This window comes from Streptomyces sp. NPDC057445, from assembly GCF_042802855.1.
Classification (GTDB): domain Bacteria; phylum Actinomycetota; class Actinomycetes; order Streptomycetales; family Streptomycetaceae; genus Streptomyces.
This window is the reverse complement of the sequence record NZ_JBHVDH010000001.1, coordinates 963,625-1,018,440: the sequence shown is the minus strand read 5'-3', so window position 1 is coordinate 1,018,440 and position 54,816 is coordinate 963,625. Positions and strand designations below refer to the sequence as shown.

55 protein-coding genes, 1 tRNA gene and 1 riboswitch (1 of these 57 only partly in view) are annotated in these 54,816 nt (G+C 68.7%); of the genes, 37 read left to right on the top strand and 19 right to left on the bottom strand.

What is annotated here, in order from left to right; genetic code table 11:
• Positions 1-105 precede the first annotated feature (105 nt).
• From ACFU5O_RS04510 to ACFU5O_RS04490, 5 genes are all read left to right on the top strand, one after another.
• Positions 106-654 (top strand): TetR/AcrR family transcriptional regulator, encoded by a 549-nt coding sequence (locus ACFU5O_RS04510; protein WP_384236165.1) that lies wholly within the window; start codon positions 106-108, stop codon positions 652-654.
• Positions 655-762: 108 nt separating this feature from the next.
• Positions 763-1,185 carry a Mov34/MPN/PAD-1 family protein gene (locus ACFU5O_RS04505; protein ID WP_384236163.1) on the top strand — a complete coding sequence of 141 codons (423 nt, stop codon included), beginning with the start codon at positions 763-765 and terminating at the stop codon, positions 1,183-1,185.
• A gap of 168 nt (positions 1,186-1,353) precedes the next feature.
• Positions 1,354-1,476, top strand: coding sequence for a putative leader peptide (locus ACFU5O_RS04500; protein ID WP_384236161.1), 123 nt, complete (start codon positions 1,354-1,356; stop codon positions 1,474-1,476).
• A gap of 104 nt (positions 1,477-1,580) precedes the next feature.
• Entirely contained in the window at positions 1,581-1,859 is a 279-nt protein-coding gene (locus ACFU5O_RS04495) for a MoaD/ThiS family protein (protein ID WP_384236160.1), read from the top strand.
• A gap of 6 nt (positions 1,860-1,865) precedes the next feature.
• Positions 1,866-2,816 (top strand): PLP-dependent cysteine synthase family protein, encoded by a 951-nt coding sequence (locus ACFU5O_RS04490; protein WP_384236158.1) that lies wholly within the window; start codon positions 1,866-1,868, stop codon positions 2,814-2,816.
• Positions 2,817-2,921: 105 nt separating this feature from the next.
• On the opposite strand, the gene ACFU5O_RS04485 is transcribed toward ACFU5O_RS04490, so the two are convergent.
• Positions 2,922-3,377 carry a type II toxin-antitoxin system PemK/MazF family toxin gene (locus ACFU5O_RS04485; protein WP_384236155.1) on the bottom strand — a complete coding sequence of 152 codons (456 nt, stop codon included), beginning with the start codon at positions 3,375-3,377 and terminating at the stop codon, positions 2,922-2,924.
• Positions 3,378-3,608: 231 nt separating this feature from the next.
• Here ACFU5O_RS04485 and ACFU5O_RS04480 point away from each other — a divergent pair, with 231 nt between their 5' ends.
• From ACFU5O_RS04480 to ACFU5O_RS04470, 3 genes are all read left to right on the top strand, one after another.
• A complete protein-coding gene (locus ACFU5O_RS04480) occupies positions 3,609-4,361 on the top strand; it encodes an MBL fold metallo-hydrolase (RefSeq protein ID WP_384236153.1) in 753 nt (250 codons plus the stop codon).
• Positions 4,362-5,246: 885 nt separating this feature from the next.
• Positions 5,247-6,815, top strand: a complete 1,569-nt coding sequence (locus ACFU5O_RS04475) for an APC family permease (protein ID WP_384236152.1) — start codon at positions 5,247-5,249, stop codon at positions 6,813-6,815.
• A gap of 1 nt (position 6,816) precedes the next feature.
• A complete protein-coding gene (locus ACFU5O_RS04470) occupies positions 6,817-7,245 on the top strand; it encodes a universal stress protein (RefSeq protein ID WP_384236151.1) in 429 nt (142 codons plus the stop codon).
• An 86-nt stretch (positions 7,246-7,331) separates the two neighbouring features.
• On the opposite strand, the gene ACFU5O_RS04465 is transcribed toward ACFU5O_RS04470, so the two are convergent.
• On the bottom strand, positions 7,332-8,600 hold the full coding sequence (locus ACFU5O_RS04465) for a PTS transporter subunit EIIC (RefSeq protein WP_384236148.1): 1,269 nt from the start codon (positions 8,598-8,600) through the stop codon (positions 7,332-7,334).
• 298 nt (positions 8,601-8,898) lie between these two features.
• Positions 8,899-10,164, bottom strand: a complete 1,266-nt coding sequence (locus ACFU5O_RS04460; protein ID WP_384236146.1) for a PTS transporter subunit EIIC — start codon at positions 10,162-10,164, stop codon at positions 8,899-8,901.
• Between the two features lie 238 nt (positions 10,165-10,402).
• Here ACFU5O_RS04460 and ACFU5O_RS04455 point away from each other — a divergent pair, with 238 nt between their 5' ends.
• The 4 genes from ACFU5O_RS04455 (at position 10,403) to rdgB (ending at position 12,554) form a co-directional block, all read left to right on the top strand.
• The gene (locus ACFU5O_RS04455; protein ID WP_384236143.1) at positions 10,403-10,636 is read left to right on the top strand and encodes a glucose PTS transporter subunit EIIB; all 234 of its coding nucleotides are present in this window, start codon (positions 10,403-10,405) and stop codon (positions 10,634-10,636) included.
• Positions 10,637-10,714: 78 nt separating this feature from the next.
• Positions 10,715-11,452: a ribonuclease PH gene (gene rph, locus ACFU5O_RS04450; protein WP_384236142.1), complete on the top strand. Its 738-nt coding sequence runs from the start codon at positions 10,715-10,717 to the stop codon at positions 11,450-11,452.
• Between the two features lie 96 nt (positions 11,453-11,548).
• Positions 11,549-11,923, top strand: a complete 375-nt coding sequence (locus tag ACFU5O_RS04445; RefSeq protein ID WP_384236141.1) for a hypothetical protein — start codon at positions 11,549-11,551, stop codon at positions 11,921-11,923.
• 28 nt (positions 11,924-11,951) lie between these two features.
• Positions 11,952-12,554: an RdgB/HAM1 family non-canonical purine NTP pyrophosphatase gene (rdgB, locus tag ACFU5O_RS04440; RefSeq protein ID WP_384236139.1), complete on the top strand. Its 603-nt coding sequence runs from the start codon at positions 11,952-11,954 to the stop codon at positions 12,552-12,554.
• 56 nt (positions 12,555-12,610) lie between these two features.
• Here rdgB and ACFU5O_RS04435 read toward each other — a convergent pair.
• The 3 genes from ACFU5O_RS04435 to bcp form a co-directional block, all read right to left on the bottom strand.
• Positions 12,611-12,686, bottom strand: a tRNA-Leu gene (locus ACFU5O_RS04435).
• A gap of 16 nt (positions 12,687-12,702) precedes the next feature.
• On the bottom strand, positions 12,703-13,389 hold the full coding sequence (locus ACFU5O_RS04430) for an HNH endonuclease (protein WP_384236136.1): 687 nt from the start codon (positions 13,387-13,389) through the stop codon (positions 12,703-12,705).
• 126 nt (positions 13,390-13,515) lie between these two features.
• Positions 13,516-13,983 carry a thioredoxin-dependent thiol peroxidase gene (bcp, locus tag ACFU5O_RS04425; protein ID WP_384236134.1) on the bottom strand — a complete coding sequence of 156 codons (468 nt, stop codon included), beginning with the start codon at positions 13,981-13,983 and terminating at the stop codon, positions 13,516-13,518.
• A gap of 153 nt (positions 13,984-14,136) precedes the next feature.
• Between bcp and ACFU5O_RS04420 the strand changes: the two genes are divergently transcribed.
• The 3 genes from ACFU5O_RS04420 (at position 14,137) to ACFU5O_RS04410 (ending at position 15,420) form a co-directional block, all read left to right on the top strand.
• Entirely contained in the window at positions 14,137-14,466 is a 330-nt protein-coding gene (locus tag ACFU5O_RS04420; RefSeq protein WP_384236131.1) for a DUF3618 domain-containing protein, read from the top strand.
• A gap of 55 nt (positions 14,467-14,521) precedes the next feature.
• Positions 14,522-14,860 carry a GroES family chaperonin gene (locus ACFU5O_RS04415; protein WP_384236129.1) on the top strand — a complete coding sequence of 113 codons (339 nt, stop codon included), beginning with the start codon at positions 14,522-14,524 and terminating at the stop codon, positions 14,858-14,860.
• Positions 14,861-14,990: 130 nt separating this feature from the next.
• Positions 14,991-15,061: riboswitch (guanidine-III (ykkC-III) riboswitch) on the top strand.
• A gap of 38 nt (positions 15,062-15,099) precedes the next feature.
• A complete protein-coding gene (locus tag ACFU5O_RS04410; RefSeq protein WP_384236126.1) occupies positions 15,100-15,420 on the top strand; it encodes a DMT family transporter in 321 nt (106 codons plus the stop codon).
• 44 nt (positions 15,421-15,464) lie between these two features.
• On the opposite strand, the gene ACFU5O_RS04405 is transcribed toward ACFU5O_RS04410, so the two are convergent.
• On the bottom strand, positions 15,465-17,990 hold the full coding sequence (locus ACFU5O_RS04405; protein WP_384236125.1) for a transglycosylase domain-containing protein: 2,526 nt from the start codon (positions 17,988-17,990) through the stop codon (positions 15,465-15,467).
• A 380-nt stretch (positions 17,991-18,370) separates the two neighbouring features.
• Here ACFU5O_RS04405 and ACFU5O_RS04400 point away from each other — a divergent pair, with 380 nt between their 5' ends.
• The 5 genes from ACFU5O_RS04400 to ACFU5O_RS04380 all read left to right on the top strand — a co-directional run bounded on the left by ACFU5O_RS04400 (position 18,371) and on the right by ACFU5O_RS04380 (position 23,582).
• Positions 18,371-19,174, top strand: coding sequence for an ABC transporter permease (locus tag ACFU5O_RS04400; RefSeq protein ID WP_384236438.1), 804 nt, complete (start codon positions 18,371-18,373; stop codon positions 19,172-19,174).
• Entirely contained in the window at positions 19,167-19,991 is an 825-nt protein-coding gene (locus tag ACFU5O_RS04395) for an ABC transporter permease (protein WP_384236122.1), read from the top strand. The genes ACFU5O_RS04400 and ACFU5O_RS04395 overlap by 8 nt, the downstream gene beginning before the upstream one ends.
• 15 nt (positions 19,992-20,006) lie before the next feature.
• Positions 20,007-20,978 (top strand): ATP-binding cassette domain-containing protein, encoded by a 972-nt coding sequence (locus tag ACFU5O_RS04390; RefSeq protein ID WP_384236436.1) that lies wholly within the window; start codon positions 20,007-20,009, stop codon positions 20,976-20,978.
• 211 nt (positions 20,979-21,189) lie between these two features.
• Entirely contained in the window at positions 21,190-21,885 is a 696-nt protein-coding gene (locus ACFU5O_RS04385) for a DUF1707 domain-containing protein (protein WP_384236120.1), read from the top strand.
• A gap of 221 nt (positions 21,886-22,106) precedes the next feature.
• The gene (locus ACFU5O_RS04380) at positions 22,107-23,582 is read left to right on the top strand and encodes a DUF445 domain-containing protein (protein WP_384236118.1); all 1,476 of its coding nucleotides are present in this window, start codon (positions 22,107-22,109) and stop codon (positions 23,580-23,582) included.
• Between the two features lie 368 nt (positions 23,583-23,950).
• Here the strand turns inward: ACFU5O_RS04380 and ACFU5O_RS04375 are convergent, their stop codons facing one another.
• Positions 23,951-24,253, bottom strand: a complete 303-nt coding sequence (locus ACFU5O_RS04375; protein WP_384236116.1) for a hypothetical protein — start codon at positions 24,251-24,253, stop codon at positions 23,951-23,953.
• 235 nt (positions 24,254-24,488) lie between these two features.
• The gene (locus ACFU5O_RS04370) at positions 24,489-25,346 is read right to left on the bottom strand and encodes a CHRD domain-containing protein (protein ID WP_384236113.1); all 858 of its coding nucleotides are present in this window, start codon (positions 25,344-25,346) and stop codon (positions 24,489-24,491) included.
• A 322-nt stretch (positions 25,347-25,668) separates the two neighbouring features.
• Between ACFU5O_RS04370 and ACFU5O_RS04365 the strand changes: the two genes are divergently transcribed.
• The 3 genes from ACFU5O_RS04365 to ACFU5O_RS04355 all read left to right on the top strand — a co-directional run bounded on the left by ACFU5O_RS04365 (position 25,669) and on the right by ACFU5O_RS04355 (position 27,205).
• Entirely contained in the window at positions 25,669-26,175 is a 507-nt protein-coding gene (locus ACFU5O_RS04365) for a hypothetical protein (protein WP_384236110.1), read from the top strand.
• A gap of 264 nt (positions 26,176-26,439) precedes the next feature.
• Positions 26,440-26,883, top strand: coding sequence for an SRPBCC family protein (locus ACFU5O_RS04360; protein WP_384236108.1), 444 nt, complete (start codon positions 26,440-26,442; stop codon positions 26,881-26,883).
• Positions 26,884-26,941: 58 nt separating this feature from the next.
• Entirely contained in the window at positions 26,942-27,205 is a 264-nt protein-coding gene (locus tag ACFU5O_RS04355) for a DUF1876 domain-containing protein (RefSeq protein WP_384236106.1), read from the top strand.
• Positions 27,206-27,320: 115 nt separating this feature from the next.
• Here the strand turns inward: ACFU5O_RS04355 and ACFU5O_RS04350 are convergent, their stop codons facing one another.
• Together ACFU5O_RS04350 and ACFU5O_RS04345 are read right to left on the bottom strand one after the other, a co-directional pair.
• Positions 27,321-27,608 (bottom strand): acylphosphatase, encoded by a 288-nt coding sequence (locus tag ACFU5O_RS04350; RefSeq protein WP_384236103.1) that lies wholly within the window; start codon positions 27,606-27,608, stop codon positions 27,321-27,323.
• 168 nt (positions 27,609-27,776) lie between these two features.
• A complete protein-coding gene (locus ACFU5O_RS04345) occupies positions 27,777-28,220 on the bottom strand; it encodes a hypothetical protein (RefSeq protein WP_384236102.1) in 444 nt (147 codons plus the stop codon).
• Between the two features lie 375 nt (positions 28,221-28,595).
• Here ACFU5O_RS04345 and ACFU5O_RS04340 point away from each other — a divergent pair, with 375 nt between their 5' ends.
• The gene (locus tag ACFU5O_RS04340) at positions 28,596-29,597 is read left to right on the top strand and encodes a CorA family divalent cation transporter (protein WP_384236100.1); all 1,002 of its coding nucleotides are present in this window, start codon (positions 28,596-28,598) and stop codon (positions 29,595-29,597) included.
• 12 nt (positions 29,598-29,609) lie between these two features.
• Here the strand turns inward: ACFU5O_RS04340 and ACFU5O_RS04335 are convergent, their stop codons facing one another.
• Positions 29,610-29,819, bottom strand: a complete 210-nt coding sequence (locus tag ACFU5O_RS04335) for a DUF397 domain-containing protein (protein ID WP_384236097.1) — start codon at positions 29,817-29,819, stop codon at positions 29,610-29,612.
• Positions 29,816-30,664 (bottom strand): helix-turn-helix domain-containing protein, encoded by an 849-nt coding sequence (locus ACFU5O_RS04330; protein ID WP_384236095.1) that lies wholly within the window; start codon positions 30,662-30,664, stop codon positions 29,816-29,818. Before ACFU5O_RS04330 ends, ACFU5O_RS04335 begins: the two co-directional genes overlap by 4 nt.
• A gap of 196 nt (positions 30,665-30,860) precedes the next feature.
• Here ACFU5O_RS04330 and ACFU5O_RS04325 point away from each other — a divergent pair, with 196 nt between their 5' ends.
• The 8 genes from ACFU5O_RS04325 to ACFU5O_RS04290 all read left to right on the top strand — a co-directional run bounded on the left by ACFU5O_RS04325 (position 30,861) and on the right by ACFU5O_RS04290 (position 42,265).
• Positions 30,861-31,547 carry an ATP-binding protein gene (locus ACFU5O_RS04325; protein WP_384236093.1) on the top strand — a complete coding sequence of 229 codons (687 nt, stop codon included), beginning with the start codon at positions 30,861-30,863 and terminating at the stop codon, positions 31,545-31,547.
• 415 nt (positions 31,548-31,962) lie between these two features.
• Positions 31,963-32,355: a very short patch repair endonuclease gene (locus ACFU5O_RS04320; RefSeq protein ID WP_384236433.1), complete on the top strand. Its 393-nt coding sequence runs from the start codon at positions 31,963-31,965 to the stop codon at positions 32,353-32,355.
• A gap of 236 nt (positions 32,356-32,591) precedes the next feature.
• Complete coding sequence (locus ACFU5O_RS04315; RefSeq protein ID WP_384236090.1) at positions 32,592-35,144, top strand: Z1 domain-containing protein; 2,553 nt, start codon at positions 32,592-32,594, stop codon at positions 35,142-35,144.
• Positions 35,141-36,166, top strand: a complete 1,026-nt coding sequence (locus ACFU5O_RS04310) for a PD-(D/E)XK motif protein (RefSeq protein ID WP_384236088.1) — start codon at positions 35,141-35,143, stop codon at positions 36,164-36,166. Before ACFU5O_RS04315 ends, ACFU5O_RS04310 begins: the two co-directional genes overlap by 4 nt.
• The gene (locus tag ACFU5O_RS04305) at positions 36,163-38,166 is read left to right on the top strand and encodes a hypothetical protein (RefSeq protein ID WP_384236086.1); all 2,004 of its coding nucleotides are present in this window, start codon (positions 36,163-36,165) and stop codon (positions 38,164-38,166) included. The genes ACFU5O_RS04310 and ACFU5O_RS04305 overlap by 4 nt, the downstream gene beginning before the upstream one ends.
• A 65-nt stretch (positions 38,167-38,231) precedes the next feature.
• Entirely contained in the window at positions 38,232-39,059 is an 828-nt protein-coding gene (locus ACFU5O_RS04300; protein ID WP_384236083.1) for a hypothetical protein, read from the top strand.
• Positions 39,056-40,903 carry a DUF6339 family protein gene (locus tag ACFU5O_RS04295; protein WP_384236081.1) on the top strand — a complete coding sequence of 616 codons (1,848 nt, stop codon included), beginning with the start codon at positions 39,056-39,058 and terminating at the stop codon, positions 40,901-40,903. The genes ACFU5O_RS04300 and ACFU5O_RS04295 overlap by 4 nt, the downstream gene beginning before the upstream one ends.
• 9 nt (positions 40,904-40,912) lie before the next feature.
• Positions 40,913-42,265 carry a DNA cytosine methyltransferase gene (locus tag ACFU5O_RS04290; protein WP_384236079.1) on the top strand — a complete coding sequence of 451 codons (1,353 nt, stop codon included), beginning with the start codon at positions 40,913-40,915 and terminating at the stop codon, positions 42,263-42,265.
• 237 nt (positions 42,266-42,502) lie between these two features.
• Here the strand turns inward: ACFU5O_RS04290 and ACFU5O_RS04285 are convergent, their stop codons facing one another.
• From ACFU5O_RS04285 to ACFU5O_RS04275, 3 genes are all read right to left on the bottom strand, one after another.
• The gene (locus tag ACFU5O_RS04285; protein ID WP_384236076.1) at positions 42,503-45,454 is read right to left on the bottom strand and encodes a Z1 domain-containing protein; all 2,952 of its coding nucleotides are present in this window, start codon (positions 45,452-45,454) and stop codon (positions 42,503-42,505) included.
• 31 nt (positions 45,455-45,485) lie between these two features.
• Positions 45,486-47,027 (bottom strand): ATP-binding protein, encoded by a 1,542-nt coding sequence (locus ACFU5O_RS04280; RefSeq protein WP_384236074.1) that lies wholly within the window; start codon positions 47,025-47,027, stop codon positions 45,486-45,488.
• Between the two features lie 182 nt (positions 47,028-47,209).
• The gene (locus tag ACFU5O_RS04275; protein ID WP_384236072.1) at positions 47,210-48,214 is read right to left on the bottom strand and encodes an SEC-C domain-containing protein; all 1,005 of its coding nucleotides are present in this window, start codon (positions 48,212-48,214) and stop codon (positions 47,210-47,212) included.
• Between the two features lie 128 nt (positions 48,215-48,342).
• On the opposite strand from ACFU5O_RS04275, the gene ACFU5O_RS04270 reads away from it, so the two are divergent.
• Positions 48,343-49,143 carry a class E sortase gene (locus ACFU5O_RS04270; RefSeq protein ID WP_384236069.1) on the top strand — a complete coding sequence of 267 codons (801 nt, stop codon included), beginning with the start codon at positions 48,343-48,345 and terminating at the stop codon, positions 49,141-49,143.
• Here ACFU5O_RS04270 and ACFU5O_RS04265 read toward each other — a convergent pair.
• Positions 49,140-50,534 carry an MFS transporter gene (locus tag ACFU5O_RS04265; protein WP_384236067.1) on the bottom strand — a complete coding sequence of 465 codons (1,395 nt, stop codon included), beginning with the start codon at positions 50,532-50,534 and terminating at the stop codon, positions 49,140-49,142. The genes ACFU5O_RS04270 and ACFU5O_RS04265 overlap by 4 nt on opposite strands.
• A gap of 177 nt (positions 50,535-50,711) precedes the next feature.
• On the opposite strand from ACFU5O_RS04265, the gene ACFU5O_RS04260 reads away from it, so the two are divergent.
• The 4 genes from ACFU5O_RS04260 (at position 50,712) to ACFU5O_RS04245 (ending at position 53,525) form a co-directional block, all read left to right on the top strand.
• Positions 50,712-51,260 carry a winged helix-turn-helix transcriptional regulator gene (locus ACFU5O_RS04260; protein ID WP_384236066.1) on the top strand — a complete coding sequence of 183 codons (549 nt, stop codon included), beginning with the start codon at positions 50,712-50,714 and terminating at the stop codon, positions 51,258-51,260.
• Between the two features lie 107 nt (positions 51,261-51,367).
• Positions 51,368-51,679: a DUF6412 domain-containing protein gene (locus tag ACFU5O_RS04255; RefSeq protein WP_384236064.1), complete on the top strand. Its 312-nt coding sequence runs from the start codon at positions 51,368-51,370 to the stop codon at positions 51,677-51,679.
• A gap of 122 nt (positions 51,680-51,801) precedes the next feature.
• Positions 51,802-52,548 carry a YidC/Oxa1 family membrane protein insertase gene (locus ACFU5O_RS04250; RefSeq protein WP_384236062.1) on the top strand — a complete coding sequence of 249 codons (747 nt, stop codon included), beginning with the start codon at positions 51,802-51,804 and terminating at the stop codon, positions 52,546-52,548.
• A gap of 116 nt (positions 52,549-52,664) precedes the next feature.
• The gene (locus tag ACFU5O_RS04245) at positions 52,665-53,525 is read left to right on the top strand and encodes a fumarylacetoacetate hydrolase family protein (protein WP_384236059.1); all 861 of its coding nucleotides are present in this window, start codon (positions 52,665-52,667) and stop codon (positions 53,523-53,525) included.
• A gap of 69 nt (positions 53,526-53,594) precedes the next feature.
• Here ACFU5O_RS04245 and ACFU5O_RS04240 read toward each other — a convergent pair whose 3' ends face one another.
• Complete coding sequence (locus tag ACFU5O_RS04240; RefSeq protein ID WP_384236057.1) at positions 53,595-54,068, bottom strand: heme-degrading domain-containing protein; 474 nt, start codon at positions 54,066-54,068, stop codon at positions 53,595-53,597.
• Positions 54,065-54,816, bottom strand: the 3' portion of a protein-coding gene (locus ACFU5O_RS04235) for a Gfo/Idh/MocA family oxidoreductase (protein ID WP_384236055.1). It continues 337 nt past the right edge of the window; only the last 752 of its 1,089 coding nucleotides appear in the window; the start codon falls outside the window, past its right edge; the stop codon is at positions 54,065-54,067. The genes ACFU5O_RS04240 and ACFU5O_RS04235 overlap by 4 nt, the downstream gene beginning before the upstream one ends.

Below are 54,816 nucleotides of genomic sequence, written 5' to 3'. Positions count from 1 at the left end.
GGCGGTGCCGGTGAACGCGCCGTTGCGCGCGAGGGGGCGAGAGCCGGCGCCCCGGACGGTCGCACCGAGCGCGGGCGGCAGACCCGCGAGAAGATCGCCGACGCGATGCTCTCCCTGCTCGACGAGGGGCACACGCAGTTCCCGGCGGACCGTGTGGCCGAGCGCGCCGGGGTGTCCCGGCGTCTGGTGTTCCACCACTTCGCCGACATGGCCCAGCTCGCGGACACCGCCATCGCCCGCCGCCTGGACCGGCTGGCCGCGCAGATCAAGCCGTTGCCGACCCAGGGGCCGCGCGAGGAGAGAGTGGCGGCGCTCGTCGAACAGCGCGCACGCATCCTGGAGTGGATCACCCCGGCGCGGCTGACGATGATGCGCATGGAGCAGCTCTCCGAGCGCGTCGAGGAGGCCACCCGGCAGGTGATGGACTTCGCCCGCAGACGACTGACCGAGGTCTTCGCCGCGGAGTTCGACGCCCTGCCGGAGGAGCACAGGGCGGATCTCCTCAACGGGCTTGACGCGGTGACCTCGTGGGGCGCCTGGTACCACTGGCGCAGCGGCGGTCTGGACCCGGAGGTCGCCCGTCGTGCGATGGAGACCACGGTGCAGGCGCTGCTCGCCACGACGGACCGGCCGGCGCCCCCGCCTCTTCCCTGAGTGATCTCACGCTCTCACTCGAGGGTCCCCCTCGGGTTCCCCCCGGACCATCTCACTCAATGGTCCCCGGATCTCAGATCGAGGGGGCCTCCGCCTATTCTCGTCACCATGCTGACCATCACCCAGGCCCTGTACGACCAGATCGTCGCGCACGCCCGCGCGGACCACCCCGACGAGGCCTGCGGCGTGGTCGCGGGACCGGTCGGGGAGGGCAGGCCCGAGCGCTTCATCCCGATGCTCAACGCCGCGCGCTCGCCCACGTTCTACGAGTTCGACTCGGCGGATCTGCTCAAGCTGTACCGCGAGATGGACGACCGCGACGAGGAGCCGGTGATCATCTACCACTCCCACACGGCGACCGAGGCGTACCCGTCCCGTACCGACATCTCGTACGCCAACGAGCCCGGCGCGCACTACGTCCTGGTGTCGACCGCGGACACGGACGAAGCCGGCCCCTTCCAGTTCCGTTCGTTCCGGATCGTGGACGGCGAGGTCACCGAGGAGGACGTCGAGGTCGTCCAGGCGTACTGACGGCCGCCGCCCGAGGTCACGCACCCCTCCGGCCGCCGCGGCCCTTTCGCCGCCCGCCTCCCCGCCGTACGGGCCGCATCCCCCCATCCGTCCGCCTGGCGAACGGATGGCGTCCGCGATACGAGATCACATGCCGGAGGCCGCACCGGGAATCGTTACGATGACCGCATGGTTCCGAACGACGTGAGCGAGAAGACGCCGGGCACGCTGCTCGTGGCGCGGCTGCACGTCGACCTGTGCCGCCTCGCCAGCGCCATCTGTACGCGCTGCGCGGACCGCCGTCCGGCCTGAGCCGCGGCCCCAGCGCACGCACCCCTGCACCGAGCCCCGCGCGGGGGCCGATCCGCGCGTCCCGTACGCAACGCCCTACGCCCCTCCCGACAGGAGCCCACGACATGGCCATCGAGGTCCGCATCCCGACCATCCTCCGCACCTACACCGACGGCGCCAAGGCCGTCGAGGGCAACGGGGCCACCCTCGCCGAGCTGTTCGCCGACCTCGAGACCCGGCACACCGGAATCCAGGCCAGGATCGTGGACGGGGACCAGCTGCGCCGCTTCGTGAACGTCTACCTGAACGACGAGGACGTCCGCTTCCTGGACGGCATCTCCACCAAGCTGGCCGACGGCGACAGCGTCACGATCCTGCCGGCCGTGGCCGGCGGCATGGTCTGATCCCGGATGCGCTACGACTCCCCGCTCGCCGCGGTCGGCAACACACCGCTGGTCCGCCTGCCCCGGCTGTCCCCGTCGGACGACGTCCGCATCTGGGCCAAGCTGGAGGACCGCAACCCGACCGGATCGATCAAGGACCGTCCCGCGCTCCACATGATCGAGCAGGCGGAGAAGGACGGCCGGCTTACGCCCGGCTGCACGATCCTGGAGCCGACCAGCGGCAACACCGGGATCTCGCTCGCGATGGCGGCCAAGCTCAAGGGCTACCGCATCGTCTGCGTCATGCCGGAGAACACGAGCGAGGAGCGCCGCCAGCTCCTCGCCATGTGGGGGGCCGAGATCATCCCCAGCCCCGCCGCGGGCGGCTCCAACACGGCGGTCCGCCTCGCGAAGGAGCTCGCCGGGCAGAACCCGTCCTGGGTGATGCTCTACCAGTACGGCAACCCGGACAACGCGGGCGCGCACTATGCCACCACCGGTCCCGAGATCCTCGCCGACCTCCCGTCCGTCACCCACTTCGTGGCGGGCCTCGGCACCACCGGCACGCTCATGGGTGTCGGCCGCTACCTGCGCGAGCACAAGCCCGACATCAAGATCGTCGCCGCCGAGCCGCGCTACGACGACCTCGTCTACGGCCTGCGCAACCTCGACGAGGGCTTCGTACCCGAGCTGTACGACGCCTCGGTCCTCACCACCCGCTTCTCCGTCGGCTCGGCCGACGCGGTCACCCGCACCCGTGAGCTCCTCCAGCAGGAGGGCATCTTCGCGGGTGTCTCCACCGGCGCGGCGCTCCACGCGGCGATCGGCGTCGGCAGGAAGGCCCTCACGGCGGGGGAGTCCGCGGACATCGTCTTCGTCGTCGCCGACGGCGGCTGGAAGTATCTCTCGACCGGCGTCTACACGGCCCCGACGACGGAGGCCGCGATCGAGGCGCTGCAGGGCCAGCTCTGGGCGTGACGCTGCCATGAGTACCGCGGTCCGGGGCCTGGGGGTTCACCCCGGGTGCCGGACCGGGGGTCGGCAGCCGTGCCCCCGTGCCGAAACGCCGTTGCCGTCGCGTCGTCAGGGAGCCAGGTGTCGCACCTGGTCCCACAGGAGCGGGTCGACCGTGCCGACGCGGCGGCGGAAGTCGCGGACCCGCACCTTCCGCAGCTCGTCCGTCTCCAGGAAGCTGGCACGGCCCTGGGCGTCCCCCACCGTCCCCGGCGGCAGCGGGATCACTCCGGGGCGGGCGTCGCGGTACTTGCTCGTGATCTTGGCGACGTGCGCCGCGCCGCCATGGACCTGCAGCACCAGACACGGCCGGTCCTTGGAGCCGGGGCCGTCCTCGTACGGGACGTCGGCCCACCAGATCTCGCCCGGCCGGGGACCCCGCCCGGACTTCGACGGGGCACGGGCAGGGCGTTCGGCCCGCCTGCCGGGCGGCCGGGTCCGCCCCCCGGGCCGCACCCGCGACACCGAGGCCACCAGCGCGATCACCACCACCGCGCCGAGCGCGAGCCACCATGACGTGTCCATACCCGAGACGGTACCGGCGCGTAGGGCGACCCGCCCGCCCCACGTGCACGCCCCGCGCACCTCGTCCTATCCGGTGACAGGGCAGGTGAGTTCCCCCACAACGGGTAACCGCGAAGGAGCGGGCAGGCCTTTCGCGCCTTACGCTCGACAAACCGCACGACCTCCCCGCGCGCCCTTCAGCGTTCCCCGTTCTCCCGTCCACGGACGACCGTCCACGGAGGTTCAAGCTCCATGAAGCTCACCGTCGTCGGCTGCTCGGGGTCGTTCCCGTCCGCGGAATCGGCCTGCTCGAGCTACCTCGTAGAGGCCGACGGCTTCCGGCTGCTCCTCGACATGGGCAACGGCGCCCTCGGCGAGCTGCAGCGCCACATCGGTCTCTACGACCTCGACGCCATCTTCCTCAGTCATCTGCACGCGGACCACTGCATCGACATGTGCGGGTACTTCGTCGCTCGCTACTACCGCTACGACGGCGGTCGCTGCGACGCCATCCCGGTGTACGCGCCGGAGGGTGCGGAGCAGCGGCTCACCACCGCCTATGCGGACACCCCCTCGGACAAGTCCATGGGCGAGGTCTTCGACTTCCACGACCTCAAGCCGGGCGCGTTCGAGATCGGCCCCTTCTCGGTCCGCACCGAGAAGGTCGCGCACCCCGTCGAGACCTTCGGCATCCGCCTCGAGCACAACGGCAGGTCGCTCACCTACTCCGGCGACACGGGCCTCTGCGACGTTCTCGTCGACCTTGCCGAGGGCACCGACCTCTTCCTCTGCGAAGCGGCGTTCACCCACGGCAAGGAGGACATCCCGGACCTCCACCTCAACGGCCGCGAGGCCGGCGCCCACGCCGCCCGCGCCGGTGTGCGCAAGCTGGTACTGACACACATCCCGCCCTGGACGGACGCCGAGCAGAACCTGGCGGACGCGCGCGCGGTGTACGACGGCCCGGCCGAACTGGCGGTCCCGGGCGCGGTTTACGAGATTTAGGCCAATACATCCAGGGCCTCTCTTTCGGTCTTGCCGGGCTCGTGTGCCCTGGCGCCGCACCTCGCTGCGTTGCGGTCGGCGCCCCCGTCCCCCGGCTACCGCTGGGAGGTGCCCCCACCGCGTGGGCTCCTTCCTCCGCCTTGCGAGGCACACCGCCGGACCCCGCTCACCGGTCCGGCCTGACCCGAACGACAGACCCTAGGGGCAGGGCCGCGGAGGGGTATGCCCCGAGGTTTCCGCGGTCCGGGCGTGCCGGGTGGGACTGCCAGGTCCCGGGGAGGAACGGTCCCGGCCGTTGACGATGGTCTCCGCCGCCCGGCCCGAGAGGCCGCCCGAGGTTCCGGTCGTCCCGGGTGCCCGCGCCCTCGCGTTCCGTGCGGTCTGTCGCATATCCGCTGCCCGGGAGACGGGTGCGGCCCCGCAGGGAGGCCGGCCTGCGCCTCCACGGCGTGGCCGGAAGGCGGTGCTGCGCTCGCCCGGGCGATCCGGTGCGGTTGCCTCGTGTCCGCCGCCCGGGAGCGGGGCGGACGATCGGCGTCTCGTGGCGTGCCCCAGGAGGCGGTCCCGGACCCCAGTTCTCCCGGGGTGGCCGTATCCGACGCCAGGGAGCGGACGATGCCCGCGCGCAGACGGGCCCGAGGGGCCGGACGCTCACCTCCGGGGTTCCGGGGTTCCGGGGTTCCGGGGGTACGGCCCCGGCCAAGCCCCCGGGTGGGCGCACCTTGGGGCCGCGGCGCAGAAGGCGCATCGCACGCATCAGCACCCGGCAGACGCGCGCCGCGGCACCTCCGCCCGGCGTCCGACGGGCGCTCGTCCGCGGGCCGTCGATCGATTGCCCCGATAAAGTCTTACAAAACCGGCATATCGCTCGACCTGTGAGGAAACGTGGCCGATGACGTCGCGGACACCCGCCCGCCACCACCCAGCTCGCACAGCGTGGACGCGCCGGGGGAACTGAAGCACAACGCGATCGGCTTCCTCGATGCGCTCGTCATCGGCATCAACGCCACATCGCCCGCGTACTCGCTGGCCGCCGTCATCGGCGCCGTCGTGGCGATCGTCGGCATCTACGCCCCGGGGGTGGTGCTGGCGTCGTTCGTGCCGATGCTGCTGATCGCCTCGGCCTTCTACTACCTCAACCACGTCGACCAGGACTGCGGCACGACATTCTCGTGGGTCACCCGGGCCATGGGCCCCTGGGCGGGCTGGTTCGGCGGCTGGGCCATCATGATGACCGGCGTCCTGGTGGTCGGATCGCTGGCCGACGTCGCCGTCGGCTTCGGACTGCTCACCCTCGGCCTCGACAGCTGGGCCGCCAACGACCTCATCCGCCAACTGCTCACCGTGCTGGTCATCCTCGTCATGACGGCCATCTGCGTCATCGGAACCGAGGCCTCGGCCCATGTGCAGAACGTCCTCATCCTCGCGCAGATCGCCTCCCTGCTCGCCTTCGCCGTCGTGGCTGTCTACCGCGTCTACACCGGTACGAGCCCCGTCGGGTCCGTCGAGCCCGGCGTCGAGTGGCTGAACCCCTTCGGGGCCGGCGGCGCCGCGCTGAGCGCAGGCCTGCTGCTGGGCGTGTTCATGTACTGGGGCTGGGAGTCGGCCGTCAACCTCACCGAAGAAGTCAAGGATTCCGCCAGTGCCCCGGGGCGGGCGGGGATCTGGTCGACGATCATCCTGCTCGTGACATACCTGTCGGTCACCATCGCGGTCGTGGCCTTCGCCGGGCCGGCGTACCTGGCGGAGAACGCGTCCGAGGAGGAGTTCATCTTCGCCCTGCTCGCCCGTCAGGTCATGGGCGGCTGGGACTGGCTCGTGCTGGTCGCGGTCTGCACCTCCGCATTGGCCTCGACGCAGACGACGATCATCCCGGCGTCGCGCACGGGACTGTCGATGGCCCGACGCGGAGCGCTGCCGTCCATGTTCGCGCGCATCCACCCCCGCTTCCGCACGCCCGACGTGAGCACCTGGGCCGTCGCCCTGGTCGCCATCGCCTGGTACCTCGTCGTCAGCCGGATCAGCGAGAACGCCCTCTTCGACTCCCTCACGGCGCTGTCGCTGCTCATCGCGTTCTACTACGCGCTCACGGGCGTCGCCTGCGCCGTCTACTACCGGCGCCATCTCACCGACAGTGCCCGCAACTTCCTCCTCATCGGTGTCGGCCCGCTGATCGGCTCTGTGCTGCTGGTGTGGCTGCTCGTGCAGTCGGTCATCGACATGTCCGATCCGGCGAACTCCTACAGCGGCGTCTCGTGGTTCGGGCTCGGCCCGCCCCTCGTCATCGGCATCGGTATCGTGATCATGGGACTGCTCATCATGTTCGCCCGGCGCCTGACGACACCGCGGTTCTGGAGCGAACGCCGCGGTGTGGCCGATCCCGACGTCGTCCGCGCCATGGAGCACCACCACCACAAGAAGCCGCATGGGCCCACGGGGCCCGAGGAGTCCTGAGATGACGATCGTCCTGGGTTACGACGAATCGCAGGGCGCGGTGCGGGCGCTGCGCGTCGCCATCGAGGTGGCGTCCGCGTTCGGCGTGCCGCTCGTGGTGGTCTACGGCGCCGGGCCCCCCGGGGCCATGGGCGAGGAGTACAAGACCCACGCGGCGGCTCTCCGCCAGGTCGGCCAGGCCGCGCTCACGCACGCGGTCGAGGCGGCCGACGACGCCGGAGTGCCGACGAACGTGGAGATCGTCGACGAAAGACCGGCCCAGGCCCTGCTGGACGCCGCCGCCCGCCACGAGGCGCGTCTCATCGTGGTCGGCAGCTACGGCGAGAGCCCGATGCGCGGCGCCCTGCTGGGCTCGACCCCGCACAAGCTGCTCCATCTCTCGACGATCCCCGTGCTCTGCGTCCCTGCCGTCGACCGCCCTGCTGTGTGAGCCGCCGACCTGGACACCGACAGGCCGAAGCCCCCGTCCTCCAGGGAAGGACGGGGGCTTCGGCGTGGTTGCGGCCTCGCCGTGACCTACTTGGCCTCGGCCTTCTCCAGCTCGGCCAGCTCCTCGTCGGACTCGCGGCCCGGCGTGGGGAGGTTGAACTTGACGATCGCGAAGCGGAAGACCACGTAGTAGACCACCGCGAAGCAGAGACCGACCAGCGCCAGGCCCCACGGGTTGGACGCGATACCGAGGTTCAGCCCGAAGTCGATCGCGCCGGCGGAGAAGCCGAAACCGTCCCTCATGCCGAGCGCCCAGGTCAGGGCCATGGAGACACCGGTCAGCACCGCGTGGATCGCGTACAGCACCGGCGCGATGAACATGAAGGTGAACTCGATCGGCTCGGTCACACCGGTGAAGAAGGAGGTCAGCGCGAGCGAGAGCATCATGCCGCCGACGACCTTGCGGCGCTCGGGACGGGCGCAGTGGACGATCGCGAGACAGGCTGCCGGGAGGGCGAACATCATGATCGGGAAGAAGCCGGTCATGAACTGTCCGGCGGTCGGGTCACCGGCCAGGAAGCGGGCGATGTCGCCGTTCTTGCCGTGGTACTCGCCGGCCTGCAGCCACGGGAAGGAGTTCAGCAGGTGGTGCATGCCGACGGGGATCAGTGCGCGGTTGGCGATGCCGAAGATGCCCGCGCCGACGGCGCCGGAGCCGACGAGCCACTCACCGACGTTGTGCAGACCCGCGCCGAGCACCGGCCAGATGTAGCCGAAGACGACGCCGATGATCAGGCCCGCGAAGGCGGAGAGGATCGGGACGAGACGGCGGCCCCCGAAGAAGCCCGCCCAGTCAGGCAGCTTGGTGCGGTAGAAGCGCTGGTAGAGGAGCGCGACGACGATGCCCATGACCACGCCGCCGAGGACTCCGGCGTTGACCGCCTTCTCCGCCATGACGATCTTGCCGTCGACGACCGTGGCCTCCTTCGGGAGGTTGGGGTCGGTGAACGTGGCCAGCACCTTCTGGAAGACCAGGTAGCCGGTCACGGCCGCAAGTGCCGTCGAGCCGTCCGACTTCTTGGCGAAGCCGATCGCGATGCCCACGGCGAACAGCAGCGGCATGTTGCTGAGGATGGCGTCGCCACCCGCGAACATGAAGCCGGCGATCTTGTTGATGAAGTCCGGGAGGGACTCGTTGCCGAGCATGTCGCTGTTGCCGAGGCGGATCAGCAGCGCGGCGGCGGGCAGCACCGCGACCGGCAGCATGAGGCTGCGGCCGATGCGCTGCGCGACAGCCATCGCGCCGGAGCCCTTCTTCTTGTTGTCGGCCGCGGGAGCGGCGGTGGCCGTGGTCACAACTTCCTCCATCGGGCATGGCGCCGCCCGGGGCCGGGGGAAGGGGGACGGCGGCGTCTGAGGGGAACGCGGTGGACTGGACCGCGTGGTCTACACCAGTCAGAGGTGTAGACCTGTTGTAGCACGTGAGGTTTGGATAAGGAACCTGCGAAAATCCGACGCCTGGTCAGGTCTCGCGTCCGCATCAGGGCATTACCGGCGAAGGCCCCGAATCGCCGGGTCCGAAGGGCCTTCGGGTCACTGAGGACGGGCCGGCGGGGGGCGGGGGCGGGGCCTTCGAGGGTCCGACCGCCCGCCCCTACGGCTTGGTCTGACCTTCCTCCAGCTCCTTCTCCAGCTCCTCCGGCTCCCGCCCCGGTGTCGGGATGTCGAACGCCGTGATGAGGACACGGAAGAGCACGTAATAGACCACGGCGAAGCAGGCGCCGATCGGAATGATCAGCCAGGGCTTGGTGTCCAGGTGCCAGTAGACGATGTAGTCGATCACGCCCGCCGAGAAGCTGAAGCCCGCGTGCACGCCGAGCGCCCACGTGATCGCCATCGAGGCTCCGGTCAGCAATGCGTGCAGCCCGTACAGCAGCGGCGCCGCGAACATGAAGGAGAACTCCAGCGGTTCGGTCACCCCGGTGACGAACGACGTCAGCGCGACCGAGAACATCAGGCCGGCCACCCGTTTGCGGTGCTCGGGCCTGGCGCAGTGCGTGATCGCGAGCGCGGCGGCCGGCAGGCCGAACATCATGATCGGGAAGAACCCGGACATGAACTGGCCCGCGTTCGGGTCGCCGGCGAGGAAACGGGTCAGGTCGCCCTGCACCACGGTCCCGGTCGGCGTGGTGTACTCGCCCGCCTGGAACCAGAAGAAGACGTTCAGGAACTGGTGCATGCCGACGGGGATCAGCAGCCGGTTCGCGACGCCGAAGAGGCCCGCGCCCCAGGCGCCGAGGTCGATCAGCTGCTTTCCGAACCACTCCAGGGCCGCGCCCACCGGCTGCCACAGCAGCCCGAAGACCACGCCGAGGACGCAGCAGACCAGCGCCATGATGATCGGGACGAGCCGGCGGCCGTTGAAGAAGCCCAGCCAGTCGACGAGCCTGGTGCGGTGGTAGCGCTGCCAGATGGTGGCCGTCAGCAGGCCGATGAGGATGCCACCCAGCACCCCCGGGTTCTGGGGCTCGCCCTCCGGAAGGACCTTGGTCACCGAGCCCGCGACCGGGAAGGCCTTGAGGACGTTGTGGTAGACGAGGAATCCGGCGACCGCGGCGAGTGCCGTCGAGCCGTCCGACTTCTTCGCGAAACCGATGGCGACGCCGATGCAGAAGAGCAGAGGCAGTCCGAGCTTCGGGTCGAGAATGCCCCCGCCGCCTTTGAGCAGGATGTCCGACAACTTGTCCCAGAACGGACCGTGCAGATAGGCGTTGAGGAGAACGCCGAGGCTGACCAGCATGCCGGCTGCGGGGAGTACGGCCACCGGCAGTTGCAGGCTCCGGCCGACCTTCTGGAGCCCGGGGAGTAGTCCGCCGCTCCACCACTTCCGCCGCGGTGCGGCCGCACTCTCCGCGGTCATCGGGATCCTCCCTCGATGCACACTGGTGTAGACCAGTTGCGATAGGCTCGCCGGTGCCCGGTCGTGGCTCACGGGCAGGGTGCCGGTGATCGTCATCCTTCGATACGGGATCGCAACTCGCCCGCGAAGTTGGGCCAATCGTGAGTTAACGTGGCAAAACGACCATCGGCCTCCGGTGCCCGGCCGGGGTTCCGGGGGCACCCGGAACCCCGGCCGAAGAGGACTTAGGGAGAAACACATGGCCAGCAAGGCTGAGAAGATCGTCGCCGGGCTCGGCGGACTCGACAACATCGAAGAGGTCGAGGGCTGCATCACCCGCCTCCGCACCGAGGTCAACGACCCGGGCCTGGTGGACGAGGCCGCGCTGAAGGCCGCAGGCGCCCACGGCGTCGTCAAGATGGGCACCGCGATCCAGGTCGTCATCGGCACCGACGCCGACCCCATCGCCGCGGAGATCGAAGACATGATGTGAACCTCCCGCTCACCGCGGCGAGGGGCCCGTTCCACACCGGAACGGGCCCCTCGCCCACGTGCGGCTAGGCTCAGCACCATGTCTCGAATCGACGGCCGCACCCCCGAACAGCTCCGCCCGGTCACCATCGAACGCGGATGGAGCAAGCACGCCGAGGGCTCGGTCCTCGTCTCCTTCGGCGACACCCGAGTCTTCTGCACCGCCTCCGTCACCGAAGGCGTCCCGCGCTGGCGCAAGGGCAGCGGTGAAGGCTGGGTCACCGCCGAGTACTCGATGCTGCCGCGCTCCACCAACACCCGCGGCGACCGAGAATCCGTACGCGGCAAGATCGGCGGCCGGACCCACGAGATCTCCCGCCTGATCGGCCGTTCACTGCGCGCCGTCATCGACTACAAGGCCCTCGGCGAGAACACGATCGTCCTCGACTGCGACGTCCTCCAGGCCGACGGCGGCACCCGCACCGCCGCCATCACCGGCGCCTATGTCGCCCTCGCCGACGCCGTCTCCTGGGCGCAGCGCAAGAAGCTCGTCAAGACCGGCAAGCAGCCGCTGACCGGCACCGTCGCCGCCGTCTCCGTCGGCATCGTCGACGGCACGCCCCTCCTCGACCTCTGCTACGAGGAAGACGTGCGCGCCGAGACCGACATGAACGTCGTCTGCACCGGCGACGGCCGCTTCGTCGAGGTCCAGGGCACCGCAGAGGCGGAGCCCTTCGACCGCAAGGAGCTCAACGCACTCCTCGACCTCGCCACCGGAGGCTGCGCCGATCTCGCCGCGCTCCAGACCGAAGCTCTCGCCCGCACGCTCGGAGCGTAAAGAAGCAACCAACGGCGCCTTCGCCGGCGTCGTACAGGCACGGGCGTACGGGCCGAACCGTACGCCCGTCCGTGAACCCTGGGAGGGGACCGTTCCATGCGCAGTCGTCGTATCGCACTCGCCGTCGTCACCGCAGTCGCTCTCACCGGAGCCGTCGGCTGCAGCGCCGTCGACAAGGCACTGGACTGCGTCCAGACCGCCGACGCCATAGCCACCAGCGTCGACCGGCTCTCCCAGGCGGTCTCCAACGCGTCCGACCCCACCCAGCTGAACGAGGCGCTCAACGACATCGACCAGGAACTCGGCAACCTCAAGGACACGACCGACAACGCGGATCTGTCCAAGGCCGTCGACGACCTCGCCAAGGGCGTCGACAACGTCCGTGCGTCCGTCGAGAACGGCGACAACACCCCGGACATCAAGCCCATTACGGACGCCGCTGCCGAGGTCGGCAAGGTCTGCACGTCGTGACCCCCGCAGGGCCGTCGATACTGGGCGCATGACCCGCCTGATCCTCGCCACCCGCAACGCCGGGAAGATCACCGAACTCCGCGCGATCCTCGCCGACGCAGGGCTCCCACACGAGCTCGTCGGCGCGGACGCCTATCCCGACATCCCCGACGTCAAGGAAACCGGCGTCACCTTCGCCGAGAACGCCCTCCTCAAGGCCCACGCCCTCGCCCGGGCCACCGGCCTCCCGGCCGTCGCCGACGACTCCGGCCTCTGCGTCGACGTCCTCGGCGGCGCCCCCGGCATCTTCTCCGCCCGCTGGTCCGGCGCCCACGGCGACGACACCGCCAACCTGAACCTGCTCCTCGCCCAGCTCTCGGACATCGCCGACGAACACCGTGGCGCCTACTTCGCCTGCGCCGCCGCGCTCGCCCTGCCGGACGGCACGGAACGGGTCGTCGAGGGCCGACTGCCGGGCACGCTGCGCCACGACCCGGTCGGCACGAACGGCTTCGGCTACGACCCGATTCTCCAGCCGGAGGACTACGACGTGACCTGCGCGCAGCTGTCCCCGGAGGAGAAGAACGCGATCAGCCACCGGGGGAAGGCGTTCAGGGCGCTGGTGCCGGTGGTCAGGGAGCTGCTGGGCTGAGGCAGACATACGCCGACGGCTCAGCTCGCCGGGTGCGCGAGCTGAGCCGTCGGTCTTGGTGCGCCCGGTCGGATTCGAACCGACAAACACGACCACCTAAAGATCGCCGCTCAGCCCTTGGCGTACGGGCGCATGTGACGCGCCTACTCTACTGGGCGGAGCGAACCTCGGTAAGGAGAGGCCGGCCTCGCGACGGCGCGGCGCCCCCGCGACACCAGGTGCTGGTGATCGCGTGGCAGTTGGGGCAGAGGAGCCGCAGGTTCTCGACGCGATTGTTACGCCAGTTGCTATCGATGTGGTCGACTTCGAGGGGTAACGGCTGCCCTTGCCAGATGGGTTCGATCCCGCAGAGAGCGCAGCGTTCGCTGACTCCCAGATCGCGCACAGCCCTCTTCAGTCGCTCGTTGGGTGTGCGCTTGGCGTGCGTGGAGTGGATCTCCACCAGGATCTCCCCAGCCGACCGGCGACGGCGGTTGCCCCGCATGTTCTCCGTGCGCCGTGCTGCGACGAAGTGCGATGTGTCGATGCCCAGCGCGCGGATCCTGCGGCTGATGTGCGTGTGCTGGCCACCGACGACGTCGATGCCCAGGTGGCGGAGCACTTGGCACATGTTCGTCGAGACGGCGACAGCGGATTCCAGGGTCTCCCTCGTCCAGCGCGCTCCTTCCCGCTCGAAGTGCGATGTGTCGATACCCAGCTCCTTCATCCGCTCCCGGAGATAGGACCGCGACGGTCCCTTCGGGTCGACTCCCAATCGCGTCAACGCTTCCGGCAGCGTCCTTGTCGATCTCGCCGCCTCGGCAAGGCGCTCACGGGTGTATGGACTGACTGGCATCGTCCCCTCCGTCCGGCCGCGTGTTCGCTGCCTCGCACGGAGTGACGAACCGGTTATCGGATGGTCACGTCCGGCATGCGGAACGGCCCGCACTGCTTTGTGCGGGCCGTCCGGGCGGGAGGGTCCTCAGATGCCCATATCCTTGATGATCTTGGCGACGTGGCCGGTGGCCTTCACGTTGTAGAGGGCGCGCTCGACCTTGCCGTCCTCGTCCACGACGACCGTCGAGCGGATCACGCCGGTCACCGTCTTGCCGTAGAGCTTCTTCTCGCCGAACGCTCCGTACGCCTCCAGGACCGCCTTGGACGGGTCGCCGACCAGTGTGACCTTGAGGTTCTCCTTGTCGCGGAACTTCGCGAGCTTCTCCGGCTTGTCCGGGGAGACGCCGATGACGTCGTAGCCCGCGCCCGTCAGGAGCTCCAGGTTGTCGGTGAAGTCGCAGGCCTGCTTGGTGCAGCCCGGGGTCATGGCCGCGGGGTAGAAGTAGACGATGACCTTGCGGCCCTTGTGGTCGGCGAGCGAGATGTCGTTGCCGTCCGCGTCGGGCAGGGTGAAGTCCGGGGCGGTGTCGCCGGGCTGGAGTCGCTCGCTCATTCTCGGTTCTCCTCAGGGGGGTACGGGCGTACGGGACCGAGCGTAATAGGGGTGCCGTGGGGTGCGGCGGGCGTCGAGCTGACAGACTGTCGATGACGTAGACGACGTAACAGTTGACGAACCAGTACCGGATACGACCACGGAGGCGGCGCAGTGTCGGATTCCAGGACCCCTGCGCAGATCGAGGCGGACATCGTCCGCCGGCGCGAGAGGCTCGCCGAGACGCTCGACGAGATCGGGGTGCGGGTGCACCCGAAGACGATCGTCGGCGATGCGAAGGCCAGGGTCGCCGCGACCGTGGACCAGACGGCCGGGCGGGCGTTCGTCGCCGCCAACCGGCTCATGACGGATGTGAAGAGCCGCTTCGTGCATCACGACGGCGCGCCCCGCCTCGAGCGTCTGGTGCCGGCGGCCCTCGTCGCCGTGGGTGTCGTGGGGGCCGTGGGTCTGCTGGCGCTGTCGGCCAGGAAGCGGAAGGGGTGACCGGCACTCCCCCCGGAGGGGTGCGGTCCGGGTCCGGGCAGGTAGGTTCGATGTCGTGAGCGAGAACACGCACGACAAGCTGCCGATCAAGATGCTCCACGACCGGGTGCTGGTCCGGTCCGACGCCCCGGAGGGCGAGCGGCGCTCCGGCGGCGGCATTCTGATCCCGGCGACCGCGGCGGTGGGCCGGCGCCTCGCCTGGGCCGAGGTGGTCGCCGTCGGGCAGAACGTCCGCACGGTGGAGGCCGGGGACCGGGTGCTGTACGACCCCGAGGACCGGGCCGAGGTGGAGGTGCGCGGGGTCGCGTACGTCCTGATGCGCGAGCGCGATCTGCACGCGGTCGCCGCGGACCGGTTCGAGGGCGGCCAGGACTCGACCGGGCTGTATCTCTAGCCCCGTCCGGCCCCCGGCTCCAGCCGCATCTCCGCCGCACGCCGCCCTCGCCCCTTTCGCCCGGGCAGTGAGCGCGCACGGCACGAAGACGCACGGAAAGGCCTGGTGACCCCCCGGTCACCAGGTCTTTTCCGTCTCGGTTGGTAGCTTTGAGGTACCCGACGAGACGCGCCGTACCGGGCAACGCAAAGACGACGCACCCCCTTCACGAAGTCCGCGTCGTCCCGGAGGTGCCTGTCATGGCCTGGGTTCTGCTTGTTCTCGCCGGTCTGCTCGAGATCGGCTGGTCGGTCGGGATGAAGTTCACCGACGGTTTCACCCGCCTGTGGCCCAGTGTCCTCACCGGAGCCGGGATCGTCGCCAGCATGCTGCTGCTGTCCTACGCCGCCAGGTCGCTGCCGATCGGTACGGCGTACGGCGTGTGGGTCGGCATCGGTGCGGCCGGGGCGGCGGTGTTCGGCATGGTCGTGCTGAACGAGCCGGCGACCGCCGCCCGGATCTTCTTCGTCGTGCTGTTGCTCGTGGCCGTGGTGGGGCTGAAGGCGACCTCCGGTCACTAGTCGTCCGTCCAGTCGTCCGTCCAGTCGTCCGTTCAGAGGCCCGTTCACCGATGGCGGGGGGCGCTCCCCGGGCCGGGCACGGGCTGTCCGCTGCCTCTTTCCGTCGCGCCGCGCCTGGGCGCGGCGCCGTCCGCCCCGCCGCGTCCGTGCGTGCCACGGTCCGTCCCGCCGCTGCTGTGCGGGGCCCTGCTGCCGTAGAGGGGCCAGCCCGTCCTGGGGCCGGTGGGCATGACGCCGCCGACGCGCGGGGCGCTGCCGGTCGGAGCGCGGTGGGTCGGGGCGCCGTTGCCCGGGAGCGGGGCGGTCGGGGGGACGGCCGGCGGGGCCGGTGTCCTGCCGCCCGTCGGGCCGCGGCTGCGGTTTCTTGTGTCCGGTGCCCCCACGCCGACGTCCTCGTCCTCTTCCCGCTCGTCCTGCTCGTACCGGTCGTCGCCGGCCCACGGGTACCCGTCCACCGGGAGCAGTTCGTCGTCGAGGTCGACGCCCTCCTCCAGCTCGAGGTCGAAGTCGTTGATCTCGGTTCCGTCCAGCGCCGCCGCCGTGTACTGCGCCCAGATCCGGGTGGGCGGACCGCCGCCGCCGATACGGGGCAGGCCCAGCGCCCCGTACAGCGGTTTCTGCACCGCTGTGTCGGGGTCCTGGCCCATGACGGCGACGACGGTGGCCAGTTCCGGGGTGTAGCCGGCGAACCAGGCGGCCTTGTCGTCCTCCGCCGTGCCCGTCTTCCCGGCCGCGGGGCGTCCCGCGGACCGGGCCGCTGCCGCGGTGCCGTCCTCGACCACGCTCCGCAGCATCGCCGTCGTGGTGTCGGCGGCCTTCCGGCTGATGACCTGTTCGGTCGGGACCCGGGGCAGGTCGATCTCCTCGCCGCCTCTGGTGATGCTCTCGACGAGTGTGTATCTGCCGTGCCTGCCGTGGTTGGCGAGGGTCGCGTACGCCTCCGCCATCTCGAGGACACTGGCGGTGGCGACGCCGAGCGCGATCGAAGGGGAAGTCGTCAGGTCGGGTGTGTTCGCGGGGATGCCGAGAGCGACGGCCGTCTCCCTGACCCGTGCCGGGCCGACGTCCTGTGCCATCTGTGCGTACACCGCGTTGACCGACGCGTCGGTCGCCGCCCGGACGGTGATGGACCCGTAGGAGTAGTTGTCCTCGTTCTCCGGGGCGTAGCCGATGGGCCCGTAGTGTCCGAGGACCTCGCGCTGGTCCGTGCCGTCGTAGACGGTGTGGGGGGTGATCCGGCGGCCGTCCCGGGTGCGCGAGCCGTTCTCGACCGCGGCGGTGAAGACGAACGGCTTGAAGGTGGAGCCGACCTGGTAGTCGCGCCGGGTGGCGTTGTTGACGAACTGCCTGGTGTAGTCGATGCCGCCGTACATCGCGACGACCTTGCCGGTGGCCGGATCGATGGAGGCGCCGCCGACGCGGACATTGCGGTCGACGTGCCTACGCTTCTCGCGCTTGGACAGCACGTGATCCTCGACCGCCTTGACGAAGGCGTCCTGCTTCGGCTTCTGCAGCGTGGTGGTGATCCGGTAGCCGCCGCGCGCCAGGGTGTTGTCGTCGATGATGCCGTGGCCGGTGAGGTAGTCCTCTACGGCCTGGACGACGTAGCCGCGCTGGCCGGAGAGGCCGGTCGCGGGGCGGGCGGTGTTCGGCATCGGGAAGGTCATGGCGTCGCGCTCGTCGGCGTCGAGCCACCGCTCCTTCACCATGCCGTCGAGCACGTAGTTCCAGCGGGCGACCGCGGCGGCCTTGTTCTCCGGGCGGGTGGTCACGTCGTAGGCGCTGGGGGCGTTGAGCAGCGAGGCGAGATAGGCGCCCTCGGCGGTGCCGAGCTGGTTGACGTCCTTGCCGTAGTACGCCAGTGACGCCGCCTGGATGCCGTAGGCGTTGCGGCCGAAGTAGCTGGTGTTGAGGTAGCCCTTCAGGATGTCGCTCTTGCTCTGTTCGCGGTCGAGCTTGATCGCGATGAAGAACTCCTTCACCTTCCGGGTGACGGTCTGTTCCTGGCCGAGGTAGTAGTTCTTCACGTACTGCTGGGTGATCGTGGAGCCGGACTGTCTGCCCTTGCCGGTGAGGGTGTTCCAGCCGGCGCGGAGCATCGCCTGGGGGTCGATGGCCCGTTCGGAGTAGAAGTCCCGGTCCTCGGCGGCGAGTACGGCGCGCTGGACGGTGTGCGGAATCTGGGTGAGCTCGACGTTCTCCCGGTTGATCTCTCCGTCGCGGGCGATCTGGGTGCCGTCCGCGTAGAAGTACACGTTGGACTGGGCGGTCGCCATGGCGTTCGCGGGCGGGATGTGGACGAGCGTGTAGCCCGTGACGAAGCCGCCGATGAGGAGGAGCGCGACGACCAGGGACGTGCCGAGCAGCGCCCGCCAGGTGGGGACGAGGCGTCGCAGGCCGGTGCGCCGGGGACGGGGCCCGCGGCCTTGGCCGCCCTCATGACTCGTGCTGCTCCCGTCCTGCTGACCTGTGGTCATGCTGTCCTGGGGGGCGGGGTCGTGGGGCGGGGCGCCGGCGGTCGCCGGGTCCCGGGGGTGCCGGCCTCGTTGCTGTGCCTGCTCGTCGCTCATGTCGGTGGAGACTCCTCGGCCCCGTCGTCGCGGACGATGTCTTTTCGGGCGATTCGCTTGGTGTGCCCATACTGCACTTATCGTCCCGATAACCCCCGGACCCCTCGTCGGAATACGGTCGCGTGGCAGATCCGCCTGGGCTAGCGTCTTTCGTTCGGATCAGGCCGGATCAGTGAGCGGGGTCTGGCGGCGTGCATCGCAAGGCGGAGGAGGGAGTCCACGCGGTGGGGGCACCTCCCAGCGGTAGCTGGGGGACGTCGGCGACTGACGACAACGCAGCGAGGTGCGGTGCCAGGGCGCGCGAACCCGGCAAGATCCGAACGAGAGGCCCTAGGGTCGTGCGCTTTGGTGCCGACAGCTTCTATCGAGGAGAGGTGGCTGTGGTTCGGCTCTACGCGGCCGTCGCGGCCGGTGGGTTCCGGCGCTATGCGACGTATCGGGTGGCCACGGTGGCAGGGGCGTTCACCAACACCGTCTTCGGCTTCATCGTGGCGTACACCTATATCGCCCTCTGGGATGAACGTCCGCACCTCGGTGGCTATGACCAGCCCGAGGCGCTGACCTATGTGTGGCTCGGCCAGGCCCTGCTGATGGCCTGCGCCATGCTGGGCGGCGGCTTCGAGGACGAACTGATGGAGCGCATCCGTACGGGTGACATCGCCATCGACCTCTACCGCCCGGCCGACCTGCAACTGTGGTGGCTCGCGGGCGACTTGGGGCGGTCCGCGTTCCATCTGCTCGGCCGCGGCATAGTGCCCCTGCTGATCGGAGCGCTCGCCTTCGATCTGGCGCTGCCTCCTTCACCGCTGCTCTGGCCCGCGTTCCTGGTCTCGGTGGCGCTCGGCGTCGTCGTGAGCTTCGCCGTCCGCTACCTGGTGGCGCTCTCCGCCTTCTGGCTGATGGACGGCGCGGGTGTCCTCCAGATCACCTGGCTGGCCGGGATGTTCTTCTCCGGGATGCTGCTGCCGCTCACCCTCTTCCCCGGCGCGCTCGGAGAACTGGCGCTGGTCCTGCCCTGGTCCGCGCTGCTCCAGGTCCCGGCGGACGTCTTCCTCGGCAGACGCACCGGCTGGGCGCTCGTCGAGGCGTACGCCTTCCAGGCCGGGTGGGCGGTGGCGCTGCTCGGGGCCGGACGTCTGCTGCAGTCCCTCGCGACGAGAAGGGTGGTGGTCCAGGGTGGCTGACGCCCTGCGGACGCTGCACGGAGGCCTGCGCGCGTACCGGCTGATCGCCGTCATGTGGATCCGCTCGACGATGACGTACCGCGCCTCCTTCGCCATGACGGCGTTCGGGAACTTCGCGGCGACGGCGTCCGACTTCGCCGTGATCCTGCTGATGTTCTCGCACGTGGACACGCTCGGCGGATACAGCCTGCCGGAGATCGCCTTCCTCTACGGGGCCGCAGGGACGGCCTTCGGCCTGACCGATCTGGTGATGGGGTCGCTGGACCGGGTCGGGCGGCGCGTGCGGGACGGCACGCTCGACATCCTCCTCCTGCGGCCCGCGCCGGTTCTGGCGCAGGTGACGGCCGACCGCTTCGCGCTGCGCCGGCTCGGGCGGGTCCTCCAGGGGCTGGTGGTGCTCGGCTGGGCACTCCTCACGCTGGACATCGCGTGGACGCCGCTGAAGGTCCTCATGGTGCCGGTGATGGTGCTGAGCGGGGCGGCCATCTTCTCGGCGGTCTTCGTGGCGGGCGGGGCGTTCCAGTTCCTCGCGCAGGACGCCGCCGAGGTGCAGAACTCCTTCACGTACGGCGGCAACACGCTGCTCCAGTACCCGCCGACGCTCTTCGCGAAGGACCTGGTGCGCGGCGTGACCTTCGTCGTACCGCTCGCCTTCGTCAACTGGCTGCCCGGGCTGTACGTGCTCGGGCAGCCCTATCCGCTGGACCTGCCGCGCTGGCTGGCCTTCACGCCGCCGCTCGTCGCCGCGCTGTGCTGTGCGCTCGCCGGACTGGCCTGGCGGGCGGGCCTTCGTTCGTACCGGAGCACGGGGAGCTGAACCCTCATGGACACCATGGACACCACGGGTGACTTCATCGAACTCGACCGCGTCGAGAAGGTCTTCGACGTACGCCGCAGAGCAGGTCTGCTGCGACGGGAGAAGACGCGGGTACGGGCCGTCGACGGCATCAGCTTCAGCGTGCCGCGCGGCGAGATGGTCGGCTACATCGGCCCCAACGGCGCCGGAAAGTCCACCACCATCAAGATGCTGACGGGCATTCTGACGCCGAGCGGCGGCCGGCTGCGCGTCGCCGGGATCGACCCCTCACGCGAACGGACCCGGCTGGCACAGCGCATCGGCGTCGTCTTCGGGCAGCGCACCACGCTCTGGTGGGACCTGCCGCTGATCGACTCGTACCGGCTCGTCCACCGCATGTACCGGATCCCCGACGCCAGGTACCACGCCAACCTGGACCGGTGCGTGGAGCTGCTGGACCTGGGTGAGCTGCTGAACGTGCCCGTACGGCAGCTGTCGCTCGGGCAGCGGATGCGCGGCGACATCGCGGCGGCGCTGCTGCACGACCCGGAAGTGCTCTACCTCGACGAGCCGACCATCGGTCTCGACGTCGTCTCCAAGACGAAGGTGCGGGGGTTCCTGCGCGACCTGAACGCCGAGCGGGGCACGACCGTGCTGCTCACGACCCATGACCTGACCGACATCGAGCAACTGTGCAAGCGGGTCATGGTCATCGACCAGGGCCGGCTGATGTACGACGGGGCTCTGGCCGGGCTGCACGAGGTGGGGGCGAGCGAGCGGACGCTGGTGGTGGACCTGGACCGGGAGCTGCCGCCGATCGAGGTCGCGGGGGCGCGTCCGGTACGGGTGGAGGGGCCGCGCCAGTGGCTGTCGTTCCCGGCATCGGAGTCGGCGGCGCCGATCGTGGCCGCGATCGCGGCGGAGTATCCGCTGGTGGACCTGTCCGTGCGCGAGCCGGACATCGAGGCGGTGATCGCGAAGATGTACTCGGAACGCGTGACACTCTGAGCGTCCGCTTCCGCGTCTCGCCCCGACTCGTCTCGCCCCGTCTCGTCCCGTCCCGGTCTCGTCCCGTCCCGGTCTCGTCCCGTCCCGGTCTCGTCCCGTCCCGGTCTCGTCGCGCTGCGGACGTCGCGCCGTCGGGCCGCGGCACGAGACCGGCCGGGCCGACTGTGCACAACCGGATGTTCGGGCCGTGCCGCTTGATTACGCTTTCCGTATGACCAACGATCTTCCGGAGATGCGTGCCTCCGATGTCGAGCGGGAACGGATCGCCGAGCGCCTGCGCGATGCCGTGGCCGAGGGCCGGCTGGACATGGACGAGTTCGAGCAACGGCTCGACGCGACGTTCAAGGCGCGTACGCGCGGGGAGCTGGAGCCGCTGGTACGGGACCTCCCGGCGCCCGGCGGGGCGGCCGCCGCACCGGTCGCGGCTCCCGCCGGGGGCGGGGCCGACTGGTCGCGCCGTATCGGCAGGCCCGCGACCTCCAAGGGGGCGTTCGCCTTCTGGGGCGGCTTCGGGCGCAAGGGAACGTGGACGATCGGGCGCCGGTTCACCGCCGTCGTCCTGCAGGCGGGCGGCGAGATCGATCTGCGTGACGCGAACTTCGAGGACCGGGACGTCGTGATCCGCTGCATCGCGATCATGGGTGGTGTGCAGATCACCGTTCCCCCGGACATGGAAGTCGACGTCCGGGGCTTCGGCCTGATGGGCGGCTTCGCCGAGGCGGGCTCGGTCGAGGCAGAGATCACGCCGGGTTCTCCGCGCGTGACGATCACCGGCTTCGCGCTGATGGGCGGTGTCGGGGTCGAGCGCAAGCTCCGCAAGGCCGAGAAGCAGCGGCTGAAGGAGGCTCGCCGGCGCGAGCGCCTGGAGAAGGACGAAAGGGGTGGGGCACGCGGGGAGCTCGAGTAGCGGGGAGCTCGGGTAGGGGCCCGCCGCCTCCCTGCCCTACAGCCCTTTCCCTGCCGCCCGCCCCTGCCGTCCTGTTCCTGCTCCCTGCGCCCATCTGCCCCGCATCGCGACCCGCTCCGCGCCCGCCCGGGTTACCCGCGGGCCCGCGCGGGAACTCGAAGTGCGCCCCGGGAGTAGGTCAGGTAGGGAAGGGACGATACGTACGCGGACGGGTGGAGCGGATGAAACGCACTGAAGGCGCTGAGCCGGACACACCAGGGGACACGGACAGGGGCGCCGCCGGTACCTCCACCCCCGCGGACGCCCATGCTTCCGAGAAGCCCGCAGCGACGGGGAAGCAGCTCACGGCGGGCACCGCCGGGCGCGCGGACGGGGCGAGACGGCCTCCTGCGTCCGCGGGTGCCGCAGGCCGTACCCGCACCTCGCCGCTGCCCTCCTTCGCGTACACCGCCGCCGACGAGGAGAAACAACGCGGTGTGCGCCGGATGAAACTCACGGCCACCGGTCTGCTCCTGCTCGTCGCGCTGATCTTCGTGCTCGCCACCTGGGCGAAGAACGCCGGAGTCGAGGGCTGGCCCGGCTACGTCGCCGCCGCGGCCGAGGCAGGCATGGTCGGTGCGCTGGCCGACTGGTTCGCGGTCACCGCCCTGTTCAAGCACCCCCTCGGCATCCCCATCCCGCACACCGCGATCATCCCCACCAAGAAGGACCAGCTCGGCGCCTCGCTCGGATCGTTCGTCGGCGAGAACTTCCTCTCCGGCGACGTCGTACGGGCCCGGCTGCGCTCCCTTTCCCTCGGCGGCCGTTTCGGCGCCTGGCTCGCGGAACCCGCGCACGCCGACCGCGTCACCGCCGAGCTGTCGACGGCGCTGCACGGCGCGCTCACCGTCCTGCGCGACTCCGACGTCCAGGCGGTCGTCGGCGAGGCCATCACCCGCCGCGCCGAGGCGGCCGAGATCGCCCCGGGCATAGGAAAGGCCCTGGACAAGATCGTCGCCGACGGTGCCCATCACCGTGCCGTCGACCTGATCTGCGCCCGCGCCCACGACTGGCTGGTCCTGCACGGCGACTCCGTCATGGACGCGGTCCAGGGCGGGGCTCCGGGCTGGACCCCGCGCTTCGTCGACCGCAAGGTCGGCGAGCGCGTCTACAAGGAGCTGGTCAGGTTCGTCACCGAGATGCGTGACGCCCCCGGTCACCCGGCGCGCGGCGCGATCGACCGCTTCCTCGCCGACTTCGCCGCCGATCTCCAGGGCGACACGGACACCCGCGCACGGGTGGAGCGCATGAAGTCGGACATGCTGGCCCGGCCCGAGGTGCAGGACATCATCGCCTCCGCATGGTCCTCCGTCCGCGCCATGATCATCTCGGCCGCGGACGACGACCGCAGCGAACTGCGTCTGCGCGCCCGCGCCTCTCTCATGGCCTTCGGGGCCCGTCTCGCGACGGACGGCCGGCTGCAGCGGAAGCTGGAGGGCTGGCTGGAGGAGGCCGCGGTCTACGTGGTGACGACGTACCGCACGGAGATCACGTCCCTCATCAGCGACACGGTCGCGAGCTGGGACGCCGAGCACACGTCCCGCAAGATCGAGGCACACATCGGCCGCGACCTGCAGTTCATCCGTATCAACGGCACGGTGGTCGGTGCGCTGGCAGGCCTGGCGATCTATACGGTCGCCCATGCGCTGGGCGCGTGACCGGACCTTTCCTTCCGGCCCCGCGCCCAGCTCCAAGGGGGAGTTGCCCCTATGTACGGATGGGGGGCCGCACCCGTTCAACGCGGCTCCCCGGCTTGGGAATTGGGCGTCTTCGCCGACGGCGGCCGAGCGCCGTGACCGACCGACCTGCCGAGCCGGGCGTGGCTGCCGAGCCCGGGTGGCCCGCGGCTCCGGACGCCCCTCGGCCCCGGCCGGCCGGGTGTTCGCCGGACCGCTCGGGTGTCGCTCGGCCGGTCGCGTAGGGCCGCATGCCGTCGGCCGGTTGCCGGGTCGACCGGTGGCGCAGGGCCCGGGTGCCTCGGTGCGCCCGGGTGTCCCGGTGCGCCCTGGTGTCGGTCCGCCCGGTGTCAGGCCGCTCTGCGTGTGACGGCCCAGGAGGCGAGGGCCACCCCGCCCGCCACGGTGAACACGGCGGGCCAGGCCCCGACCTTCTTCGCCAGCGGATGCGAGCCGGCGAAGGCGGCGACGTACGCGGCGCTCAGCCCCGCGGCGGCCTTGCTTCCGGCCTGCTGCTGCCACTGCCGCGCGGCCACCGCGCCCGCGGCGGCCAGGGCGACCCCGCCGAGCGGACGCTTCCTGGTCCAGCGGGCGACGCCGTAGCCCCCGATGAGGCCGCTCGCCGCGACTGCCGCTGCCGGAATCCTGGCCATGGTGTGCCGCCTTTCGCTCGGTTCGCGCGGTGCGCTCGGTCTTCGACCGACGGCATTCGAGCCTAATCGAGCGGCGCTTTCGTCCGGGCGCCGGGCGCCCGGGACGTGGGCATCGGGCCGTGGGCGTCGACGCCTGTACGGAAGAGGTCGGCGCCGACCGCGAAGTCCGCGCCGACCGGCGACGTCCGCGCCGACCGTGGACGCCGGCCCGCGGCATCCGCGGAAGTCGGCCGCATCAGCGGAAGAACTGCCCCCGCACGGCGCCGTCCGGGAACTCCCCGGTGTGGATGTTGGAGTAGTAGTTGCCCGGGTTCTCGCGGACCCGCTTCACCACGTCCGGGTTCTGTCCCCCCAGCCGCCCGGAGACGGCGAAGATCCCGTCCGGCACCGGCCGGTTGAAGAAGTCGAAGACCACGTCACCGTTCTTGCCGAAGCGGCCCTTGTGGATGTGCCCCTTCGACGGGCTCTTGATGTTGATCCACGCCAGCGAGTAGTCGACCGCCGTCCCCTTCGGGTGCAGGAAGGTCACCGCGTGCCCGTCCGGGTCGCCGACCTTCGACGTGTCGTTCTTCGGGACCTCCTGGCCGCCGTTGGCAAGGGCCCGCAGCTTGCCGCCCTTGATGATCTCCAGCGGGTTGACGTTCCGCTTGAGCGGCTTGAGCTGGCCGCGTACCGCCCCGCCCGGGAACTCGGCGCTGTGAAGGTTGACGTAGAAGCCGGAGGGGTGCCTGCGGATGCGCTCGGCGAGCTCGGCATCGGTGATCGCGACCTGCCCGGCGGCAGAGTGCACGGTGTCGGGCATCGCGCTGCCGAAGAGAGGCACCTTCACGGCGCCGTTCTTTCCGGCGGCGCCCTCGTGGATGTGGCCGAGGCTGGGGACGAAGCCCTTCCACTGGAGGGCGAACGTGACCCGGTCGCCCTTCACCTTGACCAGGGCGATGGCCTTGCCGTCGGGGTCGTTCACGGCGGGGCCGCCCTGGACCGGGACCTCGTCGGCGCCGGAGAGTTCGGCGGCGAAGGCGACAGCCCTGCCGGTGGCGGGCCTGGTGAAGGTGGCCGCGCCGGCCGCCTTCGCGTCCGCCTTGTCCGCCACGGTCGTCTGCGTCTGCGTCTGCGTCTGCGTCTGCGACTGCGTTGCGTCGGCCGAGCCGTGGCCGCCATGACCGTCGTGCGCGATCGCCGGAGTAACACCCGCAACACCAACCACAATTGCTGCTGCTGTTGTGGCCAGAATTCGCCTCTGCATTGTTTTTGTCCTCCCGTTGGGCCCGGCCCGGATAGAGTCGGGTTCGCCGGGAAGTACGCACCGGAACTCGGGCTCGTTCAACTGAACATTACTGAATTCGATTGAACCGTCGGTCAGTTGTGCGCGTAGTAACTGACGTACCCACACACACCACACACGGGGGATCACCATGCGCAGGACCCGTTCACGTACGCGTACTACTACCACGCTTCTGGCAGGCCCGGCGGTAGCACTCGCCCTGCTCACCCTGACCGCCTGCGGCGGCTCCGACGAGCCTGCCGCGTCCGCCGGATCCACCGGCAGGCCCGCCTCCGCCGCCGCCTCCGTCAAGATCGCCGACTCGCAGTTCGGCAGGATCCTCGTCGACGATTCGGGCCGTACGCTCTACGGATTCACCAAGGACAAGCCCGGCGGCGGCAGTGCGTGCGACGTCGACTGCATCGCGGTCTGGCCCGCCCTCACCTCCCCCAAGGACGTCACCGCGGGCAGCGGCGCCAAGGCCTCCCTGCTGAAGGAGACCAAGCTGGGCGAGGGTGCGGAGCAGGCCACGTACGGAGACTGGCCGCTCTACTACTACGTCGGCGACGCGACGCCCGGTGACGTCAACGGGCAGGGTCTGGACGGCGAGTGGTTCGTGATCGGGGCGGACGGCAAGCTGATCAAAAAGGCGCCCTGAGGTATTGAAGGAAGGCTCCGTGACGTCATCCGGAATTCATGTCACGTTTCTGTCATGAATTCGTGACAGGAATATCCGCGGCGGCAACCCGCGCGGCAGCCGGATAAGCGGATCATTCGTGGGCGAGGCGGCTTCCCTGTCCGGTCGGGGCCGGGCTTCGGCGACGCGGCGCACGGAGCGGCCGCGGCGGCGGGGCTCCGGCCCCGATCCGTTGCGGTCACGCGCGGCGGAACGCACCCTGGATACAGAGACAGGGAGACTGCCATGCCCATTCTCGAGGAACAGATCGACATCACCGCACCTGGCGGCGTGGTCTGGGACCACCTGCACCAGGTCGAGGACTATCCACGCTTCGTCGGAGGAGTCCGCGAAGCCCGGCGCGAAGGTGCGTCGGGCATACACATGGATCTGCTGGCCGGCAGGGGCACCGCCCACGAGATCGATGCCGCCACCGAAGATCTCCACCCCAAAGAGACGATGACGTGGAGGACCAGCAAGGCCCCGCACCTGAGCGGCTCCGTCTCGCTCCTCCCGCTCGACGCGACCCACACCAGGATGCAGGTACGCATGGAGTACGACCCCACCGAGGCGCACAACGCCTTCGGGGGGCCCAAGGGATTTGCCCAGTCCTCCGCCATAGAACGGACCGTCCGGGCGGACCTCCACCAGTTCAAGGACCTGGTGGAACAGGCACATCCCGCCAAGTAACCGCCACGAGCCCCGCGCGCCGGGGCCGACGGAACCGGTACGGCGAAGGTGATCCGTCATGACGCAACACTGGAACATCGACTTGTCGTTCGAGGAAGACGGGACCCGCACTGCCTGCACGGCCTCCCTCAGTGGCCCCGACGCCCCAAGCGTCCTGGGCACGGGAGTGGCCAGGCGCAGCCCGGGCGACACCCCTGACACAAAGATCGGCGAAGAGCTGGCAGCCGCCCGCGCCTGCTCGAAACTGGCCCATGAACTGGTGGACCGGGCAGCCGCGGACGTGGAGAGCCACACCCACAGGCCGGCCGACATAGCCATGTGACCGAGCCGGTGGCCACGAGCACAGGGCCGGGAGCCTCCGCTCCCGGCCCTTGGTGTGTCCCGTGTCCCGTGTCCGGTCCGGCCTCCGGCCGGCCCGAGCGGCTCGACGGCCGCTCTCAGCGCGCGGCCCTCGGCGTGTTTCGCACCTCGAACCCCTCAAGCCCCTCGGGCGCCTCTTCCCACACCTCCACGCTTTCCACCACAGCGGACGGCGGCCCCTGCCGCGCCCATCGCACCAGCGTCTCGACGGCGTCCGGATCGCCCTCGAACACGGCCTCCACACGTCCGTCGGCCAGATTGCGCACCCAGCCGGACACCCCGTACTCACTGGCCACCCGCCGACATGTGTCCCGGAAGAACACGCCCTGGACCAGCCCGGACACGATCACACGCTTGTGCACCATGCCTCCGGATCGTACGAGCCGCACAGCACGACGGCGGGGCGACGCGACGCGAGCCTCGGCCCCGACAGGTGCACTCCGCCGACCAGGCCCGCCGCGCAGCCACGAGGGCTGACCGGCGGGTCTGGATCGTCAGGGGTGAACGTCAGGGGTGAACGTCAGGGGTGAACGTCAGGGCCAGAGCCGGATGGTCACTTCCGGCGTGGTGTGCTCCGGCCTGCCTTCGGTGTAGACGAGGTGCAGCTGGGTGTACCGCTGCTGCTCAGGATGCTGCGGCCATGCCTCGGGGCGCTCCAGTCGCACCATCACGGGGTAGTTGTGGAACTTGCCTGCGGCGCAGTACGGCTTGCAGTCGTTCACCACGTTGAGCCCGCGGCCCGTTGCCGACGTCGAGCCCCAGTGCGTCCACTTGAGCGCGATGAGGCTGCTGTTGCCGTCCCCGCACGCGATCAAGAACTCGCTGGGGCGCACCTGCGGCTTCGAGAAGCAGTCGACGATCACGACGTGAGCGCTTGGCTGTGACCCTACGGAAGGGGAGGCGGATGCCGGTACGACTGCCGCGACCGCCGCAGCGGCATAGATCAGAACCGCTGTCATCAGCTTGTGTCTCTGCATGTCTGCTCCCTAGCCCTTTCTCCGAGCCCACGTGGCCCTCCGTGCCCACTGGCCTACCGCGCCCCGTGATACCCGAATCCGGGGCGCGCGCCGGACGGCGCTGTCGACCCCCTCGCAAAGGTTGCTCCTGTATCGACGCTACGACCGTGCCCAGGGACACACCACCTGCACAGCCAATATATTCATCAAGCGACGAATATATTGGCCTGGTCCTCGGGACCGGGAAGCCGCTTACCCGTGGACGCGGCACCCTCCACGTCGTTCACCCGATCGGGGTTCCCGGCGGTGCGAACGAGTCTCTCCGTATGCGTGGACGTCGGGGTGTGCGCAGGCTGGGGGAGTGCCGCTGCAGGGCGTGATCCACGGTGAGGGGCGATGATCGTATCGGTGGTGTCGATGCCGGAAGGCGTCGTTGCCAGTGCCCCTGTGTCGGAGGCACGTGAGCGTCTCGCGGCATCCCACTTCCTGCTCGTGGACATCGGGCTGCCCAAGGAGACATCGCCCGGCGAACGGCCGGTCTCCGACGAGCTCGGCCTGGAGGCCGAGGGCCTGACATGGCTCGGCAGGGAAGGCGAATCCGTGCGGGCCGAGTACCTGGGGGACCGGGCCGGGTTCGTCGTGCCCGTGATCGAAGGCAGCAGGCTGGGCCATGTCCACGTCTTCGTGACCGAGCGGCACCTGGTCACGGTTCACCGAGGACCGATCGGCGTGATCGAGAGCCTCATCGCCCAGCTGCCGCACGAAAGACCCTCCGACGCTGTGGCCACGCTGTTCCTGCTGCTGGAAGAGGCCCTGGAGAGCTTTCACCGCTCCGCCGTACAGGCCTTGCTGGAGGTGGAGGACCTGGAGGACGAGATGTTCCAGCAACGGAACCCCCAGCAGGTGCACCGTCTGTCGCTCCTGCGACGGCACGCGGCCCTCCTGCACCACGCGCTCCTGCCCTATGCGGAGGCGGCGGACGAGACCCTCGCGCGGAGGATGATGAGCGGCAGCGTTCGGGAGGAGCGGCAGCGGCTCACTCGTGAGTACCAACGCAACATGCGGTTGGCCCTCACGAGCATCGAGTCCCTCCAGGACGCCGCCCGGCGTGCCTTCGCCAGCTACTCGTCCCTGGTGTCGGGCGAGCAGAACGGCGTGATCAACAGGCTCGCCATCGTGTCGACGATCTTCTTGCCGCTGACGTTCCTGACCGGATTCTTCGGTATGAACTTCAGCTACATGACGAACGAGTTGGAGAGCAGATCCGTCTTCTGGCTGCTGGCCGTGGGTCTGCAGACGGTTGTCCTGTTCATCGCCCTCTTCGTGCTGCACCGTAGCCGGCTCTGGCGAAGACTTCGCGACGACAACGGTGCCCCCGACGCAGCCGACGAGCGATGACCCCAAGCTGTCTCAGCGGAACAGGCCCGCTCGCAGTGCGCCCACGAACCGACCCCATGCGTTGCCGGCGACTGCCATTCGCGGGCCGTCGGGGAGCTTGGAGTCCCGCACTGCCGCGTCGGCGTCAGCGAAGCGCACTTCCACGCACTCCCCACCCGAGCCGTTGCTGTAGCTGCTCTTGAACCATCTGCCCTGGCCTGTCGTGCCGGTCGCCGTGCTCATCGGGAGTGCTCCTCCAGTACGTGCTTGATCAGTGCTGCCGATCGCGGCGGGCTGGAGGCGACGGCTCGCAGATTGTCGAAGGCTCTCGTGTACTGGCTCACGTCGCCGGGTGTCTCCAAGTAGATGGCATCGGTCAGTCCGTCGCGATACACCACATCGGGGTCCTCCTGCTCAGGGAAGCCGAGGATGGTGAAAGCGCCGGTCGCGGGGTAGGTGCCGGCGTCGAACGGCAGAACCTGCAGTGTCACATTCTTCAACTCGCCGACTTCCAGCATACGGTTGAGCTGGCGCCGCATCAGGGCTCGGTTCCCCACGACATGGTGCAGCACGCTCTCGTGAACGATGCACCACAGGTCGGGCGCCCCGTCTCGGGTGAGCATCGCCTGCCGTTCCATGCGTACGTTCACTGCACGGTCCAGGTCCGTCGCCGTGAGTTGGTTGGAGACTCGATGCAACTCGGCTGCGTAGTCGGAGGTTTGCACGAGGCCGGGCACGAACTCGCACTGGTACTGGCGCAGGCTCGAAGCGTCCTGTTCCAGGCCGATGTAGACGGAGAACCACTGCGGGACCCCGGCGCCGTGCGCCTGCCACCAGCCGCGCACCTTGGATTCCTTTGCCAGGGACTTGAGAAACTCGCGCAGCTCGTCCGTGGTGTCGTAGAAGCGGCAGAGCGCGTCCACGTCCGAAGGCTGTACTCGACCGCTACCCGTCTCCAGCCGGTTGACCTTGGAACCGCTCCAGTCGAGGGCCTGCCCGACCTGGTTGCAGGTCAGCTTGTTGTCCTCCCGGAGCTTCTTGAGCTCGATCGCCAAGCGACGGCGACGGGCTGTTGGTGAACCGGCCAAGGTAACTCCTCCTGCATGACGTGGCGTTCAGTCTCCTTGTGAAGGTGCTACGGGGCCAATCACCCGATCCGGCGAATCCCTTCGTGCACATTGCACGGCGGGACGTGCACTGCCATGCTCACCCATGTCGACACAGCATGTGGCCGAACGAACTCACTCGGTGACCGACCGACGGTCGGCGTACATAGGGAGCGGCATGGAAGTCGATCACTGTATGCAGAGGAAGCCGTGGGAACTGCCCTTCCTGGCTGAACCGCGGGAGGTCGCCGGGCTACGTCGCATCCTGCGTCTGCACCTCGGGATGTGGGGCCTTCAGGAGTGCGTGGAGGACGCTCAACTCTGCGTCAGCGAACTGGTGTCGAACGTCATCGCCCACGTCGGCCCGGGTACGCCGACGACGCTCGCGGTCGCGGTGAGGGGGACGCGTTTGCGTATCGAGGTCCGCGACCCGGACGCGCGTGCACTACCGACTCTCCTCGCCCCCGAACGTGAGGCGGAGTGCGGGCGCGGCATTGCCCTGCTGGACGCGGTCGCGGACAGTTGGGGCGTCGTCCTGCACACGGACTCCAAGGTCACGTGGTGCGAACTCGCGACCAGTCTCACCTCACCCGAGGGGCATGCCGGCGGAACCCGCGTCACACGGGCAGAGGCTCTGCTCGGTCTCTACAGTCCTGCCGAGCTTCCGAGAGCCCGGCACGGCAGCCGGCTGAGCCTCGCCACCGCAGAGGAGGCCGCAATCGACGCGATCGCAGACCTCCTCCACTGGCTGCACGCTCACGGCTGCGATCCGGACGGGGCGCTGGATCGGGCCCAGATGCACTTCGAGGCGGAGGTCGGGACAGCACTGGGCGCTCCGGCCTCGCCAGGGGTTACGGCACGCTGATTGGTTGTGAGCCAGCGGCTCTGTGCAGTGTCCGGTAACGTCGCCCGGGCGCGCGGTTGGTGTTCGGTTCGCGACGGTCGACCGGGTTTCGGGCAGAGTGGCGATCATCGAAGTGCAGGGCGCCAATGGCCACTGAACCCTTGCGTTCTCTCGCACGCGGGTAGTGCCCCGGCTGCCCTCCGACCTTCGTCACAAGATCACCCAACAGGTCGTAGAGGACCGGCGGGGAATCATGAACGCGCACGGGTGGCGAGTAAGTGGCGCCCCGGGGTCGGTGTGAATCACTGAGGCGTGGGTCAGGGCAGACCTGGTGTGCCGCCTGACCGCGGGCTCGGTACATGGTTGCACCCTGGCATCAATACGGGAGACTGGTTCCATGTCCCCGTCCGCTTCGACGCCGGCCGTCGCCGCCCGAATGAGTCGTCAGGCTTCCCGTGATACGACGCAGGAGTTGGCCGTTCGTCGACTGCTGCACGGCGGCGGCTTGCGTTACAGAGTGCACGTTCCCGTCCCGGGGATGCCCCGTCGGACCGCGGACATCGTCTTCGGCAAGCTGAAGATCGCGGTGTTCCTCGACGGATGTTTCTGGCACGGCTGCCCGGTCCATGCCACGAGTCCGCGGGCGAATGCCGAATGGTGGCGCTCGAAGCTCGACAGGAACATGGCGCGCGACCGAGAGACGACCGATCACCTGCTGTCCGCAGGCTGGATGGTCCTCAGGTTCTGGGAGCATGAGTCGGCCGAGGATGTCGCGCGCCGGATCGCCGCAAGTGTGACGTCCAGGCGATCGTGTGCTGGTGGGCGCTGACGCGACCTGTGGCCTCCTTGCAGGGTGCCACGTCGTGGGGCGAGACGTTCGCCGGCGACCTTGATTTCGTGTATCGGCCCCCTTCTCACCGAATAGTCTCTAGGGGTTATATGACGGTGGGCGTGCCGGTGTGCGCCGCAGGGTGACTGTGTCGTTCATGGAGCAATCCGCGGAGACGTGAGGCCCTGCGGTCCAGTCGGCTTCAGTGAACGAGAGCGGGGGAACGGTCGACTCCCATGGCCGACGAATTCGATAATATGTACGATACATTCAAGGCGCTTTTGGACACGTTTCCCCCCTCGGAAGCTGTCAAGCGGCTGGAGTTGCTCGGCATCAGTCCGGACATCGTTCAGCGGATCCGTGAGCGGCACGAACAGCAGGCCATCCGTATCAAGGAGCTCGAGGAACCGCACGCGGTGGTTCTGGGCAACCGGGACACGTGGTACACGGGGCCGCAGGTCAAGGACAAGTGCTGGCCCGCGATCGTGGATCTGCTTCGTAAGAACGGATGGTCGCAGGAGTCGGCGATCAACAGCCTTGACGATTCCTCGACCCGCGTCGTCTCGCTGCTTAATCATCCCAAGGAGAGGACGTTCTCCACCCGAGGCCTCGTGGTGGGGTACGTGCAGTCCGGCAAGACGACCAACTTCACCTCGGTCATGGCCAAGGCGGCCGACCGCGGCTACAAGCTCTTCATCGTCCTGGCGGGCATCCACAACGGCCTTCGACGTCAGACCCAGGCCCGACTGGTGCAGCAACTCGTGGAGCCCAATCCTTCGATGTGGTCCCAGCTGACCGGACTCGACAAGGACTTCACTCCGCACGAGAACCCTGCCTCCTATTTCGGGAAGAGCAACAGGACGCGCGTGCTGTGCGTGGTCAAGAAGAACGCGACGGTACTGCGCAAGCTAGCGCGATGGCTTGAGAAGGCCTCCGACTACCTTGAGGACTGCCCTGCGCTGATCATCGACGACGAGGCCGACCAGGCCACTGTGGCCACCAAGTCGATCAACCCCCTGATCCTGGATATCATGAGCTCCCTGCCGAGGTCCGCCTATGTGGGGTACACGGCCTCGCCGTTCGCGAACCTGCTCATCGACCCGAGCGCCGAGGATCTTTATCCCAAGGACTTCGTCGTCAATCTGCCCAAGCCCGAGGGCCACTTCGGCACCGAAGTCCTCTTCGGGCGGTACGCCCTCGACGACGAGGACCCTGAGCAGGTCGACGACGGTCACGACATGATCCGGTCGGTCCCTCAGGACGACGTCCCGTGCGTGCGGCCCGAGACCAGGGCCGACGTGGAAGACTTCGAGCCCGTCATCACCGACACGCTGCGGTCTGCAATCGAGTACTTCTGGCTGGTCACGGCTGCCCGACGTGTAAGGGCCACCGGCAATCAGCACAGCACGATGCTGATCCACACCAGCGTCAACACCGCGGTGCACAACAGCTTCGGGAAACCGCTGAAGCATCTACGCGACCGGGCCGCGCGTTCACTCTCGGACACCAGCTTCCTCTCACGCCTGCACAGTCTTTGGGAGAAGGAAACCTGCCGAGTCCCGGCCGAGGACTTCGGTGAGACGAAGGTTTCCTTCGAGGAATTGCTTCCCGAACTGCCGGGTGTCCTCGACAGTTGCCGCGTCATCATGGACAACTCCAGTAGCGAGGACCGCCTCGACTACGAGAACGGCCCGGTCGTGGCGATTGCCGTCGGTGGCAACACCCTGTCGCGAGGACTCACCCTCGAGGGCCTGTCAGTGAGCTACTTCGTTCGCGCCGTCTCCGCGTACGACACGCTTCTGCAGATGGGGCGTTGGTTCGGTTTCAGGAGCGGCTATGCCGACCTGCCGCGGATCTGGATGACGGACGAGTTGGCTGAGTGGTTCAGGCACTTGGCCACGGTCGAGACGGAGATGCGCCGGGACATCGACGTCTACATGACCGAAGCCGAGACGCCCCTCACCTTTGCTGTGAGGCTGCGCACGCACCCCAGCTTGCGGGTAACCGCGGCTGCCAAGATGCGCGACGCCGTTACAGCGGCCTCGTCCTACGGAGGGAAGCGGGTACAGACCCACTATTTCCACACCAACGCCGAATGGCTGCAGGTGAACATTGCCGCCGCACGCGAGCTGGTTGTTGCTTCTGCAGCGAGCGCGGTCAGAGTGGAGGAACGCCCGGCAGATGGTCGGTACCTCTTCCGCGACGTGCCGCACGACGCCGTGACCGACTTCCTGTCGGCCTACAGGTTCCACGAGAAGTCGCCGGAGAACGACGCGGACCTGATCATCGACTACATCCGGAAACGAGTCGCGACGGCCGGATCGCTGCGCCGGTGGAACGTCGCCATCGTCGGCAATCCCAAGGGCGAGGGCTTCACCTTTGCCCGAGGAGTGACCGTCGGACGCAACATCCGCGCTTGTCTCGATCTTCCCAATCCCACCCCGGATTTCGCGGACATCAAAACACTGATGAGCCGACGCGATGCTGCGGTGGACCTGACCGGGGACACAGCGAAGCTGGCCGAAGAGGCCATCATGGACAAGCGTCGTGCACAGCTCCCGGACACCGGCCTGCTCGTCCTTTACCCGATCGACAAAGTGTCCCAGCCGAGTCCGTCGAAGAATCGACGTGCCCCGTTGAACGCCGAGGAGCACGTAATCGGCGTCGGCCTGGTCTTCCCCAAGCCCAGGGACATGGACAGCACGGTAAAGAGGTACATATCCGCCAACCTGTCCAATGTGCGGATCGAGGACGAGGACTACAGCCTCCTCGACAGCGAGGACGCATGAACGACGACGTCCTCCGCACGCTCGTTGAGGAGCGCTGGGCCGCACTCGCGACCGAGCAGACCACGGGGGAACGTCGCCTACGGGTCTCCCAGTTGCCTGTTGTCGCCGCGTACGGCCCTCTGTCAGTGGCTGTCGATTACGCCGGCCACCGACACGTCCTGCTGCCCGTACCCTCGCAGCGCAAGATACGAACCGGGCTGGACGGGCCGGTGCTCCGACTGCGCAAGCGTGCACTGGAGGACAGGGAGACGTATCAAACCTACGCGGATCTGGTCTGCCTGCGCGAGGATCTCAACGACCTGTTCACGGAGTTGTGCGTGGACGTACTGGGTGCGACTGCTGAGCTTCCCGAGAATCCCATGAAGGCGCTCTACCTCGTACTCGATCGGTGGAGGTCCCTCTTCCGAACGCAGCCAACACCGCTGGGTCCCGAACAAGTCGCTGGACTCTTCGGCGAGTTGACGGTCCTGAGTCGACTTCTCGAGCGGGATGCCAGCGCCCACCGGCTCTGGCGCGGGCCTGATGGCCACTGCCACGATTTCTCGGCCACGACCATTGCCGTCGAGGTGAAGGCGGGTACCAACGGAGAAGGCCGCAGGCCGCGGATCCACGGCCTCGACCAACTCGAGGAGCCGGTCGGTGGGACGCTCTGCCTGGCCTGGTTCCGTCTGCACCGCACAGGCGTGAACGGCGTCGGCATCGCACTCTCGGAGTTGGTCGAGCAGGCGCTTCGGCTGTGCGACGACGAGGACGCGCTTCTGGAACTGCTGGCGCTGGCCGGATACCGACTCTCCGACGCCGGCCGTTACCGCGACGTGCGCTTCACGATCGGGGAGGAGAGGTGGTATCGGGTGGATGCCGACTTTCCCGGACTGACGGGTCGGGCACTTGTTGCGGCGGGTGTGCCGGTGTCGGCGCTGGATGTCGAGTACACGATCGACCTGTCCGGTGACATCCCAGCCCCCCTCACGACCGGCCAGGTGTCCGGGATGATCGACAGCCTGACTCAGGAGTCCGCATGACGGAGCCGCGCTGGTTTTCCCAGCCCTATCCGCCAGAAGGCGCGAGCGCCGCCGAGGGCATCCGCAATCAGCTCGGACGCCCGGAATTCGACCTGCTCACCATCCTGGTGCGCGAGTCCGCCCAGAACAGCTGGGACGCACGTCTCAGGACATCCTCCGAACCTGTCGACTATCGCATCGACATGTGGACGGTCGGCCCTGCGCACGCCGCCGCGTGGCGGGAGCTTCTGCTCGACGGCGCACCCGTGGGCGCGGAGAGATTTCCGCTGCGCGAGACGCTCAAACGCGGCCCGGCCCGGGTCCTGGCTGTCTCCGACCGCAGCACCCGGGGACTCGGAGGACCCACCCGGGCCGACGACGCCGTGGGCCCCGACCGGGACTTCGTCTCCTTCATCCGCAACATCGGCGAGCCGCGCGACACCGCGCTGGGTGGCGGAACCTACGGCTTCGGCAAGGGCATCTTCTACCTGCTGTCCAAGCCAGGAACCGTTCTCGTTCACTCCCGCTGCCGCACCGCGCAAGGTGGCCACGAGACCAGGCTCATCGGCTGCACGCTCTGGAAGAGCTACGTCGCCACCGAAGTCGGTGGGGACCGGCGGTACACCGGTCGCCACTGGTGGGGTGACACCTCGGGAGACGTCGTCGAACCGCTGGTCGGCACAGAGGCGGAGGTGACGGCTCAGCGCCTGGGTCTCAGACCTTTCGGCCCGCAGGAGACCGGGACGACCGTCGTCGTCATCGATCCGAACCTGGACGAGCTCGAGTCACAGGCGGCGGCCAACTACCTGGCCGACACCATCGCCTGGCATCTCTGGCCCAAGATGATCTCCACGGGCCTCAAGCCTGCGGCCATGCGCTTCAACGTCACCTGCGACGGTATTGAGCACTCCGTACCGGATCCACGGGAGACGCGTCCGCTCAATATGTTCGTTGCCGCCTACGAGACGATGACCGGCCCGGGCGGCAGTGATCTGGGGTGCAGAAAGCCCAGGCGGCACCTCGGGCGCCTGGGACTGGTGAAGAAGATCATGCCGCCCCTGGAGCCGACCCGCGCGTCGCGCATGCTCGACATAGAGGACCTTGTCCACCACGTGTGTCTGATGCGACCCGCCGAACTCGTCGTCACCTACCGTCCGGGTCCGAAGCCGCCGAGCGCGAACCAGGGCTATGCCGGCGTCTTCAGGGCCGACGAGGCCATGGACGAGGTCTACGCGAGAGCGGAACCCCCCACGCACGACGCCTGGAACCCGCAGTCCCTGGAGAGGCCCGAGAGCACCTACGTGCAGACGACGTTCAGGCGCATCAGCGAGGCATTGGACGGTCTGCTCTCCGTGGGTGGGGTCGCCCGCTCCGGTGCCAAAAACGTCGCGCTGGGCGCGGCCAGTTCGCTGTTCTCAGGGTTGGTGGGTGGCGCCTGGGGGATCGGTGGAGCCACTGCCTACTCCAAGCCGGGCAGCACCACCACCCGTGCGTCGAAGCGGGAGGCCGAGGAGGAGAGCTTGCCTCGTCCGACCTCGGGTCGACCCGTTCACAAGGGGAGCGCCTCAGGTGCGGAACAGCCCGCCGCCGCTGGCGGCGGGCCGGCCGGGGCGGGCGGGTTCACCGCCGATCGAGAATCCCTCGCCGAGAGGCCGGGGATCGGTGGAACCGGCACCGTGCACCGCCGTCCGCGCGTGCAGTACGTCGGCGAGCCGTACTACGACGATCGCAGCAACGATTCAGTGCTCGTCCAGGAGTTTCGGCTGCCTGTGGCCGGTCCGCAGCGGGTCCGGATGGACCTGGCCGTCACCCTCCCCGGTACAGGCGGGCGCGAGACGGATCCGCCCATCGGGGCAAGCATGCCCATGCTCATCGGCTGGGAGGCCTGCGACGGGCGCCTGTATGCCGCCGAGACTCATGTGATCGAGGGCGGCGAGTCCGTCTGGCGTGCCGTCGTGCGGCCGGCCCCGGACACGATGACCGAGATCGGTATCAAGGTCGAGGCGGTGAGGACCCCGTGACAAGGCGTGTTCTTCCGTATCGCGTACCGACTGAGGACGTTGTCGCCGCCGAGTCGTGGCTACTGGTGACCGAGGACGGCGAAGTCGCCATGCCTGATGCTCTGCCGGACTGGGACTATCAATTGGACCTGCATCTGCGCAGGACAGTCCGGGTGGACCTGGATCGGGCACGTTCGCAGTCCGGTCTTCCGGCAGATACGGCGCTCACGCTCGCGGTCGTGTGGACAGCCACCGGGTCCAACCTCAGCGGGCCGGGGCAACATGTACGCCTTGCGCAGGGTGGCACTGGTGCTGTGGAGTTGGATGTCCGACTGCGCGGAGCGGATCTGGGCGGTCTGCTCCTGCTCGACACCGTGCTCGTCCTGGCCGAGCGCCGGAGCGACGTGCGTCCTTCCTCACCCCGTCGGGCCGGCTCCGTCCTGTGGAGCGACAGGGAGGCTCTGCGACTCCAGGGCGACGCGCCACAGTTCCCCATGGCTGTGATCGACTTCTCCCTGACCTCCTTCCCTGACGAAGCGGCTTGGCACCTGCAGATCAGCGGGAGTCTGGAAAGCGCCACCATGGGATCGCTGCTCCTGCTCGTCAACGAGCGGAACACCGTCACCGCGAACGCATTCGAGAGGGCCGGCAGGCCTGGGCCCGTGGATCGGATCGTGCTCTCCGCGGTGTACGCGGACGCCGCCCGGATCATGATCGAGCACGCGCTCGGAAACGATGACTTTGCCGAGGACGCAGACTTCCCCGCCGGCTCATTGGGCGCGACCCTGTTGAGTCTGTTCGATCAGCTCTTCCCAGGGCAATCGATCACTGACATCCGTCTGCGCCAACGGCAGTCACCCGCTCTGTTCGCCTCGGATCTGCAGGCGGCGGTCAAAATGTTCGAGGTGTCATGAAGAGCTTTCTCTACCCCCGCCTGCTCGCCGCACAGGCCAGGCCGCTCTTCGAGGAGTACCGCGAGAAGGCAATCGCCGAGCTGGCCGGGCGAGTGGCCATCACCCACGAGTCGGCGGTCTATGTCGCCACCGGTGGCGATCGGGTCTCCGCCGGTAGGCTCCAGGAACTGCGTGTAGGCGTCGTCGACCTTGCCGAGCGTGCCGGTTTCCCAAGCGACTCCGACCGGGCGCGCAACGCCGACTTCGACCTTCGGCTCGCGGCTTTCCTGCACGCCGAGATGGGCATGGTGCCCGCCGAGGCCGCCTCGCGAGACGTCTGGGCCTTCCTCGCGCTGGTCCTGCTCCCGGACGTCGCCTTCTGGCGCTACCCCCATCCTCCCAAGGACCGTGTCCTCGGCACGGACCTCACGCGGCACGTCTTCGGCCGGCTGTGGTGGAGGGCTCAGCTCGTTCGCGCCTCCAACGACCCGGAGCCTTATGGCGCCCTCCAGATCCTCGGTGAGGCCGCGTTCGACCAGATCTATGCCCGACGGGCCGCGCTCGGCGGAAGCCCGCACATGGTCCGAGCTATTCTCCGGGTGTGGAAAGATCTTGACCTTACCGGCCTCAACGAACGCGACACGCTGCGTGACTTCCTCAAGAGGCTGCTCCGACTCGCGCCGTTCGTAGTCTTCGACGGCATCGAGAAACATGCGCTGGACCACGAGTTGCGCACTGTCGCCCAGGAGTCCGTCGACGCCCTACGCCTGTCCGCCTACTCCTTCAAGGACGACACCGTGCAGATCCGGCAGAGAGTGCCGGAAAGCGACATCGCGGCGGAATGGTCACTGAACGCCTCGCCGGAGGACCCGGCACCAATCTCGCGGTTAGCTCCGGCGGCGTCGGTGAAGTCGAGTCGTTTCAGGTCAGTTGAGATCTGTGCTGGGGCCGGGGCGCAGGCCCTGGGGCTCGAGAATGCCGGGTTTGACCCTGTGCTGCTCATCGACAGCAAGGCGGACGCCTGCTTCACCATCGACCTCAACCGGCCGGAGTGGGATGTGGTCTGCATGGACGTCGTGCAGTTCCACCCGAGCATGCGTCCGGAGACGGTGGGAGTTGATCTCGTCAGCGGCGGACTCCCCCGTGTGAAATCGTCGGCCACGGTGGGTCGCGCCGAGGACTCGGAGGAGAGGGCAGTCCTCAGGGCCGCAATAGGCCTTGCACGCGACATCCGACCGAAAGCCTTGCTCTTGGAAAACGTCCCGGACCTCGTCGAGAGCACCGACTACATCCCTGACCGTTCATGGATCGAAACCGAGCTCCGGAATGCGGGCTACCGCTCGAGTTGGCGAGTCCTCAATGCCGCGGACTTCGGGGTGCCGCAGAACCGCAGCAGCGGCTTCCTGGTTGCCCTGCAGGAGCCGTACTTCTTTCGATTTTCCTGGCCCGAACCGTACGATTCTCCGCCTCCGACCGTCGGTCAGGTCCTGGGCCCTTCAATGTCAGCAGCCGGCTGGCCCGGCGCAGAACGCTGGACCAAGGGCGCAGACCGGATCGCGCCCGCACTCGTCGGAGGCTCCGAACGCCGAGGTGGGGCCGACCTCGGTCCCACCGGCAGCAAGAAAGCGTGGGCGGCGCTCGGTGTGAACGGCAACAGCCTTGGCGACGAGATTCCAGGCGCGGACTTCCCTGCAGAGGGCCAACCCAAACTGACCGTCGACCAGGCAGCGATGATCCAGGCATTCCCTGGCGACTGGCGCTTCTTCGGCGGTAAGACGTCCAGGTACCGCCAGATCGGCCACGCGATGCCACCACCTCTCGCGACGGCGGTCGGACGTGCGATCGCCGCCGCCCTGCAAAGCTAGGATCAGCCCATGCACGCGTCCCGTCCCCTCGCCCCAGAGCCCATCACAGTCGTCGACCTGTTCTCCGGCTGCGGCGGTTTCACCCAGGGATTTCACGAGTTCCGCCCAGAGGGGGGACCGGACGGCGGACCCGTCTTCCACAGTATCGCGGCGGTCGAGCACAACGCCGCTGCGGCAGCCACGTACGCTGCCAACTTCGGGAGCGGCCGTTCCGACAAGGGCCTTCCACACGCGCGCGTCCACCTGGGAGACATTGAGGACTGGAAGCCGACGCCGGATGCCCTCCGCGCGGACGTGGTGGTCGGAGGACCTCCCTGCCAAGGTTTCTCGGCCTTGAACCGTGACAAGAAGGGCAGCGAACGCAACCGCCTTTGGGAGGAATACGTTCGGATTGTTGCCGCGATCCGCCCCAAGGTATTCGTCATCGAGAACGTTGACCGCTTCCTGAAGTCGGACGAGTTTCACAATCTGCTCGGCCAGGTGGAGGAGGGCGGTCTGCTGCACGAGTACCGGCTCGCTGGTCCTCCAGGCCACCGACCAACCGACACCGCCGAGAAGAAGAACAAGCGCTACCTCCTCAACGCCGCCGACTACGGTGCAGTGCAGGCGCGACGGCGAGCCATTGTCATCGGGGTACGCCGTGACATCGACAACGGTCGCGGGTTCACTTACCCAGCAACGACACACATCCGTCGTCCCAGACGCAGCACTGGTGTGCCCCCACAACCACTGGAGGGCGTCGGCACGGGGCCCTCGTACTGGCGAGCTGTCGACAGTGTGTTCAACGAGTCCGGCCAGCTCGAGATGAGGGGCACAGAACTGCCGGACGGAAAGGAGTACATCGCCGAAGTCGACGCGGTCGTTCCTGGTGTTTTCACGACCTGCGATCTCCATTTCCGTCGTACTCCTGAGGCGCTCTCCAGGGCTCGCTACGAGGCCATCCCCCCTGGTGGGAACCGTAAGAATCTGCGCGGTAAGTGGTACACAGTGAACGAATCCGACGAGATTCAGATCTTCGACGTCCCGAACCCCCCTGGAATAAATACGACGGTCAGATATCTATCGACTGAGAGTTGGGACAACCATAATTCTGGCACCGGCGATGTAATGGGGAGGCTCCGTTTGGGTGAGCCCTCCGTGACCATCCGAACCGAGTTCTTCAAGCCGGAGAAGGGGCGATACCTTCATCCGACGGTATCCCGGCCGATTACCCACTACGAGGCGGCCCGCATCCAGGGTTTCCCTCTCGACTTTCGCTGGTGCGGCTCCAAGACCGAAATTGCCAAGCAGATCGGCAACGCGGTGCCCATCCCACTCGGCACGGCCATCGCCTCGGCGATCCACACATACCTGCGCGGCTAACGGCCCCTCTTCGGTCTCCCCGAGTTTCTGCGGTGCGAGCTCCCCGGCGTGCAATGACCACGAGACCGTTACTCGGCGATCCGGCATGCACACATGCCGGCCGGCGCGCGCTTCGCCACCGGCGTCGCCTCTCGGACGACGCCGGGAGCTTCGTGTCAGCATCGAGGATTGAACCGTAAGTCGACCTCTGTGCTCATGGTCTCTGTGGAATTCGCGCGGCCGGTCACTGCGTTGTGACTACCCCGGGGTGACGCGGTCGATCACGGCGGAGTTGCTCCTGCTGGAATCGATGGTACGGAAGCGCAGCAGACCCTGGTGAGCACCGCCTGCAGAGGCTGGGGCGACGAGACAGAACGCCATGACCAGACTCTCCGGAGGGATGGTTCCCCCTGTGGGGACCGGCGTTTCCGGTTCGATCAGGGGATATAGGACCAGGACGCCGCGTCGGTCCCGGACGAGGGACTCGACGCAAGGGTTGCCCGAGCCGTCAGTCAGCGCCCCCGCTATGCGTAGTGCGACCGATCGATGCCTGGGTTCGCTGATCGCGCCGAAAAGATTGCCCCGGCGGCGGGACCGTCGCGCGAGCGTCATGGAACGAGATCCGAGAGGGGTCGCCTCGGTGCGACGTGTGGAGTTCTGCTGGGGCGCGATCAACAGCCAGTCATCGACCCCCGTCGACGACTTGCCCAGCTGGCTCAGGTACTCCAGATGCGGTGCGAACTGTCCCGGTGCGGACCAGCGAAGATTGTTCAGCACCGTGAGCAGTGCGCCGTGGCCGACATGACCCACAAGGGCGGGGTAGCTGTCCGTGCGGCCGAGCGCAGGGAAGGTGTACGACAAGTCGACCGGGTCGTCGGCCAGCAGGTCAATGACCGCGCGCCAAGTTTCCGTGTTGTGGCGCAGATCTACCGCGCTCACTGGATACGCGGACGGCTCCACCCACTCCCCGGGCGAGCGGATTTCGACGAGTTCCGCGTTGAACATCTTGTTGCGCGCTGACGGCTTTATCCAGGGCAGGTGCTGAGCCACAAGCGGCGGGATCTCGGCCGGGGTGACCTGTGGCTCGCCGTCGACCAGCTTGGCGTACTGCGCGAGCTGGCCGCGGAAGGTCTCCTCGTCCCGGCAGATGCCCTCGAACGCCTCGTAGAGATCGATGGTCTTGTGCTTGCCGAACGGCTCTTCCCGCCCGATGTAGAGACGCACGAGGTCGCGGTAGCCGTCGCGGAAACCGAACCAGCGGCCCATCTGCATCAGTGTGTCGGCCTGTTGCGTCTTGCGACGGTAGTACGTGACCGTCAGGCCCTCCACCGTGAATCCGCGAGAGAGCTTGGTGCCGCCGACGAGGATCTTCCAGACGTTCGGGGTGCGGTCGAAGTCAAGATTGGCCTGAGTGAAGTCGCGGTCAGTGTCTCCGTTGACGATGACGACCGGGTTGCCGCCCATGCTGATGAGTTGGCGTGCACGGCTGATGTGCGAGCGCAGGTCCTCGTACGAGGCTGGGATCGGCAGGCCATCCGCTCGCACTTCGCTGACCTTCTGGAAATCAGAGGCGAAGAGTTCGGCGAGGCGTACATGAGAGTCGGCGTTGCCGTACGAGGAGTGCCACATGGAGTTGAGGCGCAAGGCGAGCTGTGCGTGGTCGGCCATCCGTACCGACTCGTGTACCAGCATGGTGTGATGCCGGAACTTGGCTTCCGGCACGCCATGGGCCGTGCGGTAGAGCTTGAGCGCACCGGAGAGTACGAACGCATCCATCGCCTCCAGGAGCCGATCACCAGTGTCGTCGTAGATGCCCCGAACGTGGGCCTTCTCCTGGGAGTCGGCGATCGTGCGCTCGTCGGTCGGGACAGGTGAGTCCAGGTCGTGGAAGTCCTGCACACCCATGTAGCCGGCGGGACGCGGCAGCGAGATCAGGAAGTCGCGGGGGAATATGTCCTCGCTGTCGCCCGGGTCGATGAAGACGTTCGCGAACGGAGTGGCGGTGTAACCGACGTACTGGGCGCGGGGGAGCAGATCCAGAAGTTGGGTTATGAGGCCGTTGATCGCGGTTCGAATGACCCTGCCTTCTTCCCACTTCTTCGGGTCGATGGTGTTGACGGAGGCTTGATCGGACTCATCGTCGATGATCAGAGCAGGAATCTCGCCGAGAATCGGACCGATCTTCTTCAGGTCCTTCACGAGCTTGGTGAGGACCGACTTGTTCTTCTTGACGACCATGACGCGGGCCGCGGCGTGATGGAGGTTCGCCGGGTCATGCAGAGGCCGCGTGCGGTCCAGCTTCTCGTAGTCCAGCGCGCGGATTCCCTGCAGCAGGCTCTTGTAGTCGTCATCGCGTGTGGTGAGCCGTTCGATGTCGCAGGAGCCGAAGGCGGAGGGGCGGCCACCATGGGAGACGAACTTGTGCGGCCAGTCCTCGTCGTCCTGGTAATCGACGCCGATGAGAGCGTCGATGTCCTGAGGGTCAGCACCGCGCAGGATGTTCTCTTGGCCGATCAGCTCCATGTCGAGACGGCGTTGCGTCTGGCTGCGCAACAGGTTGAGCGTGCCTCCGAGAACGATCACCAGCCGGTACCCGGCGTCGATGGCCTTCGCCGTGACGCCGGTGAAGTTGGCAGTCTTGCCGGATTGCACATATCCGACGACCAGGCCGCGGGCTCCGTACGCTTCAGCTCGCGTCGGATCGGAGAGCCGCTCGACGACACTGTGGCTGGCCTCGTCGAGGGATGAGACGGCGGTATCGCTCCAGCCTTTCCGACGCAGGAGGTTCTCGTAGGCGGTCCAGTAGAACGACCGGGCTGCGGCGGCGTCGCGGGAGTACCAGGATTCGAACCTGTCGCTGATGACAGCCGCTCCAGGCTCCTTGTAGACGCGCACGACAGTGCTCAATGCCTTGCACAGGTCGGAATCGAAACCGAGGCGGTCATACGTGTCGGCTCGCCGCGCGTCGGTACGGGCGGGGGCCGTGGACCAATCCGCGCCCTCGTCCATGTCCCAGGAGTTGAGCCTATTGCTCCAGAGAGCGTGGAGATCCGCATCGCCAGAGACGAGGCGTTCGCGAAACAGGTCCAGGTTCGCGTCGGAGCCGTCCTTGGCCTCGGATACCGCGGCGGCGATGCGCCCGAAGTGCTTCGGGCCCCGAGGCATCGCTCCGAGCACGGACGTGTGAAGGTTGAGCAAGTGGTCAGTCATGGCTGTCCTCGGCGGTCAGACGTGCAGGTGGTCAGCGATCGGCGTCTGCGCGTGTGATTTCGCAGCGAGCCGCGGTCAGCAGAACGCTGTTCCACAGCGCCATCTCGTCGTCGCGCTGGGCGCTGGAGCGGCCCATCCTGAAGTTCTTCTCCAGCATCAGATAGAGCATCCCCTTGAGGACAGGGGCATCGTTGGAACCAGCCCGGCGGTCACCGTTGAACGCCTGGCGGTATGCCCTGTTGAGCCGTACGACGTGACCCTCGCGGTCAATGTCGAAGAAGGTGTCCGGCGGGAGAGCGTCCCACCGGAACGTGATCGGGTCCTCACCCTCGAGTTGAGGCAGCTCGTCGCGCAGCGTGCGCTTCAGCTTGGGGTCGACGCCCTTGCCGGGGGGAATGGCGTCCTTGCGTTGGACCTCGGTAGCGCGCTTGGCCGCATCTCGGTAAGTCGTCTGGGCTGCTGCCAGATAGTCGCTGAAAGTGCTGCCCTTGTCGTCAGATGCCCTCTCAAGGCCCCGGGCGAAAGCCGGCGTGACGTTTACACCGTCCTTCTTCACCGTGAGGCTGAAGACGTCGTTCGGGGCGGAGGGCAGGTCAAGCGCGATGCGGGCCAGATTGTGGTGGGACTCGGCGCTGCGGGTGCCGTTCCAGCCGCCGGCCTGGACGAGCCGGTCGTTGCGGTAGATGTAGAAGCCCTGACGGTCGGCGAGAGGACCGATGCCGCGGTAGGAGACGAGTGGCGATTTGGGCGGCCAGATGTGAGCGGTGAACCCTACGTCGCCGACGCCTTCGACGGGCGCTTTGTAGGTGCGTGGGTAGCCGGCCCGACCGGGTATGCGATAGCCGAACGGGTCGATCGGCTCGACTCCCCGGTGGTCCAGTTCTTCTCGCGTACGTACGTCTTCGACGACGACATCGATGTGGAAGCCGTCCCGGGAGAGAAATCGGTGGAGATAGAGCCCCAGATGGGTTTCCAGCTTCTCGATGGCGTCATTGAGAAAGCGGTCCGTCTGGCCGACGGTGATGGTGTCGAAGGATCGGACATTGTCCCATCGGACGATGGTGCCGTGCCAGCCGATCACCCCGTCGTACCGGTCCACGAGGTCTTGACAGTATCGGGCGTTGACGATGTCGCAGCTGAAATCGGCCTGAGCCCGTGCGGTGAGCCAGCGCCGGCCTGCGGCAGAGCTGCGCTTCGTGCGACTGATGACCGTGAGCGACTCCGAGTGCGAGAGGGACGCTGCCTTCAGACCTGCTCCGAAGTGGCCGAGGGCGTTCTCGGAGTAGTCCGCTCGTCCGCCGACAGTCATGGCGACGTCCAGGGCTGCCTCGTCCATGCCCGTGCCGTCGTCGACGACGAGGAGGCTGACGAGCCGGTCGTCATCCCGCAAGAAGCTGACAACGACGTTACGCGCGCCCGCGTCTATGGAGTTGTCGACAAGGTCCGCTATGGCGGCCTCGAAGCCGTAACCCTGATGCGTCAGCGATTCGACGTAACGGGCGGCCGGCGGCAGCCGTTTGCTGCCCTGGGTCGGAATGTCGAACTGCCAGTCGGCGGACGTGGTGTAGGGCATGACGGAAATTCCTCGCGCACGCAGGACTGGGCCCGAGTGGGGGAGGGGTGGCCCGTCAGTTCATCAAGTTGAACGCGAGACTACTGCATGCCCGTTACATGTGTCAGCCAGGTGGAGGAATTGTGATGAGGGGCCCGGGGCTGCTCCCGGCGGCGATGAGGCCTGACCGTTCGGTCAGTAGGTCAGGCCCGATCCACCCCGTGGCAGTCCCCGTACGCCGCCCCCGACCCGCACCAGCACGCCGCCCCCCGCGCCGGGGGCCACGGTGTCGCCCTGCCCCGGGCCGCCAGGGTCGTCGCGTACTGGGGGAGCAGGTCCGGGTCCGCCGGGGACGCGGCCTCGGAGGCCGCGAAGGCCTCGTACGAAGGGACCGTGCCCGTCACGATGCCGAGGTTGCCCGTGCCGGTGGAGGAGAGGTCGCGGAGGGCCGATTCGATGGACGCGAGGTGGCTGTCGTGGGTCAGGTACTCCGGTGTGAGGACGGGGTACGCGGCGAGGAGTTCGGTGAGCTCGGGCGCCGGCCAGTGGAGGACCGCCACCGGGAAGGGGCGGGAGAGGGCCGCGCGGTAGGTGCCGAGTTCGGAGCGGAGGCGGGCGATCTCGGCGCGGAGTTCGCCGGGGTCGGAGGAGCCGAGGGACCAGAGACGATTGGGGTCGTGGAGCTCGTCGAGGGGGACCGCCGCCGTGTGGAGGCGGTCCGCCAGGGTGTCCCAGGTGTCGTGGGGGAGGGCCAGGAGGCGGCGGACGCGGTGGCGGCCGGTGAGCAGGGACTGGGAGGCGTACGAGATCTCCTCGTCCGGGTCGACGAGGCGGCTGACGGCCATGGTGAAGGTGTCGTGCGCCGCGTCGAGCTCGTCGTGGGCCTCCAGGGTCTCGGCGACGATCTCCCACGGGGCCGCGTCGTCCGGGGCGGCCGCGCGGATGCCTTCGATGATCGCGCGGGCCTCGGCCTCGTGGCCGTACTCCCAGAGGTTCGACGCCTGCAGCGCCTTGACCAGGTGGGCGTTCTCCGGGCCGTCCGTGAGGAGGCGGTCGTACAGACCCGTCGCGCGGGCGCGGTCGCCCGACAGTTCCAGATGGGCCGCGGCCTGGAGCAGCAGCGGTTCAAGGTCCTCGGGGTACTGCTCCGCTGTGCGCAGCAGACGCTCGGCTTCGGTGGTGTGGTCGGCAGGCGTGTCGGGGCGCATGGAGCACACCGTACTGCTGTACGGGGCTTCGCAGGGCACTGGTGAGTTGGAGGGGCTGCCCTTATCGTGCGGCCGTGCGGGAGCGGATATCGGAACGGATACCGGAACGGACATCCGAGCGGATTCCAATGGTCGTACAGGGGCGGCGGACCGCCCGGGGCCGCCGGGTGGTGCTCGCCCGCGGGCTGTGGGCCGCGGCCGAGGTCGCCGTGACCGTCGGGGTCGTCGTCCTGCTTCTCGTCGTTCATCAGCTGTGGTGGACCAACCGGGAGGCCGGGCAGGGCGCGGAGCGTCAGGTGGAGGCCCTGGAGCGGGAGTGGGCCGAGCCCGCGCCCGGGCGGTCCGAGCAGGAGCCGGGCGTCGGGGAGGAACCCGAGGGCGTCGTGGATCCGGACGGCGGGGGGCCGGGCGCGCGGGATCAGGTCGACGGGAGCGACCCCGGTCGTCAGGCCCCGTCCCGGCGGAGTGGCCTCCACCGGGACCAGGCCTACGCGGTCCTTCGCATCCCCCGGCTGGGCGTCGTCGCTCCGGTCGCGCAGGGGGTGGCGAAACGGGGCGTACTGGACAAGGGGTACGTCGGGCACTACCCGGGGACCGCGCAGCCCGGGCAGGCCGGGAACTTCGCGGTCGCCGGGCACCGCAATACGCACGGTGAGCCCTTCCGGTACATCAACCGGCTGCGGTCCGGGGACACGATCGAGGTCGAGACACGGGACGCCGTGTTCACCTATCGGGTGGACAAGGGGCTGCCGCAGACGTCCGCGCGTGACAGCGGGGTGATCGCCGCGGTGCCCCGGAGCGTGGTGAAGCCCGGGTACGGCTACGGCGGCCCCGGCTACTACCTGACCCTGACCACGTGCACGCCCGAGTACACGTCCAGGTACCGGCTCGTGGTGTGGGGGAAGCTGGCCTCGACGCGGCCGCGCTAGCCGGAGGCCCCCGTGGTCCGCCTGCTCCGGAACGCGAGCGCGGCCACCGCGCCCAGCAGCGACAGCCCCGCCGAGACCACGAGCGCCGTGTTCGCGCCCGCCGTGGCCACCGCGATCGTCAGGGCGACGCCGGCCGACGAACCGATGTAGCGGGCCGTGTTGTTGGCGCCCGATCCCATGGCCGCGCGCTCGGGTGGCACGGACTCGACGGCCAGGCGGGGCAGGGCGGCGTTGAGCAGGCCGCTGCCGACGCCCGCGACGGCGAGGCCGGGCAACAGGCGCAGCCAGGCGCCGGGTCCGGAGACCGTGCCGAGCATCATGAGTACGCCGGCTGCCGAGAGGACGAAGCCGAGGGCCAGTTGGTGGCGGGCGGCGACACGTCCTGCGAGGCGTCTCGTCTGGAGGGCGACCACGAATGCCGTACCCGACCAGAGCAGGAACATCCATGCCGAGTCGAGCGGTGAGATCCCCTTGCCCCGCTGCAACAGCGCGGGGAGATAGCTGAACAGGCCGATCACGGCGAGGCCCGTGAACAGGGCGCCCGACGACGAGGCCAGGAACAGCGGGCGGCGGAACAGATGCAGGTCGATCATCGGGGCCGTGCTCCGGCGTTCGATGAGCACGAATATCGCGAGCAGGGCCAGCGATGCGGACGCGAGCAGGCCGACCGGGGCTCGCAGCCAGCCGTCGCGGCCGAGGGTGAGTGCGGTGAGCAGGGCGGTGAGCGACAGGCCGAGGGTCAGCGCGCCGGGGAGGTCGGGGCGGCCGCCGCGAGAGGCGCGGGATTCGGTGAGCGTACGGAAGGCGACGGCGCCGGTCGCGAGGGCGGCGAGTGCGAGGGCGTCGTAGGTGAGCCGCCAGTCGACGGTTCCCAGCACGCCCGCGAGCAGGGGGCCGACGGCGATTCCGGCGCTGACGAACGCACCCCACACACCCGTCGCCCTGATCCGTGCGCTGCCGGCCGGGTACGCGTGGACGAGGAGGCCGAGGCTGCTCGCGAGGATCGCAGCGCTCGCCGCACCCTGCGCGATGCGTGCGAGCGTGAAGGTCAGGGTCGAGTCGGTGAACGCGACGGCGCCGGTCGTGACGCCGAGCGCGAGTGTGCCCGCGAGGAACACGCGGCGCCGGCCGTAGTCGTCGGCGAGGCTGCCGGCGACGAGGAGGAGGACGGCGAGTCCGAGCGGAGTGCCGTTGAGCAGCCAGGCCTGGGCGGAGGCCGGGGTTCCGAAGGCCGCCGTCATCTCCGGGAGCGTGAGCATCGGCGCGGTGTAGTTCATCAGCGCGACGGCGGTCGCGGCACTGGTGACGGCGAGCGTCGCGCCCGGCCTGGTGGTCCGAGCCTCCGGTGATCGCGGTGGGGCGGTACTGGTGGGCTGGGCGAGGTCTGGCATGGCTCTCCGGGTCGGGTGTGTGGGTCGGGCCGGGCCGGTCGTGGTTCGGTGGACGAACCCCTTCCAAGGTTCGGTCAATGAACCTATCCAGTGCTGGTTCGGTGAATGAACCTGCCCGAGCTTCGAGCCTAGCATCATCGGTTCGTTCATTGAACCGATGGTTGTTAGGCTTGGGGCATGGCTCTGGGCAAGGACTACACGGCGCAGCAGTGCTCCATCGCGCGTGCGCTCGAGATCATCGGCGAGCGGTGGACGCTGCTCATCGTGCGCGACGCTCTTTACGGTGTGCGCCGATACAACGACTTCCTCGTCCACCTCGGAGCTCCGCGCGCGGTGCTGGCCGGCCGGTTGCAGGCGCTCATCGGTGCCGGAGTGCTGGAGAAGCGCCGGTACCAGGAGTCCCCGCCGCGTGACGAGTACGTCCTGACCGAGCGGGGCGTCGAGCTCTGGCCCGTGCTGCGCTCTCTCGGGCTGTGGGGGCGCGGCCTTCCGGGCGCCGAGCGGATGCGGATCTTCCGTCATGCCGCGTGCGGAACGGAACTGGGTGCTTACGGCGAATGCCCTGCGTGCGGGGTGGGCGTACCGCCCGCGGACGTCGAGATGCACCCGGGACCGGGACTTGACACCGACCCGTCGGACCCGGTCAGCCGGGCGCTGCTGCGGCCCCGGAGGCTGCTGGAGCCGCTCGTGACGGAGAGCCTGCCCGGCCGAGGGGCGGGGACCTGACGAGGCCGTGGATCCGGGTTGTCCACAGGGAACCCGGAGACGATTTTGCTCGTGTATAACGAATGAAGGTTCGTATCGCCCGTACGGAGAGATCGAAGGGGGCAGGCATGACCGGACGTTCGTGGCAGGTGCTGCGGCCGCTCGTGCTGCTGCTCTTCGTCCTCGTCGAGGTGTTCGTCGCCGAGGGGATCGGCCTCTCCACCGCTGTCGCACTCGCCGCCACCGCGGCCGTGGGTGCCGCGCTCGTCGCCTGTGCGCTGATCCTGTCGCGGTCGGTGCCGCGAGTGCAGCCGACGCGAATACGGACGGCGATACGCGACCGTGAGCAGCGCACGGCCTTCCTGCCGCAGCGTGACCCCGATGCCCGTGGCCGCACCAGGCCCCGAGCTCCCGGCTGCCCGTTCACGACGGCCGCGTAAGGGCAGCTGACCTCTCTCACCCCGGTTCTGCCCACACTCCCTGGCTTCCGCAGCGTCCTTCCGCGGGCCGTCACGCCGACATGTCTGTTTGTCTCTGGCACGACGGGACCCGGAGGGCCTCCATGTCCGTACTCACCTCAATCACGTCCGCATTCGCCTCACTGGTCGAGCAGCTCGCCGACCTGGTCCAGCCGGTGTTCCACGGGTCCGCGACCGCTGTCGCGATCATCCTGTTCACCGCGCTGGTGCGACTCGCCGTCCATCCCCTCTCGCGGGCGGCGGCCCGTGGTCAGAAGGCGCGGGCGCGGCTCGCACCCCAGGTCGCCGAGCTGCGCAGGAAACACGGCAAGAACCCGGAGCGGCTGCAGAAGGCGGTCATGGAGCTGCATGCCAGGGAGAAGGTGTCGCCGCTGTCGGGATGCCTGCCCAGCCTGATGCAGGCGCCGGCGTTCGTTCTGCTGTACCACCTGTTCACGGGCGGCAGCCTCGGTGGTGAGTTCCTCGGTGCCCCGCTCGGCGGGCGGTGGGCGGACGCACTCGGGGACGGAGGGGTGTTCGGGGCGGCAGGGCTCGTGTACGTGGCGCTGTTCGCGATCGTGGGGGCGGTGGCCACGTTCACCTATGTGCGCACGAGGCGACAGCTCGCGGCCGGCGGCCCCGGGGCCCAGGCGGCTCAGGCGGAGCTGCCGGGCATGGCGGCGGTGACGAATGTGCTGCCGCTGCTCTCCTTCGCCACGCTGGTCACCGTGGCCGTCGTGCCGCTGGCCGCCGCGCTCTACGTCGTCACCAGCACCACCTGGAGCGCGGTGGAGCGGGTGTTCCTCTATCGGGACATGCCGGCCGCCGGCGCCCTGGCTACCGCGGGGTAACGGTCCAGTGTGTGAACGGGGTCTTGCGGGGTGATCGGGACTCTTGGACGATCGACCAATCCTCCGATGGCCGCACCCCATCGGCCGGGGCTCACCTCGACCACAGGGAGAAGACCATGAAGCTGCTGCGTGTCGGAGCAGCGGGTTCGGAACGTCCGGCGCTGCTCGACCCTGACGGGGCGACCTTGCGGGACCTGTCCGGGCTGGTGGCGGACATCGACGGGGACCTGCTCGCCGACGACGACGCGATGGAGCGGATCCGGGCGGCGGCCGGGGCGGGGGAACTTCCCGTGCTCGACGCGACCGGGCTGCGCACGGGCCCGCCGCTCGCGCGCATCGGCAAGGTCGTGTGCATCGGGCTGAACTACCACGATCATGCGGCGGAGACCGGTGCGGCGACGCCCGCCGAGCCGGTCGTCTTCCTGAAGGCCGCGGACACCGTCGTCGGCCCGGACGACACCGTGCTCGTGCCGCGCGGGAGCCGTAAGACGGACTGGGAGGTCGAGCTCGCGGTGGTCATCGGACGAACCGCGCGCTACCTCGGGTCGGCTCAGGAGGCGCTCGCGCATGTCGCCGGGTACGCGGTGGCGCATGACGTCTCGGAGCGCGAGTTCCAGATGGAGCGCGGCGGTACGTGGGACAAGGGCAAGAACTGCGAGACGTTCAACCCGCTCGGGCCCTGGCTGGTGACCGCGGACGAGGTCCCCGACCCGCAGGCGCTGACGCTGAAACTCTGGGTCAACGGTGAGCCGAAGCAGAACGGTTCCACCGGCGACCAGATCTTCCCGGTGGCTGAAGTGGTGCGGTACGTCAGCCGGTTCATGACCCTGCATCCCGGAGACGTCATCAACACCGGTACCCCCGCCGGTGTCGCCCTCGGACAGCCGGACCCCAAGCCTTTCCTGAAGGCCGGGGACGTCGTCGAGCTCGAGATCGAGGGGCTCGGCCGGCAGCGGCAGGAACTGAAGGACGCGTAGCCGCCCGCAGACGGAGGGACGCCGGGAGGACCGCGGAGGGAGTGCGGGGGTTCACCCCCTCCGCGGTGCTCAGGTGGCGATGAGGCGGGTCAGTGCCTCGATCACCATCGCGTGGTCCTCGGCCTGGGGGAGGCCGGAGACCGTGACCGTGCCGATGACGCCCGCGCCTTCGACATGAATGGGGAAGGAGCCGCCGTGGGCCGCGAACCGGTCCGGGTCGAGGCGGGACGACTCCTCGAACGTCGTGCCCTTGGACCGGAAGCGGCTGCCGACGAGGAGCGAGCTCTCGCCGTAGCGCTCCACGACGCGGCGCTTGCGGTCGATCCAGGCGTCGTTGTCGGCCGACGAGCCCGGCAGCGCGCAGTGGAAGAGCTGCTGCGCGCCGCGCCGGATGTCGATCGCGACCGGAGCCTGGCGCTCACGGGCGAGCTCGACGAGCATCGAGCCGAGAGCCCAGGCGTCGTCGTATGTGAAGCGACGCAGCGTCAGCTGCCGTTCCTGGGCCTCGAGTACGTCGATGTCGGGTATGTGCGTCCCGCTCATGCGCCCAGCTCCACGGTGACGCCCTCGCGGGCTGAGCGGCGCGCGGCCTCCAGGACGTCGAGGGCGTCCGCGGCCTCGTGGGCGGTGACCGGGGGCGGGGTGCCCTCGCGCAGGGCGGCGGCGACCGCCGCGTAGTACGCGGGGTAGTCGCCCGGCAGGGTCTTCACGGGGGTTCCGCCTCCGGTGAGCGGGGACTCGCCCGAACCGATCCGCCCCCACAGGGACGGCGGCTCCTCGCCCCAGGGCACCCCGGGCGACGGGCGCTCACCGTCACGCAGAGCGGCCTCCTGGGGGTCGAGGCCGTACTTGACGTAACCGGCGGCCGAGCCGAGGACGCGGAGGCGCGGGCCGAGCTGGGCGGCGGTGGCGCTGACGTACAGATGCGAGCGGACACCGTTGGCGTGGGTGATGGCGATGAACGTGTCGTCGTCGGCCTCGGCGCCGGGGCGGCGTACGTCGGACTCCGCGTACACCCGGACCGCCGGCCCGAAGAGGACCAGGGCCTGGTCGACGACATGGCTGCCCAGGTCGTACAGCAGCCCGCCGATCTCCTCCGGGGCCCCCGACTCGCGCCAGCCGCCCTTGAGCTGGGGGCGCCAGCGCTCGAAGCGGGACTCGAAGCGCTGGACCTCGCCGAGTTCGCCGTCCGCGACGAGCGTGCGCAGGGTGAGGAAGTCGTTGTCCCAGCGACGGTTCTGGAAGACGGAGAGAAGCAGGCCGCGCTCCTCGGCGAGCGCAGCGAGCGCAC

Coding starts and splice junctions, on each gene's coding strand:
- ACFU5O_RS04470 (WP_384236151.1), top strand. CDS start 6,817: ATGACGATCGTCCTGGGTTACGACGAATCGCAGGGCGCGGTGCGGGCG.
- ACFU5O_RS04290 (WP_384236079.1), top strand. CDS start 40,913: ATGCACGCGTCCCGTCCCCTCGCCCCAGAGCCCATCACAGTCGTCGAC.
- ACFU5O_RS04510 (WP_384236165.1), top strand. CDS start 106: ATGCTCTCCCTGCTCGACGAGGGGCACACGCAGTTCCCGGCGGACCGT.
- ACFU5O_RS04310 (WP_384236088.1), top strand. CDS start 35,141: ATGAACGACGACGTCCTCCGCACGCTCGTTGAGGAGCGCTGGGCCGCA.
- ACFU5O_RS04430 (WP_384236136.1), bottom strand. CDS start 13,389: ATGCCAGTCAGTCCATACACCCGTGAGCGCCTTGCCGAGGCGGCGAGA.
- ACFU5O_RS04240 (WP_384236057.1), bottom strand. CDS start 54,068: ATGAGCGGGACGCACATACCCGACATCGACGTACTCGAGGCCCAGGAA.
- ACFU5O_RS04485 (WP_384236155.1), bottom strand. CDS start 3,377: ATGGACACGTCATGGTGGCTCGCGCTCGGCGCGGTGGTGGTGATCGCG.
- ACFU5O_RS04355 (WP_384236106.1), top strand. CDS start 26,942: ATGACGCAACACTGGAACATCGACTTGTCGTTCGAGGAAGACGGGACC.
- ACFU5O_RS04275 (WP_384236072.1), bottom strand. CDS start 48,214: ATGCGCCCCGACACGCCTGCCGACCACACCACCGAAGCCGAGCGTCTG.
- ACFU5O_RS04265 (WP_384236067.1), bottom strand. CDS start 50,534: ATGCCAGACCTCGCCCAGCCCACCAGTACCGCCCCACCGCGATCACCG.
- bcp (WP_384236134.1), bottom strand. CDS start 13,983: ATGAGCGAGCGACTCCAGCCCGGCGACACCGCCCCGGACTTCACCCTG.
- ACFU5O_RS04350 (WP_384236103.1), bottom strand. CDS start 27,608: ATGGTGCACAAGCGTGTGATCGTGTCCGGGCTGGTCCAGGGCGTGTTC.
- ACFU5O_RS04345 (WP_384236102.1), bottom strand. CDS start 28,220: ATGCAGAGACACAAGCTGATGACAGCGGTTCTGATCTATGCCGCTGCG.
- ACFU5O_RS04295 (WP_384236081.1), top strand. CDS start 39,056: ATGAAGAGCTTTCTCTACCCCCGCCTGCTCGCCGCACAGGCCAGGCCG.
- ACFU5O_RS04460 (WP_384236146.1), bottom strand. CDS start 10,164: ATGACCGCGGAGAGTGCGGCCGCACCGCGGCGGAAGTGGTGGAGCGGC.
- ACFU5O_RS04255 (WP_384236064.1), top strand. CDS start 51,368: ATGACCGGACGTTCGTGGCAGGTGCTGCGGCCGCTCGTGCTGCTGCTC.
- ACFU5O_RS04340 (WP_384236100.1), top strand. CDS start 28,596: ATGATCGTATCGGTGGTGTCGATGCCGGAAGGCGTCGTTGCCAGTGCC.
- ACFU5O_RS04280 (WP_384236074.1), bottom strand. CDS start 47,027: ATGCCCTACACCACGTCCGCCGACTGGCAGTTCGACATTCCGACCCAG.
- ACFU5O_RS04405 (WP_384236125.1), bottom strand. CDS start 17,990: ATGAGCGACGAGCAGGCACAGCAACGAGGCCGGCACCCCCGGGACCCG.
- rph (WP_384236142.1), top strand. CDS start 10,715: ATGTCTCGAATCGACGGCCGCACCCCCGAACAGCTCCGCCCGGTCACC.
- ACFU5O_RS04365 (WP_384236110.1), top strand. CDS start 25,669: ATGCGCAGGACCCGTTCACGTACGCGTACTACTACCACGCTTCTGGCA.
- ACFU5O_RS04410 (WP_384236126.1), top strand. CDS start 15,100: ATGGCCTGGGTTCTGCTTGTTCTCGCCGGTCTGCTCGAGATCGGCTGG.
- rdgB (WP_384236139.1), top strand. CDS start 11,952: ATGACCCGCCTGATCCTCGCCACCCGCAACGCCGGGAAGATCACCGAA.
- ACFU5O_RS04245 (WP_384236059.1), top strand. CDS start 52,665: ATGAAGCTGCTGCGTGTCGGAGCAGCGGGTTCGGAACGTCCGGCGCTG.
- ACFU5O_RS04270 (WP_384236069.1), top strand. CDS start 48,343: ATGGTCGTACAGGGGCGGCGGACCGCCCGGGGCCGCCGGGTGGTGCTC.
- ACFU5O_RS04390 (WP_384236436.1), top strand. CDS start 20,007: ATGGACACCACGGGTGACTTCATCGAACTCGACCGCGTCGAGAAGGTC.
- ACFU5O_RS04360 (WP_384236108.1), top strand. CDS start 26,440: ATGCCCATTCTCGAGGAACAGATCGACATCACCGCACCTGGCGGCGTG.
- ACFU5O_RS04385 (WP_384236120.1), top strand. CDS start 21,190: ATGACCAACGATCTTCCGGAGATGCGTGCCTCCGATGTCGAGCGGGAA.
- ACFU5O_RS04285 (WP_384236076.1), bottom strand. CDS start 45,454: ATGACTGACCACTTGCTCAACCTTCACACGTCCGTGCTCGGAGCGATG.
- ACFU5O_RS04325 (WP_384236093.1), top strand. CDS start 30,861: ATGGAAGTCGATCACTGTATGCAGAGGAAGCCGTGGGAACTGCCCTTC.
- ACFU5O_RS04495 (WP_384236160.1), top strand. CDS start 1,581: ATGGCCATCGAGGTCCGCATCCCGACCATCCTCCGCACCTACACCGAC.
- ACFU5O_RS04250 (WP_384236062.1), top strand. CDS start 51,802: ATGTCCGTACTCACCTCAATCACGTCCGCATTCGCCTCACTGGTCGAG.
- ACFU5O_RS04380 (WP_384236118.1), top strand. CDS start 22,107: ATGAAACGCACTGAAGGCGCTGAGCCGGACACACCAGGGGACACGGAC.
- ACFU5O_RS04455 (WP_384236143.1), top strand. CDS start 10,403: ATGGCCAGCAAGGCTGAGAAGATCGTCGCCGGGCTCGGCGGACTCGAC.
- ACFU5O_RS04335 (WP_384236097.1), bottom strand. CDS start 29,819: ATGAGCACGGCGACCGGCACGACAGGCCAGGGCAGATGGTTCAAGAGC.
- ACFU5O_RS04305 (WP_384236086.1), top strand. CDS start 36,163: ATGACGGAGCCGCGCTGGTTTTCCCAGCCCTATCCGCCAGAAGGCGCG.
- ACFU5O_RS04505 (WP_384236163.1), top strand. CDS start 763: ATGCTGACCATCACCCAGGCCCTGTACGACCAGATCGTCGCGCACGCC.
- ACFU5O_RS04445 (WP_384236141.1), top strand. CDS start 11,549: ATGCGCAGTCGTCGTATCGCACTCGCCGTCGTCACCGCAGTCGCTCTC.
- ACFU5O_RS04320 (WP_384236433.1), top strand. CDS start 31,963: ATGAGTCGTCAGGCTTCCCGTGATACGACGCAGGAGTTGGCCGTTCGT.
- ACFU5O_RS04260 (WP_384236066.1), top strand. CDS start 50,712: ATGGCTCTGGGCAAGGACTACACGGCGCAGCAGTGCTCCATCGCGCGT.
- ACFU5O_RS04500 (WP_384236161.1), top strand. CDS start 1,354: ATGGTTCCGAACGACGTGAGCGAGAAGACGCCGGGCACGCTGCTCGTG.
- ACFU5O_RS04375 (WP_384236116.1), bottom strand. CDS start 24,253: ATGGCCAGGATTCCGGCAGCGGCAGTCGCGGCGAGCGGCCTCATCGGG.
- ACFU5O_RS04315 (WP_384236090.1), top strand. CDS start 32,592: ATGGCCGACGAATTCGATAATATGTACGATACATTCAAGGCGCTTTTG.
- ACFU5O_RS04490 (WP_384236158.1), top strand. CDS start 1,866: ATGCGCTACGACTCCCCGCTCGCCGCGGTCGGCAACACACCGCTGGTC.
- ACFU5O_RS04480 (WP_384236153.1), top strand. CDS start 3,609: ATGAAGCTCACCGTCGTCGGCTGCTCGGGGTCGTTCCCGTCCGCGGAA.